Origin of the sequence: Hydrogenophaga sp. (genome assembly GCF_014773545.1) — a bacterium.
In the GTDB taxonomy this organism is placed as follows: domain Bacteria; phylum Pseudomonadota; class Gammaproteobacteria; order Burkholderiales; family Burkholderiaceae_C; genus Hydrogenophaga.
In genome coordinates, this window is record NZ_SDDV01000007.1 from 57,672 (window position 1) to 113,630 (window position 55,959).

Below are 55,959 nucleotides of genomic sequence, written 5' to 3' on the forward strand. Positions count from 1 at the left end.
CTCAGGGCCAGCAGACTCGGCGGCGGCGCGGTGTCAAAGTACAAATCGCCGTACGGGTCGTCCTCCACGATCAGCGTCTTGTGCCGCAGCGCCAGCTCCAGCACGCGCCGGCGCCGCTCCAGACTGAGCAAGGCGCCGCTGGGGTTGCCAAAGGTGGGGATCAGGTAGACGAACTTGGGCTGGTGTTGTTCGATCAGTTGCTCCAGCACGTCGACCTGCACGCCCTGGGCGTCTACCGGCGCACTGATGAGCTGCGCACCGTAGAGTCGAAAGCACTGAATGGTGGCCAGAAAAGTCGGGGCTTCGACGATCACCTTGTCGCCCGGGGAAATCAGCGTCTTGCCCAGCAAGTCCAGCGCCTGCTGGCTGCCGGTGGTGACGATCAGGTCGGCCGGCTGCACATCGCTGTGGCCCTTGCCGGCCATGAAGGCGACGAGCTGCTCGCGCAGCGGCTGGTAGCCCTCGGTGGCGCCGTATTGCAGCGCAGCGCCGGGCTCATCGGTCAGCGCGGCGTTGACGGCGGCGCGAATACCCTCGACGTCGAACAGCGCGCTGTCGGGAAAGCCGCCCGCAAAGCTGATGATGCCAGGCTTGCCCAGCAGCTTGAAGAGCTCACGAATGGCCGATGTTTCGACGTGGTCGAGGCGAGAAGCAAATTGCATGGAAATGTCTCTGTGGGGCTGAGCTTGTTGCCAGGATCCCTCTGTTAATGGCGATACTGTACAGGCAAAGATCCACCCGTTCGGGCTGAAATCCGCGCATCTTGAGCCCGTCCTTCGACCCTTCGACAGGCTCAGGACAGGCCAAGCTCAGGATGATCGGAATTCAAACCCTTCGTACTCCGTTCCCCCTGAGCCTGTCGAAGGGCAAGCTCAGGGCGAACGGTCAAAATGAGCGGTACTGGTGCCAATGGTGGCCGACCCTTCGACAGGCTCAGGGCGAACGGTTCACCCAGGCCGACCCTTCGACAAGCTCAGGGCGAACGGTGCAAAATGAGCGGTACTGATGCCGATGGGCCAGCGGCTGTAACCGGCATGGCCGCCAACCACGCCTGTTCGGCCCTACACTGAAGCGCCATGAACGACACCCAGATCGAAGCCTTCTTTGCCACTTTGCAGGCCGCCAACCCGCAGCCGCAAACCGAGCTGGCATACGGCAGCGTGTTCGAGTTGCTGGTTGCCGTGCTGCTGTCGGCCCAGGCCACTGACGTCAGCGTCAACAAGGCCACCAGAAGCCTGTTTGCGTGCGCCCACACGCCGCAAAAGATGCTAGACCTCGGCCTGGAAGGTCTGCAAGCGCACATCAAGACGATTGGCCTGTACCGCAGCAAGGCCAGGCATGTGTTGCAGACCTGTCAGATGTTGCTCGATCTGCACGGCGGTGAAGTCCCACGCACGCGCGCGGCGCTGCAAGCCCTGCCCGGTGTCGGACGAAAAACCGCCAACGTGGTGCTCAACGTGGCCTTTGGCGAGCCCACTTTTGCCGTCGACACCCATCTTTTCCGCGTTTGCAACCGCAGCGGTCTGGCGCCAGGAAAAACGCCGCTGGCGGTCGAGCAGCAATTGATCCAGCGCGTACCCAAGGCCTACGCGGTGAACGCGCACCACTGGCTGATTTTGCTCGGGCGCTACGTCTGCCGGGCGCGCAAACCGGAGTGCTCGCGTTGCCTGGTGGCCGCGTATTGTGACTTCAACTTAAATAGCGCTTAGGACGGTGAGGATGTCAGAACGAAAAAGAGCACGCCTACTTGGAGCGACGTCAAAATCAAACTGGCCGACTTCGACCGTGCCGCTCTGCTTGGCCTGGTGCACGACCTGTACGCCGCCAGCAAGGACAACAAGGCATTTCTGCATGCTCGCTTTGGTCTGGGCGATGACCCGCTGCAGCCCTACAAGGATGTGATCATTCGTTGGATCAATCCGTCAGATTTTCGCAATCCGATCTCGGTCAGCAAGGCGAAAAAGGCGATCAGCGACTACAAGAAGTCGCTGGGCCAGCCCGAGGGTTTGGCGGAACTGACGGTGTTTTATTGCGAAGAAGTGTTCGCGTTTCTGGCTGTTTGCGGCATGGACGACGAAGGTTTTTATGCCGTGCTGGTGCGGATGTTTGAGCAAGCGCTGAAATCCCAGGGCAGTGGCTACTTGCCAAACTCCCGCCCCAGTTCCTCGGCGCGCTTTTGCGCCGCAAACAGGGCTTCTTCAAACTTCGTTTTCACCCCGCTCGCGTCCATCGACGTGAGCGCCGCGAAGGTCGTTCCGCCCTTGGAGGTGACGCGCTCGCGCAGGGTCTGCAGCGGCTCGCTGGAGCGCTGCGCCAGGGTGGCGGCGCCAATGAAGGTGCCGATGGCGAGTTGCTGCGCCACTTCGGGTGTCAGGCCCATGCGGGCGCCCGCGTCGCGCATGGCTTCGAGGAAATAGAACACGTAGGCCGGGCCGGAACCCGAGAGCGCGGTCACGGCGTCGAGGTCGCGCTCCACCTTCACCCAGACCAGCTCGCCGGTGCTGCGCAGCACGCGCTCGACCAGCGCTTGGTCGTCGGCGCTCACGGCAGCGCGCGCCATCAGGCCGGTCATGCCCAGCCCAACCAGGGCCGGCGTATTGGGCATGGCGCGCACGATGCGCTCGCTGCCCAGCCAGGCGGCGATGCTGTCGCTGGTGATGCCGGCGGCCACGCTCAGGTGCAAGGCGCCGGTGACAAAGGCCCGGGTGGCCGCCGCAGCGTCTTTGAAGGTCTGCGGCTTCACGGCCCAGACCACCAGATCGGAAGGTTTCAGCGCGGCACTGGCCGCGGGCAGCACCGCCACGCCCGGGAATTGCTGCGCCAGCTTGGCGCGCTGCCCGTCCCAGGGCTCGACCACCTGCACGGCGCTGGCGGGGTGGCCCTGGCGGAACAGGCCGCCGATGATGGCGCTGGCCATGTTGCCGCCGCCGATGAAGGTGAGGATGGGGTGGGTGTAGGTGTTCATGCCGCCATTGTCCCCGAGGCGGGGAGCGCTCAGGGCGCAGTCGTTGGCCGCAGGGCATGTTCCCATTCGGCTTTTTTTCTGCCGCGCGTTCGCGCGACAGCGCCAAGTGTAACACCCGCTCGGCGCGCCACCGGAAGGCGCAGCAGATCGGCCTGGAACTGCAGCAGCAGGTCGTTGACGCAGGCACCGCCGATTCCAACGAGTGCACGTTTTGCCTCAAGCGCCGCTGCTACCCGCTCAACACTTTGCGCTCATGGCCCCGGATAAGAACGGTTCTTGATTCTGAGCTTGCGCGTGCAGGCGCAGCGGAATCGGGTTTCGCTGCGGGCGTCAAGGCGATGCCGATTCAACGAAAAAGCCATTGAATCGCTACTATTCGTTTGGATTCAAAGGCTTGCGTCATTTCTGGCGGAGAGGGCGGGATTCGAACCCGCGGTGGGTATTAGCCCACACACGCTTTCCAGGCGTGCGACTTAAACCGCTCATCCACCTCTCCGAGGCAGTTTTGCATTCTAGCAGCCTTAATTCGCTTGCCTGAGCGTTCCTATCATCTTCATGGCTGAAGAGATCAAGGCCGAGACTTCGGTCATGTTGCCGGGCACGATCAGCGTCGTGTTGGCATCGGCCGCCACTTTGCCGTAGGCGTCCACCGCGCGCTCAGCCACCTTGAGTTGCACCGCCATTTCACCGCCGGGCTGGCGAATCGCACTGGCGATGCGCTCGATCGCCAGTGCGGTGGCGTTGGCTACTTCGGTAATGGCGGCGGCCTCGCCCTGGGCGTTGTTGATGGCGGCTTGCTTTTCACCTTCGGAGCGGGCGATGAAAGCCTCGCGTTCGCCGGTGGCGATGTTGATCTGCTCTTGGCGCCGTCCTTCCGAGGCGGCGATCAGGGCGCGTTTCTCGCGCTCGGCCGTGATCTGCTGTTGCATCGCGTGCAAAATTTCCTTCGGCGGTGTCAGATCCTTGATCTCGTAGCGCAGCACTTTGACGCCCCAGTTGAGCGCGGCTTCGTCGATCGCTTGCACCACCTGAGCGTTGATGATGTCGCGCTCCTCGAAGGTTTTGTCGAGTTCGAGTTTGCCTATCACCGAGCGCAGCGAGGTTTGCGCCAGTTGCGTCACAGCAATGATGTAGTTCGACGAGCCGTAGCTCGCTCGCATCGGGTCGGTGACCTGGAAGTACAAAATGCCGTCCACCTGCAACTGGGTGTTGTCGCGCGTGATGCAAACCTGGCTCGGCACGTCGAGCGGAATTTCCTTCAGGCTGTGCTTGTAGGCCACTTTGTCGATGAAGGGCATCAGGAAGTTCAGGCCGGGTGCCAACGTGGCGTGGAATTTTCCCAGGCGCTCGACCACCCAGGCGTTTTGCTGTGGCACGACTTTGATCGAGCGGGTGATGAAGATGACTGCAATGATCAGCAGCAGAATGGCAATTTCCATGGTGAACCCTTGTTGAGTGGATGCGGTTGACAGACTAAGCGACTGTGGTGTCAGGGGGATGTTGCGGGTCGTTTGGGGCTGGCACGCGCTGCACCAGCAAGCGGTTGCCCACCAGCTCAGCCACGCGGTACAGCCCCGGCGCGGGGGTCTCACCCGGGCGCAGCACGGCGGTCCACTGCGCGCCGCGGTACTTCACCTGGGCGCTGCCGTCGGTTTGCCAGGTCTCGATGTGCAGTTGCTCGCCCACGTCCAGGTGCATGCTGTGCTGGGCGCGCTCAGAAGTGCCTGCGGAGCGGCGATTTTTCACCAGGTACCAAGCCAACACCGCTGTCGATCCGACCGCGGCGGCGGCCACCAACTGGCCTACCATGCCGGCGCCGGCGTGAGCAGCCAGCGCTGCCGCCACCAGGCCCAGGGCCAACATCAGCAGGTAAAAAGTGCCGGTAAAGAGCTCCAGCGTCACCGCTAAGCCGGCCAGCAGCCACCAAATGGTCGAATCGGACATGCAAGGCCTTGTGAAAAAAAGAATCTTGGCACCCGCCGCCGCCGGGCACTGGTGCATGACACATTCTGCCCTTAAAGTGCGGCCGACATGCCTGAGCTGTGATTTACGTACACTTCGCGCCTGTTCGTCCACCACCGTATGCCCCTTGAGCGCTTGCTCGCCGCCCGGAGATCGTCATGAAATTTCGCTTTCCCATCGTCATCATAGACGAGGACTTTCGCTCGGAAAATACCTCGGGGCTGGGCATACGCGCGCTGGCACAGGCGATTGAATCCGAGGGGTTCGAGACCATGGGGGTGACCAGCTACGGCGACCTGTCGCAATTCGCCCAGCAGCAGTCGCGCGCCAGCGCTTTTATTTTGTCGATCGACGATGAAGAGTTCAGCTCCGGCCCCGATCTGGACCCGGTGGTCTTGAACTTGCGTCAATTCATTGGCGAGGTGCGGCGCAAGAATGCCGACGTGCCGATCTATATTTACGGCGAAACAAAGACCAGCCGTCACCTGCCGAACGACATTTTGCGCGAGCTGCACGGCTTTATTCACATGTTTGAGGACACGCCCGAGTTCGTTGCGCGCCACATCATCCGCGAAGCCAAGAGCTACCTCGAAGGCATACAGCCGCCGTTTTTCAAAGCCCTGCTCGACTACGCCGAGGACGGCTCGTACTCTTGGCACTGCCCCGGTCATTCTGGCGGCGTGGCGTTTCTGAAAAGTCCGGTGGGTCAGATGTTTCACCAGTTTTTTGGGGAAAACATGCTGCGCGCCGACGTCTGCAATTCGGTCGAAGAACTGGGGCAACTGTTGGACCACAACGGCGCCATCGGTGCCAGTGAGCGCAACGCGGCGCGCATTTTCAACGCCGATCACTGCTTTTTCGTCACCAACGGCACCAGCACCAGCAACAAAATGGTCTGGCACCACACGGTGGCGCCGGGCGATGTGGTGGTGGTGGATCGCAATTGCCACAAGTCGGTTTTGCACAGCATCATCATGACCGGGGCGATTCCGGTTTTCCTCAAGCCCACGCGCAACCACTACGGCATCATCGGCCCGATTCCGCAGAGCGAATTCACCATCGATTCGATTCAGGCCAAGATTCGCGCCAACCCCTTGCTGGCCGGCGTGGATGCGCAGAGCGTCAAGCCGCGCGTGCTGACGCTTACGCAGTCGACCTACGACGGCGTGCTCTACAACACCGAGGCCATCAAGCACATGCTGGACGGCTACGTGGCCAACCTGCATTTTGACGAGGCCTGGCTGCCGCACGCAGCTTTCCATCCGTTTTATGGCAGCTTTCACGCCATGGGCAAGAAGCGCGTGCGACCCAAGGAGTCGGTGGTGTATTCGACCCAGTCGATCCACAAGCTGCTGGCCGGCATCAGCCAGGCCAGCCACGTGCTGGTGCAGGACTCGCAACACATCAAGCTCGACCGCCACCTGTTCAACGAGGCCTATCTGATGCACACCAGCACCAGTCCGCAGTACAGCATCATCGCCAGTTGCGATGTGGCGGCGGCGATGATGGAGCCACCCGGGGGCACCGCGTTGGTGGAAGAAAGCATTCTGGAGGCGCTGGATTTTCGCCGCGCCATGCGCAAAGTAGACGCCGAATTCGGCGACGACGACTGGTGGTTTCAGGTCTGGGGACCGCAGGAACTGGCCGAAGAAGGCGTCGGCCGGGCCAGCGACTGGGTGCTCAACCACGAACAGGAGCAGACCAGCGGCGGTGCGGCGGCGGCCAAGCGTCACACCCAGCGCGACTGGCACGGTTTTGGCGACATGGCGCCGGGCTTCAATATGCTTGACCCGATCAAGGCCACCATTGTCACGCCGGGCCTGAATCTGGATGGTCGTTTCGAAGCCGAGGGCATTCCGGCCTCGATCGTTACCAAGTTTTTGGCCGAGCACGGTGTGGTGGTGGAGAAAACCGGTCTCTACAGCTTTTTCATCATGTTCACCATTGGCATTACCAAGGGCCGCTGGAACACCTTGCTGACCGCTTTGCAGCAGTTCAAGGACGACCACGCCAGAAACCAGCCGCTCTGGCGCATCCTGCCCGAGTTCTGCCAAAAGCACCCGCGCTACGAGCAAATGGGCCTGCGCGACCTGTGCCAGCACGTGCACGCGCTGTACGCCCGCTACGACATTGCGCGTCTGACGACCGAGATGTACCTGAGCGACCTGACCCCGGCCATGAAGCCAAGTGATGCATTTGCCTACATTGCGCAGCGCCGCACCGAGCGGGTGCCGATCGACGCGCTGGAAGGCCGCATCACCACCAGCCTGGTCACGCCATACCCGCCGGGCATTCCGCTGCTGATTCCGGGCGAGGTGTTCAACAAGAAAATCGTCGACTACCTCAAATTTTCGCGCGAATTCAACACGCAGTGCCCAGGTTTCGAGACCGACATCCACGGTCTGGTGGAGGTGTTTGCTGCCGACGGCGGCAAACAGTATTTCGCCGATTGCGTGCAAGTCGATTAACCTTGGCGGGTCGACCATGGGTGGCGGCGAACAAATTTTTTTCTAGGAGCGCTGATGTTTCCCGAGTACCGCGAACTGATTTCCAGCCTGAAAGGGCGCGACCATCACTTCACCCGCTTGTTCGACAAGCACAACGAGATCGACCAGATCATCAAGAACATGGAAGCGGGCATCGTCCCGGGCTCGCACACCGAAATCGATCAGCTCAAGAAAGAAAAGCTGCTTCTCAAAGACCAGATTTACGTGATCTTGCGCCAGCAAGCCACGGCCTGAGAGGCTAAGAGGCTAAGCCCCTCTACAGGCTCAGCCTGAACGGGGTGGTGTTGCGGGCTCGATGAAAACCGCTTCGGCTGTATTGCAGCGGCAGCGGGGTGCCCGCTTGCGCTTGCTGGGGTTGGTGCAGACCGGGTGACAGGTGCTGCCGCTCGTGACACACTGGGCGGATTCAAACCTGAACCAAACGAAGGAGCCTGCCCCATGTCAGCCGACCCGAAGATGCATTGGAATGTGGGCTACTGGTTGCTCGCGTTGCTGGCTCTGGTGTGGATTCAGTCTGCCTGGCAGGCTGCTCGCTTGGTGGATGTGGTGCCCTACAGTGAATTTCAGCAAGCGCTGGCGGATCGTCGCTTGTCCGAGGTCATCATCGGCGAGACCACCATCACCGGCAGGTTGAAAACGCCCGACGCCCAGGGCAATACCTTGATCGTGGCCAATCGGGTCGAGGTCGACCTGGCCGAGCGGCTGCTGCAACACCAGGTTCCCTTCACGCGCGTGGTGGAAAACACCTTGCTGCGCGATCTGCTGTCTTGGGTGGTACCGGCGCTGATTTTTCTGGGTTTGTGGTTTTTCCTGATTCGGCGTCTGTTGGAAAAACAGGGCGGTGGCATGGGCGGCTTCATGAACATTGGCAAGAGCCACGCCAAAATCTACGTCGAAAAAGATACCGGCGTGACCTTTGCCGATGTGGCCGGCGTCGACGAGGCCAAGGCCGAGCTGCAAGAGGTCGTGGCTTTTTTGAAAGACCCGAAAGATCGCGGTCGCCTGGGTGCGCGCCTGCCCAAGGGGGTGCTGCTGGTCGGGCCGCCCGGTACCGGCAAAACCTTGCTGGCCAAGGCGGTCGCGGGCGAGGCTGGGGTGCCGTACTTCAGCATCTCGGGCAGTGAATTTGTCGAAATGTTCGTCGGCGTGGGTGCGGCCCGGGTGCGCGACTTGTTCGAGCAGGCGCGCGCCAAGGCGCCGGCGATCATTTTCATCGACGAACTCGATGCGCTGGGTCGGGCGCGCGGCGCGGCCTCTCCGGTCGGCGGTCATGACGAGCGCGAGCAAACACTCAACCAGTTGCTGACCGAACTGGACGGTTTCGACGGCTCCTCTGGACTGGTTTTGCTGGCAGCAACCAACCGACCCGAAATTTTGGACGCCGCGCTGCTGCGTGCTGGCCGCTTCGATCGCCAGGTGCTGGTGGATCGGCCGGACAAGGCAGGCCGGGTGCAGATTCTGAAGGTGCATATCCGCAAGATCCGACTCGCTCCCCGCGTCGATCTGGAGCAGGTGGCCCAGCTCACCACCGGTTTTTCCGGCGCCGATCTGGCCAATTTGTGCAACGAAGCGGCGCTGGCGGCGACCCGGCGCAACGCACACGAGGTCGATCTGGTGGATTTCACCGTCGCGGTCGAGCGCATTGTCGCCGGGCTGGAAAAGAAGAACCGCGTGCTCAACCCGCGTGAGCGCGAAGTGGTGGCGTTTCACGAAATGGGCCACGCCCTGGTGGCGATGAGCCTGCCCGGCACCGACGTGGTACACAAAGTCTCCATCATTCCGCGCGGCATTGGCGCGCTGGGCTACACCATTCAGCGGCCGACCGAAGACCGATTTTTGATGACGGCGCAGGAGCTCGAGTACAAAATCATGGTGCTGCTGGGCGGGCGTGCGGCAGAAAAGTTGGTGTTTGGCCACTTGTCGACCGGCGCCTCGGACGATTTGGCCCGGGTGACCGACATCGCGCGCGACATGGCCACGCGCTACGGCATGGTGCAAGAGCTGGGCTACGTCACCTACGAGGCACAGCGCCAGCCGTTTCTCGATATGCCCGGCTTTGCGCCTGGTGGCTGGCGGCCCAGCCCAGACACCCAACAGCAGATCGACGCGGCGGTGAAAACCATTGTGATGGATGCGTTCGACCGCGCCACCGCCTTGCTAATGGGCAGGCGCGAACTGCTGGAGCGCTGCGCGCGCGAGCTGCTCAAGTACGAAACGCTGGATGAGGCGGCCTTGCGGGCGCTGATCACGCCTGCAATGGATGCCGAGCAGCAGCTTCAATAAGGTGACGAGCCTTGACCCCGGCACTGGCTCTACAGTTAGGGCTGCTTGGTTCCCCACCTGACCCGGTTGGCCGCTTCACCATGCGGGAAGGCCCGTCACCCGCGATTGTAAGGCCTGCCCAGGTACTGGGCAGCGAATCAGTCCTCGCTCAGGTCTTTGATCGGGGCGTCCGGGGCGTTTTTCTTCACCGAGGCGATACCGTTTTCCATGGCGGCGGTGGAGGAGTACATTTCGCTGCGCCCAATCGCCTGACCGTTCGATGCTTTCAGGCTGAAGTAGGGCTCGCCGGCGCTGGAAGTGGCGCGAACAAAGCGCTCGTCCTGGCTGGCGTTCGCCTTGCAGGACGCTATGCCTTGCAGCGCGCTGTCCTTGCTCTCGTACATCGGGCTGCTGAGGATGACCTGGCCGTTGCTGGCTTTCAGGTTGAACAGAAATTTTCCATTTTTGGAAACGCTGAGTTCGAATTTTCCGGCCATACGGCTTCTCCAGTGAAGTCAGTGAAGTCAGTGAATGGGTGCTGCACCCGAGCGCCGGGCTGCCAGGCGCTCGGGTGCCCGACAGTCTACCTGGGATGGGCGGCGCCGTAGAATCAGACCATGTCTTACCTCGTGCTCGCCAGAAAGTACCGCCCCCGAGATTTTTCCGCCATGGTGGGACAAGAGCATGTGGTGCGCGCGCTGTCGAACGCCTTGAGCAGCCAGCGGCTGCACCACGCTTATTTGTTCACCGGTACGCGCGGGGTAGGTAAAACCACGGTGGCGCGCATTCTGGCCAAGTCGCTCAACTGTCTGGGGCCCGACGGGCAGGGCGGCATCACGGCCACGCCGTGTGGCGTCTGCCAGGCCTGCGCCGACATCGACAGCGGTCGTTTCGTCGATTACACCGAACTCGACGCCGCCTCCAACCGGGGTGTGGACGAGGTGCAGGCGCTGCTGGAGCAGGCGGTTTACAAGCCGGTGCAGGGACGCTTCAAGGTGTTCATGATCGACGAGGTGCACATGCTGAGCGGCCACGCTTTCAATGCCATGTTGAAGACGCTGGAGGAGCCGCCCGAATACCTGAAATTCGTTCTTGCCACCACCGACCCGCAGAAGGTGCCGGTGACGGTGCTCTCGCGTTGCCTGCAGTTCAACCTGAGGCCGATGGCGCCCGAAACCGTGCAGGAGCACCTGCAGCAGGTCTTGCGCGCAGAAAATGTCACTGCCGAGGCCGCCGCGCTGCGCCTGCTGGCGCGCGCGGCGCGCGGCTCGATGCGCGATGCGCTGTCGCTGACCGATCAGGCGATTGCCTTTGGCGGCGGTCAAGTGCAAGAGGCCGCGGTGCGCCAGATGCTGGGTGTGGTCGATCGCTCTTATGTGCTGCGCCTGCTCGATGCGCTGGCACGTGCCGATGGCGCCGATCTGCTGCAAACCATAGACGCGCTGCGTCGCAACGGCCTGAGCGCCGCCAGCGCCCTGGAGGAGATGAGCGGCGTGTTGCAGCGCATGGCGGTGCTGCAGGCGCTGCCTGGTCACACCGGCGCAAGCGACACAGACGACCCCGATGCCGCCGAGACCCGGCGCCTGGCGCAGCACATGCCCGCCGATGAGACCCAGTTGCTCTACAGCCTGTGTCTGCACGGCCGCGCCGAGCTGGGATTGGCGCCCGACGAATACGCCGCCCTCACCATGGTCTTGCTGCGTCTGCTGGCGTTCAAGCCAGCACCCGTTGCGGCAGGCGGCGCGGCGGGCGCGACGGCTGAAAAAAAAACCCTGCATCCAGCCGCTGAGGCCGGTGCACGGCCGCATCCAAACGCCGTGCTGCCAACACCGGCGCAGCCGCTGCCGCCGACCACGGCCAGCCTATTGATCCGGCCCGGTGAAGTATCAACCGTTCGCCCTGAGCTTGTCGAAGGGCTTCCTTCGACAAGCTCAGGACAGTCGGAAATACAAGCTCAGCCCGAACGGAACTCAAGATTTCACCGGGCCGGTTCATTAACGCCCGCGCCCCCATCCCCAGCCTCAGTCTGGCCAGCCGCAGTTGAACCGACAGAGCCGTTGTCGGGGACGCAAGCGGCGCCGGCCGCGCCCGCCGCTGCGTGCGTCCACACGCCTGCGCCCGCCAGCGCGGTGGCGGGCGACGAGTCGACCGACGGCGATTTCTGGTTTGATACCGTAGGCCAGTTGCTGCACGCGCAAGCCATTGCAGCGCTGGTGCGCGAGCTGGGCTTGCAGTCGCAACTGCGCGCGCGTGGCGCCGACGAGTGGCGGCTGCGCGTCGAGCGTGAGTCGCTCATCCAGGGCACTAGCGGCGAGCGGCTGGCGCTTGCGCTGCAAACGCTGGGTTTTTCGGTGCGGCTCTCTTTTGAAGTGGGCCCGGTGAACGACTCGCCGGCGCTGCGCCAAGCGGCGCAGGCACAGCGCCAGCAGCGCCAGGCCGAAGCCCACATTCTGGCCGACCCGTTCGTGCAAGCCATGATGCGCGACTTTGGCGGCAAAATCGTCGCCGGCACGCTCTTGGCCAGCGCAGCCTGACAACCCATTCATCGACATCCATCCAGAAGGAAAACCATGTTCAACAAAGGACAACTCGCCGGCCTCATGAAGCAGGCCCAGGCCATGCAGGACAACCTGAAAAAAACGCAGGATGAGCTGGCTTTCGTCGAAGTCAGCGGCGAGTCGGGCGCCGGTCTGGTCAAGGTGCTGATGACCTGCAAGCACGACGTCAAGCGCGTCAGCATCGACCCCAGCTTGCTGGCCGAGGACAAAGACATGCTGGAAGACTTGGTGGCTGCCGCTTTCAACGCAGCGGTGCGCAAGGCCGAGGAAACCACCCAAGAACGCATGGGCAAATTAACCGCAGGCATGCCCAGCCTGCCTGGCGGCATGAAGTTTCCATTTTGAGTCGCTCGGGGTCGACCCAGGCATTTGCACCCGCCGACATGGCGCAGGCGCACGCACTCGAACGGCTGGTGCAAGCCTTGCGCTATCTGCCTGGGGTGGGCGTCAAATCGGCGCAGCGCATGGCCTTTCATCTGCTGCAGCACGAGCGCGAAGGCGCGGCACGGCTGGCGCAGGCCTTGCAGCAGGCGCTGGCCTCGATGCGGCACTGCGCCCTGTGTCACACCTTCACCGAGGCCGAAATCTGTCCCACCTGTCTGGACCCGCAGCGTGATCGCAGCCAGCTCTGCGTGGTCGAGACCCCCGCCGATCAGGCCACGCTCGAGCGCACCGGCGCCTACCGGGGGCGCTACTTCGTTTTGATGGGCAAGCTCAGCGCCCTAGACGGTGTCGGTCCGCGCGAAATTGGTCTGGCGCAACTGCTTGCGCGCGTAGACCATTTGGTCGACGCTGAACGCGAGGTGCGCGAGGTGATCCTGGCGACCAATTTCACCGCCGAGGGAGAAACCACCGCGCACCTGATCACGCAGGCGCTCAAGGCGCGCGGCGTGCAGGTCACACGGCTGGCGCGCGGCGTGCCCATCGGCAGCGAACTCGAGTACGTCGACCTGGGCACCATTGCCCACGCGCTGGTGGATCGGCGCTGAGCGGCCCCGTCCTCAGGGTGATCTGGCTGCCGGTGGCGAGCTGCGGCTGGCGCGCGCCTGGGGCGCCCGTTGCGCCCGCGGCACGGGTGTGGCGCGTGCTGGCAGCATCAAGGTGATGCGCTGGCCGGCCTGGAGGCGGGCGGTGGGTGCCAGCTTGTTCCAGCTTGCTACCTGGGCCACCGTGACGCCGTGGCGCCTGGCCAACTGGGCCAGCGTGTCGCCTGCGCGCACGCGCACCGAGCTGCGCCGCACCACCACTTCGGCTTGCAGGCTCAAATGGCCATTGTCGGCCACATGCGCCGTCACATCGCGGTTGTGCTGGCCGTGGCGCCGCACCAGCAGGCTCGAGCCGGCGCGCACCAGCATGCGCGGTGGAATCTGGTTCACACGGCGCAGTTCGGCTTCGCTCATGCCCACGCGCTCGGCCACCTGGGCCGCCGACAGGGTGCTGGGCACCACCCAGGCGGTCCAGCTCGCCAGTTGGCCGCCGTAGGTTTTCAGATTGGCTTGAAACACGGCAGCGTTGTCCCAGGGCAACAAGACCTGCGGTGTTGCGGCGGCCATCACCACCGGGTGCTTGAACGCCGGGTTGAGGGCGCGAAAGTCTTCCTCCTGGATGCCGGCCAGCCGCGCGATCACGGCCACGTCCATGTCGCGCTGGATCGGCACGGTGTCAAAAAACGGGTGGTTGCCCAGTTGCGGCAAGCGCGCACCAAAGGCTTGTGGGTTGGCAATCAGGTTGGCCACGGCCTGCAGCTTGGGCACGTACATGCGCGTCTCCATCGGCATGTTCAGGTAGGCGTAGCCGGTGGGCAGGCCAGCGCGCTGGTTGCGCGTGATGGCGCGACTGACGTTGCCCTGGCCCCAGTTGTAGGCCGCCAGCGCCAAGTGCCAGTCGCCAAAGCGCTTGTGCAACTGTTGCAGGTAGTCGAGCGCGGCGTTGGTCGAGGCCAGCACGTCGCGTCGGTCGTCGCGAAAAACGTTTTGCACCAGATCGAACGATTCACCGGTGTGCGGCATGAATTGCCACAGGCCGGCCGCGCGCACGCTGGAGACCGCTTGCGGGTTGAAAGAGCTTTCGACGTAGGGCAGCAAGGCCAGCTCCAGCGGCATATTGCGCCGCTCCAGCTCTTCGACGATGTGAAACAGGTATTTGCGCGCGCGCTCGGTCACGCGCTGCATGTGGTCGGGTCGGCTGGCGTACCAGCGTTCCCGGTCGCGCACCAGGTCGTTTTCGAGCTCGGGCATGGCAAAGCCGCGCCGGATGCGGTCCCACAAGTCGGTCGGTGCGCTCAGTGTCGCCACCGACAAGGCGCCCGCGTTGGTGCTGTGCACCACGGTCAGCGCGCTCAAGGGCGCAATCAGGCTGGGGCTGCGGTTGAACAGGGCGGCCAAGGGCTTGCTGGACGTGGCTGCCGAGCTTGTTACAGGTGCGTCGGCCAGGTTGGCGCTGACGCTGAGGGCGCCGAGGGGGGCGGGGCTGATCGTGGCGCAGCCGCCGAGCAGCAGCGTCAGGCTGGCGATCAGGCCGCCCAGCAGGCGCTGTCTCCGGTGTGCAACCGAGCGGGCCTGGCGCTGGCGGGCTGCTGGGGCGGTGGTCAGGGTGGTCAGGGTGGTCAGGGTGGTCATTTGAAAATGTTTTTCCAGTCGCGCAGCGCGGTAAACACAGCCAGCTCGTCGCGCAGGACGCAGCCCGTGTGCACCTGGACCGCTTGTTGAACGGCGGCTTGGCGGCTGCGCAAAAAAGGGTTGATGCGCTTTTCCAGTCCAATGGTACTGGGCAGCGTGGGCCGGTTTTGCTCGCGCAACTGCTCGCAGAGCGCGTTGTAGCGGAGCAAATCGTCGTTGCAGGGCTCGAGCGTCAGTGCAAATTTCAAATTGGCCAGCGTGTACTCGTGCGCGCAGCATACGCGAGTGGCATCGGGCAGTGCGCCCAGGCGGGTCAAGGAGTCCAGCATCTGCGCCGGCGTGCCTTCGAACAGCCGTCCGCAGCCGCCGGAAAACAAGGTGTCGCCGCAAAACAGCAGCGGCGCGCCGTCCACTTCAGGGCAGAAAAAAGCCAGGTGATCGGCCGTGTGGCCCGCTACCCCTAGCACCTGAAAAGACAGGCCCAACAGCTCGATCGGATCGCCCGGGCCGACGCGTTGCAGCGGCCCGGACACGGCCTCAAGGGCCGGGCCAAATACCCGTGCGCCGCTGGCTTGCTGCAACTGCGCGACGCCGGCGGTGTGGTCGGCGTGCTGGTGGGTGATGAAAATGGCCTCCAGCGCCAGACCCTGCTGCTGCAGCCAGTGCCAGACAGCGTCGGCCGTTCCCGGGTCCACCACCAGGGCGCGTTGCTGGTCGTGTAAAACCCAGATGTAGTTATCGCTGAAGGCCGGGATTGGGTGCAGGTGCATGGCGAGTCGGGGGTCTGCAGTGCCGCACGGCCAGCACGCCGGCTGATGCCGGGCGCAGCCCAAGCGGATGATCGGCCCGAAGTATCGCAGAGCAGCCCGGCCAGCGGTGTTGCAAAATCTGTCGCTGCCGACACCGCTGTGCTGCGGCCCCGTGGTTCGATGGCGCCGACTTTGGTTTTCCCCCAACCGTCTCAACTGGAGTTGCAACACTTTGAACACCACCGAGTGCGCCCCGCCTGCTGCGCTGTCCGACTGGTTGCAGACCGCGCCCGGGCGGTATTTGCTGGCCTGGGAGCAGGAGCAGTTTGACTTGGCGCTGGCCGACTTGTTTGGCTACAACGCCCTTCAGTTGGGCTTGCCCGAATTGGACGCTTTGCGCGCCAATCGCATGCCCCGGCGCTGGCTGGCCTTGTCGGAAGAGTGGGTGACGCCGCCGCCCTGCCTATGGGGTCTTGCGCCGCAGACTTGTGGCCGCGAAGACCGGCCTGCTGCGGCGCAGCGCTGTTTGCCCGCGCTGTGCCGGCTCGCGCTGGTGGCTGACGCCGCTGCGCTGCCGTTCCCGGCGGCGAGCCTGGACCTGGTGGTGCTGCCGCACACGCTGGAGTTCAGTGCCGATCCGCACCAGGTGCTGCGCGAGGTCGAGCGGGTGCTGGTGCCGGAGGGCCGGGTGGTCATTTCCGGTTTGAATCCGCTCAGTCTATGGGGTTTGCGTCAGTGGCGCGGTCGCGCCGACACCTGGATCGGACGGCGCTCGCCGGGTCCTTTCGAGCGTTGTTGGTCGCAAGCGGGTGAATCGATTCGGCCCGGGCGGCTGTGTGACTGGCTGCACCTGCTCAGCTTTGAAGTAGAGTCAGAGCGTTGCGGCTGTTTTCGCCCGCCAGTGCAGACCGACAAGTGGTTGCAACGCAGCGCCTGGATGGACCGCTCAGGTGCGCGCTGGTGGCCGTTCTGGGGCGCTGCCTACTTGGTGGTGGCGGTCAAGCGGGTGCGTGGCATGCGCCTGCTCGGGCCGGCTTGGAAGCCGCGTCGGGTTGCAGCCAGCACCGCCGTGCCGCTGACCCACCGCCACCTCGGCCGTGGCAGGACTCAATGAAGCTGCGCTGACGGCTTTTTTTTGGAGCTTTTCGATTGAATCACGTGGTGCTTTACACCGACGGCGCCTGCAAGGGAAACCCTGGCCCGGGCGGCTGGGGTGTTTTCCTTCAGTCCGGCACATATGAAAAGGAACTCTGGGGTGGCGAGCGCCAAACCACCAACAACCGCATGGAGTTGACGGCGGTGATCGAGGGCCTGCTCGCACTCAAACGCCCGTGTCGGGTGGCGGTCTATCTGGACAGCGAGTACGTTCGCAAAGGCATTACCGAATGGATTCATGGCTGGAAGGCCAAGGGTTGGAAGACCGCAGCGCGCCAGCCGGTGAAAAATGCCGACTTGTGGCAAAGGCTGGATGCGCTCACGCACGACGGCATTCATCAGGTCGAATGGCACTGGGTCAAGGGCCATGCGGGAGATCCGGGCAACGAGCGCGCCGACGCCCTGGCCAATCGTGGCGTGCCGGCTTGAGTCGCGCCGGGAGCTGGTTTTTTCATGACTTGTGACAAGCCGCTGCCGTTCGATTGCGGTTAGCATCGTGCAGCGAGAGCATATTCGCGTGGCTTGTGGTGTGTGGGGAGGGCGGCGGTTTTCATCGCGTGTGACCCATGCGATTTTGTTGGAGTTGCCACATGCGCCCCGTGTTTGACCCTTATTTGCTGACCCGCATCAGCGCCGAGGTGCTCGCGCTCAACCAGGCCCGTCCCGAGGAGCTGCTGCGCTGCCAGCAGCAGCGGCTGGCGCAGTTGCTGGCGGCCGCACGCGCGGGATCGGCGTTCTATCGTGAGCGACTCAGCGGCTTGCCGGATGACGCCAGTGCCCTGCCTCGCATCGCGGCCACAACGCGTTCCGAATTGAGCGCCCGTTTTTCTGACTGGGTGTGCGACCCGCGCCTGGAGTGGGAAGAATTACAGGCCTTTACTGCCGATGCGGCGCGAATCGGACAGCCTTACTTGGGTCAGTACGTGGTCTGGGAGAGTTCGGGCAGCAGCGGCGTACCCGGCATTTTTGTCCAGAATGCCCGTGCGATGGCGGTCTATGACGCGCTCGAAGCACTGCGGCGCAGCGACGATTCGGCCCTGCGCCGCTGGTTTGACCCGTGGTGTTTGAGCGAGCGCCTGGCTTTCGTAGGTGCCACCAGCGGTCACTTTGCCAGTTTCGTCACACTGCAGCGCTTGCGCGAGTTGCAGCCCTGGCTGGCGGGCGCATTGGAATCTTTTTCAATTCTGCAGCCGATCGAAGCCTTGGTGGCGCAACTCAACGCCTTTTCCCCCACGGTGCTGGTGACTTACCCGACCGCGGCGCTTGTGCTGGCCGAGCAGGCGGCCAAAGGGTGCTTGCGGGTTCAGCCGCGCGAGCTCTGGAGCGGCGGCGAAACCCTGGGCCTGGCGGTGCGCCGCTTGATCGAGCAGCACTTGCGCTGCCGCGTGCGCAACAACTACGGCGCATCGGAGTTTTTGGCCATGGGCTGGGAGTGTGCCGCCGGTCAGATGCATTTGAACGCCGATTGGGTGCTGCTCGAACCGGTGGACGAGCGGGGGCGGCCCGTGCCGGCAGGCCAGCCCTCGCATTCGGTGCTGCTGACCAATCTGGCCAACTGGGTGCAGCCCTTGATCCGCTGCGACTTGGGCGATCAGATCACGCTGCACGAGCAGCCCTGCGCCTGCGGCTCACCCTTGCCGGTGTTCGAGGTGCAAGGCCGGAGCGACGATATTTTGCGCGTTCGTGGTCACGGCGGCGTCGCGGTGGCCTTGCTGCCGCTGGCTTTGACCACCGTGCTGGAGGACGATGCCGGGGTGTTTGACTTTCAGTTGCGCCAGCAGAACCAGACCACGCTGGTGTTGCGCTTGCCGCAGACGGGTGCGTGGGCTCAGCACGCCTTGGAGCGGGGCCGGCAGGTGCTGCAAGGGTTTGCGCTGCGGCAAGGGGCGTTGCCGATCGATGTGCTGGGCGAACTCGGGCAAGCCATTCCCCTGGGGCGCAGCGGCAAGGTGACTCGCATCGTGGCCCAGTCATCGACCGTCGTGGTGGGGGCCAACGGCTTAGCCTGATTCCTGCGGGCGCCCGCATTTGCCCCAGGGCGCGCGCGCTCAGCCTCTCAGACCACGCCGTCGAACATCATGACATCGACCTCGTCGCCTGCGGCGACATCGCTTTGGTCGTGGTGCAGCACGATCAGGCCGTTGGCTTGCACCATGGAGTGCAACACGCCCGAACCCTGGTTGCCGGTCACGCGCACGCTCAGGCGAGCGTCGGCAGATTGACCGACGATGCCGCGCTGGTATTCGGTGCGGCCAGGCTTTTTGCGCAGCGGCTCCAGGCTGTGCGCCTTCAGCAGCACCGGTTCGACGGCGCTGCAGCCCATCAGACGCAGCAAGGCCGGGCGCACGAAAACCAGAAAAGTCACCATCACGGCGACCGGATTGCCGGGCAGGCCAAACACCAGGGTGCCCGCGCCGCCGTGGTCTGCCGCGCTGCTGATCCGGCCCACCGCCAGCGGTCGGCCCGGGCGCATGGCCACGCGCCAAAACGCCATGTCGCCGAGTTGGCGCAGCATAGACCGGGTGTGGTCGGCTTCACCCACGCTGACGCCGCCGCTGGTGATGACGGCGTCAGCACAGGCAGCGGCTTGGTGAAATGCCGCTTGCAGCAGCGTCGGTGAATCAGCCACCACGCCCAGGTCGATCACCTCCACGCCCAGCCGCTGGAGCAGACCACAGACGGTGTAGCGGTTGCTGTCGAACACAGCGCCTGCGCGCGGTGCCTGGCCCAGGCTGAGAATTTCGTCGCCGGTAGAGAAATAAGCCACCTTGACGCGACGGCGCACACTCACCGTACCCAAACCCAGGCTGGCGATCAGACCGAGCGCGGCCGGCCCCAGCAACTGGCCGCGGCGCAAGGCGGCTTGCCCGGCCAGCAGGTCTTCACCCAGCAGGCGGCGGTTGTCGCCCGCGCGCACCACGTCGGCCGGTATTTCGATCACATCGCCCCGGGCCTGTACGAATTCCAGCGGGACCACCGTATCCAGTGCACCCGGCATGACGGCACCGGTGGTGATCTTCAGGCATTCGCCTGCGGCCACGCGCCCACGCCAGACCTTGCCCGCCAGTGCGGTGCCACACAGGCGCAGCACCAGCGCTTGGCCCGCCCGCAGTTGGCTGCCATCGAAGGCAAAGCCGTCCATGGCCGAGTTGTCGTGCGGCGGCACGCTGATGGGCGAGACCAGGTCGTGCGCCAGCACGCGGCCCAGGGCGTCGCGCAGCGCGAGCGGCTCGCTTTGCGTCACCGGTTCGACCAGTTGCTCCAGGAAGCGGTTCACGTCGGCCACCCGCATGGCCTGTGGGTCGCAGCCTTGCAGTTCGGCGGCAATTTGTGCGGTGGTTTTCATCGGAATGGCGGGCCTGTGGGCGCTTGCTTGCTTGCTGCTGCGGCGGCGGCGTGCGGTCGTCTGGCGGCTCAGCTTCTCAGAGCCGCTCGAGCACGCTGAGCTCGGCCAGGGTGTTGGCGTTGCTGAAGGCGCGTGGATCGTCGCCGGCTTGGTCGAACCGCACCAGCACGGTGCGGTGCTGCCCGGTCCAGCGCTCGATCTTGCGTCCGCCGGCCTGGGTGAAGGCGACCAGACTCTCGAGCAGGTTCGAGCGCAGCAGACAAAACACCGGCTGCGCGCGCGTCTGCCCATCGGGTTCGGGTGCTGCTGCCATGGCGATCTCGGTTCGTTCGTCTGCAAAGGCCTGCGCCAACCGCAGCGTCAGATCGAGCGCAAACAGCGGCGTGTCGCACGGCACCGTCAGCAGCCAGGGGGTTTCGCAATGCTCGAGCCCGGTTTGAAAGCCGGCCAAGGGGCCGGCGTGCTCGCTCAAGCTGTCGGGCCAGACCGGCACCCCCATGGCTTCATAGGCGCCGAGGTTGCGGTTGGCGTTGATCATCAGCGCGCCGATCAGATCGCCGGCTTGCATGTGCAGCCGCAGCAAGGCGTGCAGGGCCAGCGGCGTGCCGCGATAATTTTGCAGCCCTTTGTCCAGGCCGCCCATGCGCAAGCCGCGCCCGCCGGCCAGCACGACGGCGGTGATTTCACGCGCAGCAATCATGACAATTTCCAGAAAATGGCCGCCGCCGACGGCGCGGTTCAGCCACCGATGTAACTCATTTCGATGCGCCGACCCGTGCTTGAGGTAGCGGGCGCGAGGCCGGCGCGCTGTTCAGAATAGCGCTCGCTGCGGCGCTGCCAGAGCGCTGCGATGGCGCTGGCGATCTGTGCGTCGCTGGCCTCAGTGCGCAGCAGGCGGCGCAGGTCGTGGCCCTGGCTGGCGAACAGGCACAGGTAGAGCTGGCCTTCGGTGGACAGGCGGGCGCGGTTGCAGTCGCGGCAAAAAGCCTGGGTCACGCTGCTGATGACGCCAATTTCACCGGCATCTGGGTCGTGCTGGCCGCTGGCGTCGGCGTAGCCCCAGCGCTCGGCGGTTTCCCCGGCTGCTGTCGCCTCCAGGGGCAGCAGCGGCAGTTCGTTCGCGATGCGCTGCACCAACTCGGCGCTGGGCAGCACCTGGTCCATGCGCCAGCCGTTGCTGCTGCCCACGTCCATGTATTCAATGAAGCGCAGCACGATGCCGCTGCCCTTGAAGTGGCGCGCCATCGGCAGGATTTCTTGCTCATTGGTGCCGCGCTTGACCACCATGTTGACCTTGATCGGCCCCAGACCGGCGGCCGCCGCCGCCTCGATGCCGCGCAACACCTCAGCGACCGGAAAGTCGACGTCGTTCATGGATCGAAACACCGCGTCATCGAGCCCGTCTAGACTGACGGTGACGCGTTTGAGCCCGGCTGCCTTGAGCGCGGCGGCTTTGCGCGCCAGCAGCGATCCGTTGGTGGTCAGGGTGATGTCTAGTGGCTGGCCCTGCGGGGTGCGCAGGGCTGCCAGTTGTTCGATCAGGGTTTCGATGTTTTTGCGCAGCAGCGGCTCGCCGCCGGTGAGCCGGATTTTTTGCACGCCGTGGGCGACGAACTGGCGCGTCAGGCGGGTGATTTCCTCGAAACTGAGCAGCGCGCTGTGCGGTAGGTAGCGGTGCTCGTGGTCGAAGATGTGCTTGGGCATGCAGTAGCTGCAACGAAAGTTGCAGCGGTCGGTGACGCTGATGCGCAGGTCGCGCAGCGGGCGCCCCAGCGTATCGGTCAGTACGCCCTCGGGCGCTCGCGCCAGCGGCGGCCCAGCCACTGCCGGCGCGGCGCGGCGCCGGTCCAGCAGGGGCATGACGCGTTCGGACATGCGCGCCATTATGCGGAATTCTTCAGCTCGGTAGCAGTACCGGTTCTGATTCCATCGCCTGCGCGATGGATTTGCCCAGCTCGACGCCCCACTGGTCAAACGGGTTGATGCGCCAGATCGCCGCCTGGCAGAACACCTTGTGCTCGTAGAGCGCAATCAGAGCACCCAGACAAGCCGGATCCAGCCGGTCGAGCCAGATGCTGTGGCTGGGAATATTGCCTTCGAAACTGCGCTCGGCCGCCATCGCCTGGGCCTGCGCTGGGGTCAAGCCGCTTTGTTCCAGCAGGGCCTGGGTGGTGCCGGGGCTGCGTCCTTCGGCCATGGCGCTGGCCTGGGCGCGCAGATTGCGGTTGATCAGGGCGTGGTGGCTGGGCGCCAGCGGTAGCGGCGTGTCCTCGCTCAGCACGCCAATGAAGTCCACCGGCACCGTGTGTTGTCCTTGGTGGATGAGCTGAAAGTAGGCGTGTTGGGCCTGAATGCCAAGATCGCCCCAGACGATCGGGCCGGTGCACAGCGCAACGGGCCTGCCGTCGCTGTGGCAGCGCTTGCCGTTGGACTCCATGTCCAGTTGCTGCACGAACGGCGTCCAGCGCAGCAAGCGGTAAGGGTAGGGGGCGAACAACTGCGTGGGCAGTTGCAGGAAATTGCGGTTCCAGATGCCGTGCAGGGCCAGCAGCACCGGCAGGTTGCGCGCCAGCGGCGCGTGGCAAAAATGCTCGTCGATGGCGCGGGCGCCGGCCAAAAAGTCGTGGAAATGGGCCGCTCCGATGGCCGCTGCCAGCGGCAGCCCGATGGCCGACCAGATCGAATAACGCCCGCCCACCCAGTCCCAGAGCAAGAAAGTGCGGTCGGCTCGGTAGCCGTGTTGCGCTGCCAGCGCCGGCTGGGCGGTCACGGCCACCAGGTGGTCGGCCAGTGCCTGCGCCGGGCAACCGTGATCGAGCAGCCAGCGCTGAGCGCTGGCGGCGTTGGTCAGCGTCTCCGGGGTGGTGAAGCTTTTGCTGGAAACCACAAACAGGGTGCGGCTGGCGTCGAGCCCGCGCAGCACGCTCCACAGTGCCCAGGCGTCGGGGTTGGAGACGTAGTGCACGCGCAGTCCGGGGTGCGCCAGGTGGGCCAGCGCCTCGGTTGCCATGCGTGGCCCCAAATCGGAGCCGCCGACGCCGAGGTTGACCACGTCGGTGATGGCAGCACCGCTGTGGCCGCGCACCGCCATCGCACGCAATTGTTCGGCAAAGTTGCACACGCGCTGCAATTCGCGCTGCACTTGGGCGCTGATGCTGGCCCCCCAGGGCCCCGGGCGCGTCGGGTCGCCGCGCAGCGCCACGTGCAGCGCGGCGCGGCCTTCGCTGCGGTTGACCGCTGCGCCGCTGAACCAGGCGTCGCGCTGCTGCGCCAGCTCGGACTGTTCGGCCAGCGCCAGCAAGGCCAAACTGACCGCCGGCGTGATCCGCTGCAAGCTCGCGTCCAGCGTGAGGCCGGCGACGCCGAAGCTCATGCGCTGGCGCCGTTCGGGGTCGGCGCGCAGCAACTCGCGCAAATGCGGCTGACCGTCGGCCGCCAGTTGGCTGAGTTGTCGCCAGGCGGGCAGGGCGGTGGGGAGGGTGAAGGACAAGGTGGTTGGCCCGGGTCGGACGGCGTGCTTTTGTCAAAGCATAACAAACCAGTGTTTAACGTGAAAGTCGGTCCGCGACTCACTTCGCTCCCCTCTCCCGCGTGCGGGAGAGGGGTTGGGGGTGAGGGAGAACGGGCATGACTTTCATTTTTTGGGGCGCCTTTCAAAGTCATGCCCGTTAGGGCACTTCTATAAATCCAAGAAACCTCCGTTCGGGCTGAGCCCTTCGACCAGCTCAGGACAGGCCAAGCTCAGGGCGAACGGGTAGTTATAGAAGCGCCCTTCAGTCTGGCGCGCCCAGCGCCAGCGCGCGTTGCCGGCTGGCTTGGAGCTCCATCGGGTCGTCGGCTTGCCGCGTCGGCCAGCCCTGCAGGTGGCGCTCGCACAGGTCGGTCAGCGCGCGCAGCCAGTCCGGGCTGTCGTTGAGGCAGTCGATGTAGTGGAATTGCTCGCCGCCGGCTTGTAGGAAAGTGGCACGTGCTTCCAGTTTGATTTCTTCCAGCGTTTCCAGGCAATCGCAGATGAAGCCGGGGCAGACCAGATCGACTTTTTTAACGCCGCGCTGCGCCAGCGCAACCAACGTCGGTTCGGTATAGGGTTGCAGCCACTCGGCGCGGCCAAAGCGGGACTGAAACGTGACTTGATAGCGATCGGGCGGCAGGCCGAGTTTTTCCGCCAGCAGCCGCGCCGTTTTCAGGCATTCGCAGTGGTAGGGGTCGCCCAGCTCCAGCGTGCGCCGGGGCACGCCGTGAAAGCTCATCAGCAGCAACTCGCCCGGGCCGTGCTGCAGCCAGTGCGCGCGCACCTTTTTTGCCAGCGCGGCGATGTAGCCCGGGTCGTCGTGGTAGCGGTTGATGAAGCGCAGCTCAGGCAGGTGCCTGATTTGCAGGCCCCAGCGCGCCACAGCGTCGAACACGCTGGCGCTGGTGCTGCCGCTGTATTGCGGGTAGGCCGGCACGATCAGCACGCGCGTGACGCCCTGTGCCTTGAGTTCATCGAGCACGCTGGCAATCGACGGCTGGCCGTAGCGCATGGCGTAGCGCACCTGCACTTGATGGCCGCGCTCGCCCAAATAGCCGTGCAGCAGTGTGGCCTGCGTCTGGCTCCAGACTTTCAGTGGCGAGCCCTGCGGGCCCCAGATGCGGGCGTATTTGGCGGCCGACTTGGCGGGCCGAAAGGGCAAGATGATGCCGTGCAGGATCGGCCACCAGAGCAGGCGCGGGATTTCGACCACGCGCGGGTCGCTCAAAAATTCGGCCAGGTAGCGCCGCAGCGCCGCGGCGCTGGGCGCCTCGGGTGTGCCCAGGTTGCACAGCAGAACGGCGCAGCGCGGCGCGCGGCCGTGCACGAAAGGGGGTTCGGGTTGGGTGGCCATGCGGTATTCTCGCCCAGACTCAAACTCCCGCTGGCACCCAGCGCTTGCACCCGTTTGCACCTGTTTGCACCCCATGAGCCTGACCATCTACGGCATAGCCGCTTCGCGCGCGGTGCGTCCCTTGTGGGCCGCCACCGAACTCGGATTGAATTTCCGCCACGTCAACCAGACTTACCAGGGCGGGGCCACGCGCAGCCCCGAGTTTCTGGCCCTGAACCCGAACGGCCAGATTCCGGTGCTGGTCGACGAGCGGCCGGCGCAGCAAGGCGGCGTGGTGCTGCTGTGGGAGAGCATGGCGTGTGCGCTCTACCTGGCGCGCCACCACGGCCAGCCCGACGGCTGCAGCATCACGCCGGCCACGGTGGGTGAGGACGCGCAGGCGTTGCGCTGGAGCTTCTGGGCCGTCACGCAAGCCGAGGCCGACGCCCTTTGCGTGCTGATGCACCGCATGGTGCTGGCGCCCGAGCAGCGCAGGCCCGAGTGGGCGCAGGCCGCCGAGCGCCGCCTGGCGCAGCCGTTGCGCGTGCTCGAACAGCAGTTGCAGCGCCAGCACGAGGCCGGTCAGCCCTACCTGGCAGCCGCACGCTTTACCGTGGCCGACTTGTGCGTCGCCAGCGTGCTCAACTGGGCGCGGCCGGCGCGAGAACTGATGGCGGCACACCCGCTCACGCTGGATTGGATTTTGCGCTGCATCGAGCGCCCGGCGCACCTGGCGGTCAAGGCCTTGGGGCGTTCGGCGCCGGCGTGAAAGGCGCGGCCGCCGCCGCGTCTTGGCAGGCCAGCGCGGCCGCCGCCAGCCCGCTGCGCACCGCGCCTTCGAGCGTGGCCGGGTAGGGGCCGGCCACGTAGTCACCGGCTGCCCACAGACCGGGGGCAATCGACGGCCCGGGCCGCTGCAAGCCGGGGGTGCAGGCAAAGCAGGCGCGTTTTTCCAGCACGGTCTGAATCGGCAGCAGGCGCGCCAAGCCCAATTGCCGCGCGCCCTGGCGCAGCACACGCGCTTGCAACTCGTCGCGCTCGCCCGCGCTGGCACTGACGACGAAGGCCAGCACGCCTTGAGCGGCGTGCTCGTGCGGGGCCAGTTGGCCGCGGTCGAACACGAACTGCGCCGGGGCCGTGTGGGCATCGGGATCGGCGCGCAAGGCCAGCATGGGCTGCGCCAGCCGCGCCTGCGGCGCCCAGGCGTAGACCGTGCCGATGGCGGTGTGCTGCAGCGCAGCGCAGGCATCGGCCCAGGTGCGCAAGGCCTGCGCCCAGGGCGCGTCGGCGTCGGCCTGCGCGGCGGCCTGTTGCAGCGCCACGGCGGCCGGGCGGGCGGCGCTGGCCCAGATCACGCGCTCGAAGTCTTGCTGCCAGCCAGCGCCGTGCAGCCGCCAGCCGCCGGCGTGCGCTTGCAGGCCGAGCACGCGCGTGCCCAGGCGCAGCCGCACCTGACTGCCATGGTGAGTCTGCAGCCAGTGCGCCGCCGCGGCGGGAAACAACTGGCTCAGGTCGGTGCGCGGCAGCAGCAGGCTGGAGGCGGCCCAGCCGCCAAAGCCCGGGCCCAGCAGGGTGTCGCGCAGCACACGCAAAAACACCTGGGCGCTGGCGTGGGCGGCGCCCAGGTTGAGTGCCGACACGCACAGCGGCTCGATCAGCTCGTCTTGCACCCGACGCGGCAGTTGGGCGCACAGCGCCGCCACGCTCAGCGAGGCCGGGCAGTCAAAGCCGGCGCGCTGCCAGCCGGCGCCGGCGCGCAGCAGCGCCAGCCGCTCGCGCCAGGTCCAGCCGCGCGCGCTGGCGATGGCGGCCAGCGCGCCCGCTGCCGCACCCCAGCGCGCCGCCCAGGCCGGGGTTTGCAGCCCGCTGCCGTCCGGGTAGGGCAGCGCCAGCGGCAGCCCGAGCAGCGCAGCAGCCGGCGCCACGCCCACGCGCTGCAGCAGCGCCAGCGTTTCGGTGTAGGCGCCAAGCAAAATGTGTTGTCCGTTGTCCAGCGTCAGCGTCAGGCCGTCGGGGCGCTGCGCGCTCAGCGCCCGCGCGCGCCCGCCCAGGTGGCGGCTGGACTCAAACAGCGTCAGCTCGGCGCCGCTGCGCGCGGCCGCCACGGCAGCCGCCAGGCCGGCCCAGCCGGCGCCGACGATCGCCAGTTTGCCGCTCACAAGCGGCCCAGGGCCTGCACCTTCCAGGCCAGCCAGAACTTGCGCAGCGGCGTCAGGCCGACGCGCCGACTCAGCACCAGCAGCGGATCGCAGGCAATTTCCTGCAGCAAGGTGCGGTAGATGCTGGCCATCATCAGGCCCGGTTTCTGGGCCCGGCGGTCGGCCGGCGGCAGCAAGCTCAGGGCTTGCTGGTACGTGTCGAGCGCGCGCTGACATTGAAACTGCATCAGCGCGCCAAAGCGGCGCTGAAAATCGGCCGCGTCCGCGCCGCTGGCGCTGCCGCGCGCAAGCAGTTCGTGCGTGCGCACGTCAAAACCTTGCAATTCGCTCAGCGGCAGGTAAATGCGTCCGCGCGTGGCGTCCTCGCCGACGTCGCGAATGATGTTGGTGAGCTGAAAGGCCAGCCCGAGCCGGTGCGCGTAGGCCGTGGTCTGTGCCTGCGTCTGGCCGAAAATGCGCGCCGCCACCTCGCCCACCACGCCGGCCACCAACTGGCAGTAGCGCTGCAGTTGGGCAAAGTCCAGGTAGCGGTTTTGCTCCAGGTCCATCTGGCAGCCGTCTATCACGGCCAGCAGGTGGCGGGCCTCGATGCCGTAGGTGCCGCAGTGCGGCAGCAGCGCGCGCAGCGCCGGGTGCTGCGGCGCGCCGGCAAAGGCCTGCGCTACCTCGCGCCGCCACCAGGCCAGCCGGGTCTGCGCCAGCGCCGGGTCGCCGACTTCGTCGACCACGTCGTCGACCTCGCGGCAAAAGGCATAAAAGGCCGTGATCGCCGCGCGCCGATCGGCGGGCAGAAAGAGAAAGGCGTAGTAAAAGCTGCTGCCCGAGGCGGCGGCTTTTTGCTGGGCGTAGTCTTGCGCTGTCATGGGGTCGGGTGGCCCAAGTGTAAACAGGCGCGCGCCGGCGCTGGTGCCGGCGCGCTCAGCCTCTCAGTCGGGCCGGGTCTTTTTGTCCGGCGCGTTCAAGCGGCAGTGCCAGCGGTCCGCCCGCGTGAGCGTGCCTTGCTGCTCGAGCAGGCGCAGGCCGCGCGAGACCGATTCACGGCTGCTGCCCAGCAGGGCGGCCAGCGCTTGCTGGCTGGGCAGCCGGATCATCGGGTGGCCTTGCTCGAGCGCCATCAGTTGCAGGCTGAGCAAGAGTTGTTCGGTCACGGTCTTGCTGTGCATCACATGGGCCCAGTCGGCCAGATGCCCGTGCGCGGCGGCCATGTTTTCGTGCACAAGACGGAGCAAGGCCGGGTCGAGCCGGCCCAACCGGTACAGGTCGGCGACCCGGATTTCGCACAGCCGCCCACTCGAGAGCGCCCGCACGCCAAGCGGGTTGCGCTGCCCCAGCAGGCCGTAGGTTCCCAGCAAATGGCCCTGGCTGAACAGGGCCACCGGCCGTTCGCTGCCGTCGCTGCCGCGTCGCGTGGCCTGCAGCGTGCCCAGCTTGACGCTGCCGAGCAGCGCCGCCACCTCGCCTTGCTGCTGCAAGATGTCGTGCTTTTGAAACGAGCGTTCACGAATCGCCGCCGCCAGCGGCTCGGGGCAGGCCGCGTTGACGCTGGATATCGGGCAGCGCGTGCGCGCGGCGCAAAACTGGCAGCGCTCCAATGGGCTGCTGGCTCGCGGGGCTAAGGCGGGGGGCTGCGCAGGCGCCATCGGTGAGCATGAAGTCGGGATGCGACAGTAGCCTTTGGCAAGGCCGGTGAGCGCGCTCTTGGCGCGGCATTTTGTAAGTTATGTGACCCCGGCATTTTCATGAGCCCGAATTAAGCCGCTGCAGGTCGGGCGTGGCGGTCGGCTGCCGAGCGAAAAATGTCGTATGCGTCACATTGAACGCAAATATCGCTCGCGTTCGGCGCTAGATCTGTCGATCAGTGAAACCACAGACTGAAAAATGTCATGCTTTGATCCGATTCGACAACATTGAACTTGACGGGATGGACACTGCACATGGCGCATGAATTCGATACATCGGCTTTGCCGAGTGGGTTGGCCGCGCTCAAGGCGATTGCCGAGCACAGCGGCAATATGGTGGTGCTGACCGATCGCCAGCGCCGCATCGTCTGGGTCAATCAGGCCTACACGCGCGGCACCGGCTGGACGCTGGCCGACTGCGCAGGCAAGCGTGCGGCTGAGTTTTTGCACGGGCCGCTGACCGACAAGCTGGAAGCCGCGCGGTTGAGCGGCCGCTTGATGCGGGGCGAGTCGATCAGTAATTTCGAGCTGACCAACTACAAAAAATCGGGTGAACCGTTCACCGTATCGATCAACATCGATCCGGTGCGCGAGCGCACGGGCGAAGTTCAGTGCTACATCTCGATTCAGTCAGACGTCAGCCAGCGGCGTCAGTCGGAGCTGGAACTGGCGCAACTGCGCCAGCGGCTCGAGCAGGCCCAGCGTCTGGCTGGAATCGGGCGCATCGAGCCCCAAATGCGCAGCGACCAGACGCGCTGGTCGAGCCAGGTCTTTCGTCTGCTGGGGCAGGTGCCGGACGAGGAGCCGCGCAGTTTTTCAGACTTCATGCGCCACGTGCATCCCGACGATCTGCCCGCGCTGGAGCGCAGCGTGCAGGCTGCGCTTGAGACGGGTGACGAAGTCGACGTCGAGTTTCGCGTGCTGGACGCAGCGAAACAGTGTCGCTGGGTGCGCTGCCGCGGCGTGCCGCACGCCGAAGCCGCCCGCTACACGCTGCCCCGCTCCTGGATGATTCAGGACATCAGCAGCTACCGGCAGCGCATGCAAGACGAGAGCCAGCGCAGTGAGGAGCTGGAGCGGACGGTGCAGGCGCGCACGCACCAGTTGCAAGAGTCGAACCGGGCGCTGGAGGCGTTTTCCTATTCGCTGGCGCACGATTTGCGTTCGCCCTTGCGCCACATGACCAGCTTTGCCGAACTGCTCAAGGAAGGCCTGGGCCCGGCGGCCGGGCCCGACTGCCAGTTGTATTGCGACAAGATCGTGCAGGCGGCGGCCAGGATGCACAGCCTGGTCGATGGCATGCTCTCGTTTGCCCGGCTCGGCAACGCCGGCATGCATGTGAGGACGGTGGACGTGAACGCCGTCGTGCGTGAGGTGGTGCAGGAGTTGAAGCGCGACTTTGGCTGGCGTCCGGTTGTCTGGCGCATCGCGCCTGATCTGCCGCTGGTCAGCGCCGACCCGGTGCTGTTGCGCGAGGTCTGGGTCAACCTGCTCAACAACGCGCTCAAGTATTCGGCGCAGCGCGAGCGCAGCGAGGTCGAGGTGGGCTGGCGGGCCAGTGCGGGCGGCTGTGAGTTTTGGGTGCGCGACAACGGCGTGGGCTTCAACCCGGACCATGCCGGCAAGCTGTTTGGCATGTTCCAGCGGCTGCACCGGGAGCTGCACTTCGAAGGAACGGGCATCGGTCTGGCGCTGGTGCGCCGCATCGTCGAGGGCCACGGCGGGCGCGTCTGGGCCAGCTCACAAACCGGCCAGGGGGCCTGCTTTTATGTTTTTCTGCCGCAGCGGGATGCATATGCGCCTGTCTTGTCCTTGGCTGGCGAAGCCGAAGGGCGCGCGACGAGCGCGGACTGAGGCAAACTGGACCGAGAACCGATGAGAAACAAGCAAGCTGGCACCGAGCGTGAGCGCGAATTCGGTGCCGACCAGACCCTGATGTCGGCCACCGACCTCGAGAGTCGAATCACCTACGCCAATGCCGCGTTCGTCTCGATTAGCGGCTATTCGATCCAAGAGCTGCTCGGCCAACCACATAAGCTGGTGCGCCACCCCGACATGCCGGCGGCTGCTTTTGCCGACATGTGGGCCACACTCAAGGCCGGCTTGAGCTGGACCGGATTGGTTAAAAACCGCTGCAAGAACGGTGACTTCTACTGGGTGCGCGCCAACGTGTCGCCGATGGTCAGAGACGGCCGTTTGGTGGGCTGCATTTCGGTGCGCACCAAGCCGCAAAATTTTGGCGCTCAACGCTGCGGTGGAAGCCGCGCGCGCCGGCGAGCAGGGCCGTGGCTTTGCGGTGGTGGCCAGCGAAGTGCGCAACCTGGCGCTGCGCAGCGCGAACGCGGCCAATGAAATCAAGACCTTGATTGGCGAGAGTGTGGACAGCGTGCAAGCCGGTGCAGACTTGGTGGGGCAAAGCCGCTCGGCCATGGACCAGATCGTGCGACAGATTCGGCACGTAGATGACATGCTCGACGCCATCAGCGCTTCGGCGCAGGAGCAGGCACACGGGGTTTGCGAGGTCAACCTAGCCGTTGGTGAGCTCGACCGCGTGACGCAACAAAATGCGGCATTGGTCGAGCAGACGTCGGCGGCGGCCAACTCCTTGCGAGCACAAGCTGAGCTGCTCAACCGGGCGGTGCGGGTGTTTGTGTAGTCCGCCAGAGACAATTGGAATCTGACCCCGGTTATCCCCGCAGCGCGCGCCAGAGCAGGCGCGGCAGATCGCGGCGGCCCAGGGTCGGGCGGCTTTGCCAACTGCGGTGCTCCAGGGCGGCGAGGCGTTCGATGATGCGCAGCCCCCCCTGCACCACCAGGCGCAGCTCCCAGCCGGCGCGGCCAGGGACGCGGCGCGCCAGCGGCGCGCCTTGGAGCAGCAGGTCGCGGGCATGGGCGCACAGCTCAGCCACCAGCGTTTGCTGCGCCAGGGCGTCGCAAGGCCGCGAGACGCTGTTGTCAGCGAGAAAATCTTCCATCCGCAGGCCGTGGCCTTGCAGCGCGTCGCTGGGCAGGTAGCAGCGCCCGCGCGGCAGGTCCAGACTGAGGTCTTGCCAGAAATTGATGAGTTGCAAGGCGCTGCAGATCTGGTCGCTTTGCTGCAGCGACAGCGCGTCTTGCACGCCGTACAGGTGCAGCAGCAGCCGGCCGACCGGGTTGGCTGAGAGGCGGCAGTAGTCGAGCAGCTCGGCCATGCTGGCGTAACGCTGGCCGCTGGCGCTGCGGCGCACGTCTTGCTCGAACGCACTCAGCAGGTCATGCAGCAAAGCGGTCGGCAAAGCGTACTCCCGGATCGCCCGATCCAGAGAACTATTGCTTCCTTCGTTGAGCATCTGGCGGCAGGCAGCGAGACGGGTCAGGCGTTCGGACGCGCTGGCCTGGCCTTCGTCGGCGATGTCGTCCGCCGTGCGGGCAAAGCGGTAAATGGCCAGCACCGCCGGACGCAGCCGCCGCGGGCACAAGAAAGAGGCGACGGGGAAGTTTTCGTAATGGCTCACGCCGGCCGTGAAGGCCGCCAGCGGCGGCGTGGATGGCTGGTGGAGCGGGGCATCGGTGCTTGAATCGGACATGAGGGCGCGCTGCCCAGCGGGCGGCGGTGTTGGGTGGGAGTTCGGCGTCTTGACCCGATTGTCCTTGCCTGGCCTTGCTGGCGGGACTGATTGCCGCGCTGCCCTGGCTGGTTTTGCACAGCGCCTGCTTGTGCAGTTCCTATCCGACCGTATCCGGCCAGGGTTGGCAGTGCAGCAGATACAATGAAAGGTTGAAAAAAAGTGCAAAACGAATGGCCTGTCCGGTTCTGGGCGGGGTGTTTGGGTGCTGTGTAGGCGCGCGGGTGGCGAAATCGGTAGACGCACCAGGTTTAGGTCCTGACGGTGGCAACACTGTGGGGGTTCGAGTCCCCCCCCGCGCACCAACTTGCTGAAGAACCCTTATTGCAGGTCTGCCAGAGCGGCTGGCGGGCTTGCTTTTTTTTGGAGAAAACCATGACCGTGCATGTTGAAACCCTGGAAAAGCTCGAGCGCAAGATCACTTTCACGCTGCCCACCGCTGTGATCGATGGTGAGGTTGCCAGCCGCTTGCGGCGTCTGGCGCGCGAGGTCAAGCTGGACGGCTTTCGTCCTGGCAAGGTGCCGGTGAACGTGATCGCGCAGCGCTACGGGTATTCGGTGCAGTACGAGGTGCTCAACGACAAGGTCAGCGCCGCCTTTGCCGACGCCGCCCAGCAAGCCCAGTTGCGTGTGGCCGGCGCGCCCAAGATCACCGAAAATGCAGCCGCCCCCGAAGGACAACTGGCCTTTGATGCGGTGTTCGAGGTCTATCCCGAGGTCAAACTCGGTGCGCTTGCCGACCTGACGGTGGAGAAAGTGGTGGTGGAGGTGGGCGAGGCCGCGATCGATCGCACGCTGGATATATTGCGCAAGCAGCGCCGCACCTTTGCCCAGCGCGAGCCGGCTCAGGTGGCGCAGGACGGCGACCGCGTCAGCATCGACTTTGAGGGCAAGGTCGACGGCGAGTCGTTCGAGGGCGGCAAGGCCGATGCGTTTGAGTTCATCGTCGGCGACGGCCAGATGCTCAAAGAGTTTGAAGACGCGGTGCGCGGCATGAAGGTCGGCGAGTCCAAGACGTTCCCGCTCGCGTTCCCGGCCGACTACCACGGCAAAGAGGTGGCGGGCAAGTCGGCTGACTTCATGGTCACGCTCAACAAGATCGAAGCCGCCGAGCTGCCGGCGGTGGACGAGGCGCTGGCCCGGGCGCTCGGTATTGCCGAGGGCACGGTCGAGGCCATGCGCACCGACGTGCGCAAGAATCTGGAGCGCGAAGTCAAGCGCCGCGTGCAGGCGCGCAACAAGCAAGCTGCGCTGGACGCGCTGTCGGCCCAGGCCGAGCTCGATCTGCCCCAATCGGCGGTGCAGGCCGAGCTGGACCGCTTGGTCGAGGCGGCCCGTGCCGACCTCAAGCAGCGCGGCGTTCCCGATGCCGAGAAGGCGCCGATTCCACGCGAGATGTTTCTTCCCCAGGCCGAGCGCCGCGTGCGCCTGGGCCTGGTGGTGGCTGAACTGATGCGCGCGCACGACCTGCGTGCCCGACCCGAGCAGGTCCGGGCGCACGTCCAGGAATTGGCGGCTTCGTATGAGAAGCCGGCCGAAGTGCTGCGCTGGTACACCAGCGACAAGGCCCGCATGGCCGAGGTCGAAGGCGTCGTGATGGAAAACAACGTCACCGACCTCATCTTGTCGCAGGCCCGGGTGACTGAGAAGGTGCAGAGCTTTGACGAATTGATGGGCTCGTCCTGATCCTCAGCCGGTTTTTCACCCCCTGACGCAGGCCCTGTGTATTGGGCTGGCTGGCGGATGGCGGCAGCGGGGTCAAGTCGGCAGGGTTAAAGTAGCGGGCGCGGCCATGGTTTGGCCGCAACACACGGAGAAAAAGGCATGAGCGCAATGGACATTCAAGGCCTGGGCATGGTGCCCATGGTGATCGAGCAGTCGGGCCGGGGCGAGCGCGCCTACGACATCTATTCGCGCCTGCTCAAAGAGCGCGTGATTTTTCTGGTTGGCCCGGTCAATGACCAGTCGGCCAATCTGGTGGTGGCGCAGTTGCTGTTTCTGGAGAGCGAAAACCCCGACAAGGACATTTCGTTCTACATCAATTCGCCGGGCGGCTCAGTCAGCGCCGGTATGGCGATTTTTGACACCATGAATTTCATCAAGTCCGACGTCTCGACGCTGTGCATAGGCATGGCCGCCAGCATGGGTGCTTTCCTGTTGGCCGCCGGTGCCAAGGGCAAGCGCTATTCGCTGCCGAATTCCAAGGTCATGATTCATCAGCCGCTGGGTGGCACCCAGGGCCAGGCGACCGAAATCGAGATCCACGCGCGCGAAATCCTCAAAACCCGCGAACAGCTCAACAAGATTTTGGCCGATCGCACCGGCCAGCCGCTGGAGAAGATCGAGCGCGACACCGAACGCGACTACTACCTGTCGGCGCACGAGTCGGCCCAGTACGGCCTGATCGACAAGGTGATCGACAAGCGTCCCGGCCAGTCCTGATCTCCTTCGGTCGCCGCGCCCACGCCCTTGCGGCTTGGATTACCATTGTTACCACCCACATTCACCGCCCAACCCGACCCTGCTCATGGCCGATAAAAAAGTCGCCTCCGGTGAAAAAACGCTCTACTGCTCGTTTTGTGGCAAGAGCCAGCACGAGGTCAAGAAACTGATCGCCGGCCCTTCGGTGTTCATTTGTGACGAGTGCATTGCATTGTGCAACGACATCGTGCGCGACGAATTGCCCAGCCAGGCCGCAGGCAAGGCTTTGGGCGACGATGTGCCCACGCCGTCAGCTCTCAAGTCCAACCTGGACGGCTACGTGATCGGCCAGTCGGCGGCCAAGCGCGCGCTCGCGGTGGCGGTCTACAACCACTACAAGCGGCTGCGCCACAAACGCACGGCGCGCAAGGATGAGGTCGAACTGACCAAGAGCAACATTTTGCTGATCGGCCCAACCGGCTCGGGTAAGACCTTGCTGGCCCAGACCATGGCGCGCATGCTCAACGTGCCCTTCGTCATGGCTGACGCCACCACGCTGACCGAGGCCGGCTACGTGGGCGAAGACGTGGAAAACATCATCTCCAAGCTGCTGCAGAGCTGCAGCTATGACGTCGAGCGGGCACAGCAAGGCATCGTCTACATCGACGAGATCGACAAAATCACCCGCAAGTCGGACAACCCATCGATCACGCGCGACGTCTCGGGCGAGGGCGTGCAGCAAGCGCTGCTCAAGCTGATCGAAGGCACCATGGCGTCGGTGCCGCCGCAGGGCGGGCGCAAGCACCCGAATCAGGATTTTCTGCAGGTCGACACCACCAACATCTTGTTCATTTGCGGCGGCGCCTTCGCCGGTCTGGAAAAAATCGTAGAAAATCGGACCGAAGCCTGCGGCATGGGCTTTGGCGCGCAGGTCAAGAGCAAGCAGCAGCGCAGCCTGAGCGAGACTTTCAAGGAAATAGAGCCTGAAGACCTGATCAAGTACGGACTAATCCCCGAGTTGGTCGGCCGCCTGCCCGTGGTCGCCGCGCTGGCCGAGCTCAGCGAGGAGGCTCTGGTCGAAATCCTGACCGAACCCAAAAATGCCGTGGTCAAGCAGTTTTCTCAGTTGCTGTCGATGGAGGGCGCTGAATTGGAAGTTCGTCCGGCGGCCCTGAAGGCGATTGCGCGCAAGGCGCTGGCGCGAAAAACCGGTGCGCGCGGTCTGCGCTCTATCCTGGAAAATGCGCTGATCGACACCATGTTCGATTTGCCTGGCCTGAACAACGTCGAAAAGGTGGTGGTGGAAGAGTCAACCATAGTGGAGAACAAACCGCCCTTGCTGGTCTACCGCGAGGCGGCCAAGCAGGCCTGAGTCGCTGCCGGCGTACACCGGCGCCGGCGTTTAATTTGTCTGCGGGGCAGCTTGATTGCGTCGGCGTCAGCCCCACCTGCCCATTTTGTCGAGGTTGATATGTCAGAACAAACCCCTTTGCCCAGCACGCCGGTCGAGCTGCCCCTGCTGCCTTTGCGCGACGTGGTGGTGTTCCCGCACATGGTGATCCCGCTGTTCGTCGGGCGCCCCAAGAGCATCAAGGCGCTGGAAGCGGCGATGGAGGCCGAGCGGCGCATCATGCTGGTGGCACAAAAGGCCGCCGCCAAGGATGAGCCGTCCACTGCCGATATGTTCGAGATGGGCTGTGTGGCGAGCATCTTGCAAATGCTCAAGCTGCCTGATGGCACCGTCAAGGTGCTGGTCGAAGGCGTGCAGCGTGCCAAGGTGCAGACCATCACCGAAGGCCAGACGCACTTTGTCGCCCACGTCACGCCGGTCGATCCGCAGCTCGAGCACGCCCAGGCGTCGGCCACTGAACTGGAGGCGTTGCGGCGCGCGGTAATGCAGCAGTTCGACCTGTATGTCAAGCTGAACAAGAAAATTCCGTCCGAGATTCTGACTTCGATCTCCAGCATCGACGACCCCGGTCGGCTGGCCGACACCATTGCCGCGCACCTGCCGCTCAAGCTGGAGTCCAAGCAACTGGTGCTCGATCTGGACCCGATCAACAAGCGGCTGGAAAACCTGTTCGAGCAGCTCGAGCGCGAGGTCGACATTCTCAACGTCGACAAGAAAATCCGCGGTCGCGTCAAGCGTCAGATGGAGAAGAACCAGCGCGACTTCTACCTCAACGAGCAGGTCAAGGCGATCCAGAAAGAACTGGGCGAGGGCGAAGAAGGCGCCGACGTCGACGAGATCGAGAAGAAAATAAAGGCCGCCAAAATGCCGGTCGAGGCGCGCAAAAAAGCCGAGGGCGAGTTGAAAAAGCTCAAGCTGATGTCGCCCATGTCGGCCGAGGCGACGGTGGTGCGCAACTACATCGACGCGCTGGTGGCCTTGCCCTGGAGCAAGAAAACCAAGATCAAGCACGACCTGGCGTTTGCCGAGCGCGTGCTCAACGAAGATCACTACGGCCTGGAGAAAGTCAAGGACCGGATTCTGGAATACCTTGCGGTGCAGCAGCGCGTCGACAAGGTCAAGGCGCCCATTCTGTGCCTGGTCGGTCCGCCCGGTGTGGGCAAAACCTCGCTCGGCCAGTCGGTCGCCAAGGCCACCGGTCGCAAGTACGTGCGCATGGCGCTGGGCGGCATGCGCGACGAGGCCGAAATTCGCGGCCACCGCCGCACCTACATCGGCGCCATGCCGGGCAAGGTGCTGCAAAGCCTGGGCAAGATCGGCACCCGCAACCCGCTGTTCTTGCTCGATGAGATCGACAAGCTGGGTACCGATTTTCGCGGCGATCCCTCCAGTGCGCTGCTCGAGGTGCTGGATCCGGAGCAGAACCACACTTTTGCCGATCATTACGTCGAGGTCGATTTCGATTTGTCCGACGTCATGTTCGTCGCCACCTCGAACTCACTGAACATTCCGCCGGCCTTGCTCGATCGCATGGAGGTGATTCGACTCTCGGGTTATACCGAGGACGAAAAAGTCAATATTGCCTCGCGTTATTTGCTGCCCAAGCAGTTGAAGAACAATGGCATTCGCGCCGGTGAGCTTGAGCTGCGCGAAGAGGCGGTGCGCGACATCGTGCGCTACTACACGCGCGAAGCGGGGGTGCGCTCGCTCGAGCGCGAGTTGTCGAAAATCTGCCGCAAGGTCGTCAAGGGCCTGCTGCTCAAGAAGTACCAGCCCACGGTGGTGGTCGATGCGGACAATCTGAACGACTTTTTGGGCGTGCGCAAGTTCAGCTACGGCCTGGCCGAACTGCAAAATCAGGTCGGTCAGGTGATGGGTCTGGCCTGGACCGAAGTGGGCGGCGATCTGCTGACGATAGAGGTTGCGATCATGCCGGGCAAAGGCGTCATCACCCGCACCGGCTTGTTGGGCGACGTGATGAAAGAGTCGGTCGAGGCGGCTCGCACCGTGGTGCGCAGCCGGGCACGCCTGCTGGGTATCAAGGACGAACAGTTCGAAAAGCGCGACATCCACATTCACGTACCCGACGGCGCCACACCCAAGGACGGGCCCAGCGCCGGTGCGGCCATGGCCACGGCGCTGGTGTCTGCCCTGACCGGAATCCCGGTGCGGGCTGACGTGGCGATGACGGGTGAAATCACGCTGCGCGGCGAAGTCACGGCGATCGGCGGTTTGAAGGAGAAGCTGCTGGCGGCTTTGCGCGGCGGCATCAAGACCGTCATCATCCCGCAAGAAAACGTCAAGGACTTGGCCGAAATCCCAGACAACGTCAAACAGGGGCTGGAGATCGTGCCGGTCAAGTGGATCGACAAGGTGCTGGCGATCGCGCTGGAGCGCGCACCGCGTGCCTTGACCGATGAAGAGTTGGCAGCGCAAGCGCTCGCAGCAGCCGTGGTCACGCCGCCCGCGCCGGTGTCGGATGCGCTCAAGCACTGAAGCTGAAAACGGCTTGGTTTTTCTGGTGCGTGTTCTTTTTTTTGGGTTAGAATGCAAGGCTTCTGACAAAAGCCAGAAACATCGCCAGAAACATGCGGGAATAGCTCAGTTGGTAGAGCGCAACCTTGCCAAGGTTGAGGTCGCGAGTTCGAGTCTCGTTTCCCGCTCCAGCATTCAAAGGGAAGTCCGACTTCCCTTTTTTGTCGATTTTTGTCGATGTCAGGGCGGTTGATTTTCAGCCGCCTTGCACGGGGCGCGATAGCAAAGCGGTTATGCAACGGATTGCAAATCCGTCTAGCCCGGTTCGACTCCGGGTCGCGCCTCCAGTTGCCAGGTGGTGGCAAAAAATGCGGGAATAGCTCAGTTGGTAGAGCGCAACCTTGCCAAGGTTGAGGTCGCGAGTTCGAGTCTCGTTTCCCGCTCCAGTTTCTGCATTCTGACTGGGTGAATCGGCTGACCTTGCTGCGTTCGCTCTGAAGGCCGACTGTGGCTCGACCTGAGACAATCCCCACTGGGCCTCGATGGTGAAATAGGTAGACACAGCGGACAAAAAATCTGTTTTGTCAAGTCTTTTTTGCTCATGCCGCCAGGGAAAAAAATCAGCAGTGACAATGGGTTGCGAGCATCAAAGGTGTAGCTTTGTGATTCGCCGTTATGGCCAGGAGCCAAGCAGGAGCCAAGCCGGAGCCAACAGAAAGTGGTGTAGGCTCCAAAGCATCATGTAATGCCCGAGTGGTGAAATCGGTAGACACAAGGGACTTAAACAATTTGAGCCTTCGGGGGGAAACGCCCGAAGTGAAGCCCGTCAAAGTCGGCGAAAGCCCTGGATGCTCCGGCATCCGAGCCAACGCCGAGCCAAGCCCAAGCCTGATAGATGGGAAGGTGTAGAGAGCAGACGGCGGGCACCTACGGCCCAAGGCTATGGTGAAGGCGTGCTCCAGACCACGAACAGCGCATGCGCTGGCGGCGAAAGCCGAAGGGGTAAGAAAATCCCTCGACCTCGCGGTCGTGCCGGTTCGATTCCGGCCTCGGGCACCAATTCAAGCCGCTTCCTTGCGGGAGCGGCTTTTTATTTTGGTGCGCCCGGCGCGGGCGCACATCTGCGGGTGCAAGTCCCGCTGGCATTCACCGTGTGTCGAGTTCCGTGCGATTGCGTCCCTCGTCGCAGCCGGCCGCTCGTGGGCGCAGCGGCGGGCCAAAGCGCTGCGAACGGCCGCTTAATCCAGCCCCAGTTGTTGCGTCCAGTAGCGCAGCTTGGCCAGCGTCCAGCCCATTTCACGGGCGCTGCGCGACTGGTTCCAGCGGTTGCGCTTGAGCAGTTGTTCGAGCTGTTCGCGGTCAGGCGCGCCGGCTTCCATGCTGGGCAGTTGAATCGACTCAGCCTCGAGCGTGGGGCCGGGGTAGAGGGTCATGGCTCGTTCCAGAATGTTTTCCAGCTCGCGGACATTCCCGGGGAATTCGTAGCGCCCGAGCAATTGGAGTGCCGCTGGGGTGATGCAGGGGGCGGCGGCTTCGCCGTTGCGTTGTGCCAGGCGCTCGAGCAGGGCGCGCACGAGTTCGGCAAGGTCATTGCGCCGCTCGCGCAGGGGCGCAATGCGGAGTTCGATCACGTATTCTGATTCGATCAGCGTCTGCGGTATGGCGCCGCAGTTGACGGCCACGAATGGGCCATCGGCCCGGTGGCTGCAGGCGTGCAGGGAGCGCGCCACAAGCTCCTTGCCCGTGCCTGATTCGCCCAGCACCAGTTCCAGGCCCAGGCCGTCGGGCAGGCGCATGTCGGTGATGAGCAGGTCGTACGCTTGCTGCGCCAGGTAGTGCCGCGCCTGGGCCAGATCGGCGGCCGCATCCACCTGGTAACCGACCTTGAGCAGAGTCAGCTCATAAAGCGTACGAAGGTCGGGCTCATCGTCAACAACCAGCAGGCGATGGGGTTGGGGCATCGGCCGAGTTTAAAACAGGATCAGGACGTCAAACTGCGTCGTCCATCATGAAGCCCCCATCGTTTTGCGCTGCAAGCCCGCGTTGCGTGCCATGCAAGACAGCTCGTGGGATCGCCTTTGTTGCAGCAAGCATGACTCCAGGTCTGCTATTGATCCGGCCCGGTGAAGTATCAACCGTTCGCCCTGAGCTTGGCCTGTCCTGAGCTGGTCGAAGGGTCGAAGGGCTTCCTTCGACAAGCTCAGGACAGTCGGAAATACAAGCTCAGCCCGAACGGAACTCAAGATTTCACCGGGCCGGAGCAATAGGAGTCAAGCGAAAGAGAGCTGTGCGGTTTGCCGCGCGCACCGGCATATGATCTAAGGTGTTGGCTCAGCGGAAAACCTGCTACAGCAAGCTGCATCCAAGCTCGGCGTTACCCCGGTGCGGACTTCATGCTCTGGCTTAAAATCTCCCGTTTCCCCGCCTAAGGGCGCACCGGTTCGAGGCAGCAGCATCGATCGCTGATTTTTTCCGACTTCACCGCTTCAGTGAGCTCTCATGACTCGAGATAACGCGCCTTTTGAAATTCATGTGCATGGCGATGTGAGCCTGCGCCAAGACGTGGTGTTCAGCCAGATTCAGGATGCACTCAAGCCCTTGTGGCAGTACGCCGGCGCCCGCTCGCTGGCGGCCGCGGCAGAAAGCGCTTATGAAGATGAGCCGGGCATTCGCTTCGACGCCGCTGCCCATGTGCTGCAGATTTGCTGGACCGTCCCCGGCGACGAGGACTTTCGCCAGGTGATCGAAGAGGCTTGCATGGGGCTGAACGAAATTACCGCCGCGGGCGCAGCGCTGGAAGTCTCGTTCTACGACACCGAATACGACGAGGAAGACCAGTCGAGCGAGGAAGATGCGCGCGACGACTTCCTGATGTGCTTTGTCGGCCCGACCCCGGCCGCCATCATGCAGGTGCAGCGCGATCTGCTGGTGCAGGACGTGGTGCACGTGATGGAGCGGCACTTTGACGCCGCCGAGCTCGATGGGGTAGTCGCTGCCGTGGACAAGCTGTTTGGCGAGCGTTTTGACGCGCTGGAGAATTCGATGCGACTGGGCCGCCCGCCGCGTGGCCATGGCGGTTCATCGGGCCACGGCGGATCGCGCAAGCCTCGTCATCTGCACTGAGAAGTGCCCTCTTTTCGTTGGGCTTAGCCTCTTATTGATCCGGCCCGGTGCAGTCTTGACTTCCGTTTCGGCTGAGCTTGTATTTCCGACTGTCCTGAGCTTGTCGAAGGAAGCCCTTCGACAGGCTCAGGGCGAACGGTTGATACTTCAGCGGGCCGGATCAATAGCCTCTCAGACCTGGAGCGGGCTGGCCTGGCCTGCGTTGGCCAGCCAGCGCTGTGCGGCGCGTGTCAACGCCACCGGATCGCCGGTGCTGAGCAGCTTCAGGGCTGCGGGCTTGCTGCTGGCACCGGCTGCCAGGCCGAGCAGCGCGCGCGTGCGGAGCGCCACCGGGGTGCCGGTCTCTATCAGCGACACGGCCGGCCCGCACAAGGCGCCGAGCTGCTCGCTGGCAAAGGGGTAATGCGTGCAGCCCAGCACCAGTGTATCGATCGGGCCGGATTCGGGTGCCGCCGTCTGCAAGGCGTCAATGTAGCGTTCGCACAGCGCTTGTGTGGCGGTCAGATCGCCGCGTTCTATTGCGTCAGCCAGGCCGTCGCAGGGCTGACAGAGAAAGTGCAGCGGCCGCGCGCTGTCGCTCTCGGTGCGGCGGCGCAGTTGTACAAAGCGCGCGCTTTGCAGCGTGCCGCGTGTGGCCAGCACGCCGATGCGGCCGCTGTGGCTGCGTGCGGCAGCCGGTTTGAGGGCCGGCTCGACACCCACGATGGGCAGGTCGGGGTGATGTTGGCGCAGGCTGTCGATCGCCAGCGCGGTCGCTGTATTGCAGGCCACCACCAGCGCGTCGATGGCGTGGCGCTGGCGCAAGGCGTTGGCGATGCGCTGTGTGCGCTCGACCACCTGCCAACTGTGGCGCTCGCCATAGGGCGCGTGGCTGCTGTCGGCCAGATAGACGAAGCGCGCGCCGGCAATCTCAGCCAACAGAGCGCGCAGCACGCTCAGGCCGCCGACCCCGCTGTCGAAGACGCCAATGGTTTTCAATTGCGTTGGATCGCTATACCTTTGAACTCGCCGCTGGCGATGCGGCGCTGCCACTGCGCCGGGCCGCTGATGTGGACGCTGCTGCCGCCGGCGTCCACTGCTACCGTGACCGGCATGTCGACCACCTCGAACTCGTAAATAGCCTCCATGCCGAGGTCGGCAAAACCCAGCACGCGGGCCGACTTGATCGCCTTGGACACCAGGTAGGCCGCGCCGCCCACCGCCATCAAATAGGCGCTTTGATGCTTTTTGATCGCCTCGATGGCGAGCGGGCCACGCTCGGCCTTGCCTATCATGGCGATCAGGCCGGTTTGTGCCAGCATCATTTCGGTAAAGCCGTCCATGCGGGTGGCGGTGGTCGGGCCGGCCGGACCAACCGCTTCGTCCCGCACCGGATCGACTGGGCCGACGTAGTAGATGACCCGGTTGTTAAAGTCCACCGGCAGCGGCTCCCCGCGTTGCAGCAGTTCCTGGATGCGCTGGTGCGCAGCATCACGCCCGGTCAGCATTTTTCCGTTGAGCAGCAAGGTGTCGCCGGGTTGCCAACTGGCCACCTCGGCCTTGCTCAGGGTGTCGAGATAGACCCGTTTGCTGTTTTGCGTGTTGGGCGTCCAGGTCAGCTCGGGCCACAGATCCAGGCTCGGTGGGTCCAGGTAGACCGCTCCACTGCCGTCGAGCACGAAGTGCGCGTGGCGGGTGGCGGCGCAGTTGGGGATCATGGCCACCGGCTTGCTGGCGGCGTGCGTCGGGTACATCTTGATCTTGACGTCGAGCACCGTGGTCAGGCCGCCCAGGCCCTGCGCGCCAATACCCAGGGCGTTGACCTTCTCGTACAACTCCAGCCGCATGCGCTCGACCGGGTCGAGCTGGCCGCCCTGCGCGGCCTTGGCTTGCAATTCGTGCATATCAAGGTCGTCCATCAGGCTTTCCTTGGCCATCAAAACCGCCTTTTCGGCCGTGCCGCCAATGCCAATGCCCAGCATGCCGGGCGGACACCAGCCCGCGCCCATGCCGGGAACGGTTTTGAGCACCCAGTCGATCACGCTGTCGCCGGGGTTGAGCATCGCCATTTTGCTTTTGTTTTCCGATCCACCCCCCTTGGCCGCCAGCGTGACCTCGACCGTGTTGCCGGGAACGATTTCGGTAAAAATCACCGCCGGCGTGTTGTCCAAGGTGTTCTTGCGTGCGAACTGCGGATCGGCCACGACGCTGGCGCGCAGCGGGTTGTCCGGGTTGCGGTAGGCGCGGCGCACGCCCTCGTTGATAGCGTCGTCCAGGCTGCCGGAAAATCCCTCCCAGCGCACGTCCATGCCAACTTTCAAAAACACATTGATGATGCCGGTGTCCTGGCAGATCGGGCGTTTGCCCATCGCGCTCATCTTGCTGTTGGTCAGAATCTGCGCCATCGCGTCTTTCGCGGCGGCGCTTTGCTCGCGCTCGTAGGCGCGCGCGAGATGGGCAATGTAGTCGGCCGGGTGGTAGTAGCTGATGTACTGCAGCGCGGCGGCCACCGAGTCGATCAGGTCTTGTTGGCGAATGGTGCGGGTCATGGGGGTGCCTTCGTGAGAGTTGTCGGTCTGGCCGCGCGGCGATCAAGCGCCGCAGGCAGTCTGAGCACAGGGTGTTCGCAACACCCTGGGGCTGCTGCCTTGCCGCTTCAAGCCCTTGGACGGGGTCTGTGTTTTGCCGCCAGAGGCTGTGCTGCAAGCCGCATTTTAAAAGTCCCCGAATGGCTTGGGCCGGCGTCGTTTCTCGATGTAAACAATCCTGGATAATGCGTAAGAAGTGCGTAAGCCACTTTGAGCACATTCTGAGGCTCACCTGTTTCGAATCAACACTGGAGACTGCCCATGTCATCTGCTTCGTCCGCCATTCAATCTACCCTGATCGAAAATCGTGTTTTCGAGCCCAGTGCGGCAAACGTTGCGGCGGCGCGCATTTCCGGCATGGATGCCTATCACGCGCTGTGCGCCGAGGCGGACGCCGATTTTGAGGGTTTCTGGGCCCGGCTGGCGCGCGAAACGCTGCACTGGAGCAAGCCCTTCACCCGGGTGCTCAACGAATCGAACAAACCTTTTTACACGTGGTTCGAAGACGGGGAGATCAACGCTTCCTACAACTGCCTGGATCGCCACATGGGCACCCCGGTGGAAAACAAGACCGCCATCATCTTCGAGGCCGACGGCGGCGAAGTGACCCGGGTGACCTACAAAGAGCTGCTGACCAAGGTGTCGCAGTTTGCCAATGCACTGAAGTCGCGGGGTGTTAAAAAAGGTGATCGTGTGGTCATCTACATGCCGATGACGATTGAAGGCGTGGTGGCCATGCAGGCCTGCGCGCGCATCGGCGCCACCCACAGCGTGGTGTTTGGCGGTTTTTCGGCCAAGGCCTTGCAAGAGCGCATTCAAGACGCTGGCGCCGTCGCTGTCATCACCTCCAATTTTCAGTTGCGCGGTGGCAAAGAGCTGCCGCTGAAGGCGATTGTGGATGACGGCATCGCCCTGGGCGGCTGTGAGTGCATCAAGAACGTGATCGTGTTCCAGCGCACGCAGACCACAGTCAACATGGTGGCCGGGCGCGATCATTTCATGCACGAATTGATGGCGGTTCAGTCCAGCGACTGCCCGGCCGAGATAGTTGGCGCCGAGCATCCGCTGTTCGTGCTCTACACCTCCGGATCGACCGGCAAGCCCAAAGGCGTGCAGCACAGCACCGGCGGCTACTTGCTGTGGGCCAACCTGACCATGCAATGGACCTTTGACCTCAAGGACGACGACATTTTCTGGTGCACCGCCGATATTGGCTGGATTACCGGCCACAGCTACGTCGCCTACGGGCCGCTGGCCGCCGGTGCGACCCAAATCGTCTTCGAGGGCGTGCCCACCTACCCGAACGCCGGGCGCTTCTGGCAGATGATAGAGCGCCACCAGTGCAGCATTTTCTACACCGCCCCGACGGCGATCCGCTCGCTCATCAAGGCCGCCGAAGGCGATGAGAGGGTGCATCCAGCGCGCTCCAACCTGAGCAGCCTGCGCCTGCTGGGCTCGGTCGGCGAGCCGATCAACCCTGAAGCCTGGATGTGGTACTACAAGCACGTCGGTGGCGAGCGCTGCCCGATCGTCGACACCTTCTGGCAGACCGAGACCGGCGGCCACATGATCACGCCGCTGCCGGGCGCCACGCCGCTGGTGCCGGGTTCGTGCACGCTGCCCTTGCCGGGCATCAGCATCAGCGTCGTCGATGAAACCGGCAACGACGTGCCCAACGGCGCTGGCGGTATCCTGGTGGTCAAGAAGCCCTGGCCGTCGATGATCCGAACCATCTGGGGTGACCCCGAGCGATTCAAGAAGAGTTATTTCCCCGAGGAGCTCAAGGGTTATTACCTGGCCGGCGACGGCGCGGTGCGCAGCATAGACCGCGGCTACTACCGCATCACCGGCCGCATCGACGACGTGCTCAACGTCTCAGGCCACCGCATGGGAACGATGGAGATCGAGTCGGCGCTGGTTGGCAAGACCGATCTGGTGGCCGAGGCCGCCGTGGTGGGGCGTCCGGACGATCTGACGGGTGAGGCGATTGTTGCGTTTGTCGTGCTCAAGCGCTCGCGCCCGACCGGCGACGAGGCCAAGGCGATTGCCAAGGAATTGCGCGACTGGGTGGCCAAGGAGATTGGTCCGATCGCCAAGCCAAAAGACATTCGTTTTGGCGACAACCTGCCCAAGACGCGTTCGGGCAAAATCATGCGCCGCTTGCTGCGTTCGATTGCCAAGGGTGAGGTCATCACTCAGGACACCTCGACGCTGGAAAATCCGGCCATTTTGGATCAGTTGTCGGAAAACAACTGATTCGCCACGGACGCTTCAAACCTGGCCGCAGTGGGCCAGGCAAGAAAAAATCCCTCGCTAGCGAGGGATTTTTTCTGGGGCAAAACACCTTATCGGGTAGCCAAAATCCAAACCGCCAAGCGCCTGGCTTCGGCTTCATTGACTTGCGGGCTAGGTGGCATCGGGATGGGTCCCCAGACGCCTGAGCCGCCGCGGATGATCTTGCCGGCCAGCAACTCGGGGGCGCGGGCGTTGCCGGCGTAGCGCTGGGCAATATCCCGGAACGAAGGGCCAACCATTCTTCTGTCGACGGCGTGACAGGCCATGCAGTTCTTGCTCCTGGCCAAAGCATCTTCAGCGGGGACGGTAGAAGACAGCGCAGGGGCTGAGAAAATGCTGGCTGCAGCCAGGATAAAGAGAGCGCGTTTCATGGGCAAGTTCTCGCGGTGGGGTTGAGCGTTGATAATGGTCTCATTCTATCGATTCGCTCGCGGCGCTGCTTGTCTGCAGTGCATTTTGCTTCTGCAAGAACAACTTTAGGCGGAGGGCTGTGATGTATTTCATGATGCTTGGCGTTGGCCTGCTGTTGCTGAAGTACTTAGGCCTTGGCTTCGTGGCCGACTGGTCTTGGTGGCTGGTGCTGTCGCCATTTGCCATGGCGCTGGCCTGGTGGGCCTGGGCCGACGCCTCTGGCTATACCAAGCGTCGGGTGATGGAGAAAATGGAGCAGAAAAAACAGGCTCGGATCGACCGCCAGCGCAAATCGATGGGGCTCAAGACCAAGCGCTGACGTTCAGCGTGGCCCAGCCAGCCAGCCAGGGCCTGAGCCCGGTCATGGGATACGGAGTCCCAAGGCGAGGTCGACCCCCTCTGCTCTGGTTGCGCTTTAACCTGCCGCCAGCGCTGCCGTGTTTTCGTGCGCTGGCCGCCTGGGCCAGGGGCCGCTGCCGCCGCGTGCGGGCACAATAGCCCCCATGCTGATTCATCCCCACATCGATCCTGTCGCGCTGCAAATCGGGCCCTTGTCTGTCCACTGGTACGGGCTGACCTATCTGCTGGGCTTTGCTTTGTTTTTCTTGCTGGCCACGCTGCGCCTGCGCCACCAGCCCTTTGCCAGCGTGACCCAGCCGCAGCCCTGGACGCGGCGCGACGTCGAAGACATTCTGTTTCTCGGTGTTCTGGGCGTGGTAGGGGGCGGGCGCCTGGGGTACTGCCTGTTTTACAAGCCCGCTTATTACCTGGCCAATCCGCTCGAGATATTCGCCATCTGGGATGGCGGCATGAGCATTCACGGCGGCATGATCGGGGTCATGCTGGCCATGTTCTGGTACGCGCACAGCCGCCAGCGGACGTTTTTGCAGGTGATGGATTTTGTCGTGCCCTGTGTGCCCACCGGAGTGGCGTCAGGGCGGCTGGGTAACTTCATCAACGGCGAGCTCTGGGGCCGGGTGGCCGATCCGTCGCTTCCCTGGGGCATGGTGTTTCGGGGCGCCGGTGACCTGCCGCGCCACCCATCGCAACTCTATCAATTGCTGCTCGAAGGCTTGCTGCTGTTCGTGCTGCTGTGGCTGTACGCACGCAAGCCGCGCGCCGTGGGTCAGGTTTCGGCGGCCTTTTTGTTCGGTTATGGCGTCTTTCGCTTCATTGCCGAGTTTTTCCGAGAGCCCGACGCCCACCTGGGTCTGCTGGCGCTGGGCATGAGCCTGGGTCAGTGGCTGTGCGTGCCTATGATTCTGGGTGGTGCGGCGCTGTGGTGGTGGTGCGGCCAGCGCGCCGCATCGGCTGTCGGAGCGCTGCGGTGACGTCGCCTGCTGGCCTGGGCGGCGCCCGGGTGGGCTGCGTGCTGCAAGCGGGTGTGGCCCGCGTCACGCTGTGCCACCCAGGCAAGTTCAACGCCATGTCGCGCGCCATGTGGCGCCAGTTGCGCACGGTGTTCGAGCAAATTGCTGCCACTGAGTCCTTGCGCTGTGTGCACCTCAGCGGTGCCGACGGCCACTTTTGCGCCGGTGGCGACATTTCCGAGTATCCGGACTTTCGGTTCCAAATCAACGAGCTGCACGATTTTCATGAGAATGAAGTCTGGGCCGGCTTGTCTGCCATGCTGGCCTGCGACGTTCCCATCGTGGCGCAAATTGCCGGCAACTGCATGGGCGCCGGGCTGGAGATCGCCAGTTGCTGCGATCTGCGTCTGGCGGGCGCGTCCGCCCGCTTGGGTGCGCCGATTGCGCGTCTGGGTTTTCCGATGGCACCGCGCGAAGCGCAGTTGCTGGTGCGAGAGGTCGGGTGGGCGACGGTGCGTGAGATGTTGTTGCAAGCCGCCGTGCTCGACGCCGCCGAGATGAAGGCGCGCGGTTTTCTGCACGCCGTGTACGGCGATGCCGAGTTGCTGGAGCAGGCGCAGGCGCGGGTGCAGCAATTGCTGACGCTGGCACCGCAGGCCGCACGTCGGAACAAACGCAGTTTGCGCGCGCTGGCGGCCGCTACTTGCGTTGAGTCCACCCCGCTTGACGCCTACGACTACGCCGACAGCGCCGAGCAGCGCGAAGGCATCGCGGCCTTTTTGAGCAAGCGGCGCGCCCGGTTCTGAACTCAGGGACGTGAGCCACGACCCTGCGCGCTTGCTGTGCGCCTCATCAGGGTCAAAAATCCATCGGTTTTATTTGTCCCATCAAGCGCGCAACAGCAGTCGCGCAAGGGCATGGGCAGGATGCAGAAAAAGCCCTTGCGCGAGAACGACAAAACGCGGCTTGCTTGAGCCGCGCCTGACAAACGAAACACGGGGTGATCAGCGCAGCACCAGCACCGGGGTGTGCGAGTGCGTCAGCACCTGCTGCGTTTCACTGCCCAGCAGCAAGCGCTTGATGCCGCGTCGGCCGTGCGAGGCCATCACGATCAGGTCGCATTTGTGGCGCTTGGCGGTAGCGATGATCGCTTCGGCGATCAGGTCAGATTTGACCGTCACCGGTTTGACCTTCACCTCGCGCAACTGTCCGGCCGATTTGACCGCGTTCACCACACCCATGGCTTCGTCCTGCCACTGCTTCTCGATCCGGGCCACCTCGGGCGCTGCCAGGGACACGCCGCCCTCGAAGTAAGTCTGCGGATAGCACGGAACGACTTTGAGCGCCACCACCTCGGCGCCGGTCAGGTCGGCCAGGTCGATTGCTTGTTCGACCGCTTGTTCGGAAAGTTTGGAGCCGTCGGTGGCCACCAGGATGCGTTTGTACATACTCGCTACCTCAGAAATTGCAGAGCTCGAGACTAACAAATAACAACCGATTCTGTTTGAGAAAAATCAATCGGGCGCGCGGCTTATTCCGTTATCCTCGGGGCCATGAACGAGGCTGCCCCTACGCCCCCGCTGGGGTTGACTTCTGACTACCCAGTGCCGTCGGCCCTGTCGGAGCCCACCAGGCCAGCGGCTGCAGAGTCTGCGGCTTGGTTGGGTATGCACCGCGGGCCCTTGCAGGTCGATGATGATTTTTCCGTGCTCGACGACCCGCTCGAGCAGCAGGAATTCACCGATTTCAGCGAGCAAGACGGCCGCCCCGGCGCCGACTCGGTGCTGATGGTGCAGGGCATGTATTGCGCCGCCTGTGCCGACACAGTCGAATACGTGCTGCGCGATGTGCCCGGCGTGCGGCGCGCCCAGGTGCACGCCGCCACCCGGCGCCTGAGTCTGTCCTGGGATCCGGCGCTGACCCGACTGTCTGTCTTGGCGCGCCTGGTCGGCCAGACCGGCTACCGCCTGCTGCCTATGCAGCAAGCGCTCAGCGTGAGCGAGCGCGTGGCCGAGACGCGGCGCGAGCTCTGGCGCCTGTTCGTGGCTGGTTTTTGCATGATGCAGGTCATGATGTACGCGTGGCCGTCGTTCGTCACCGAGCCAGGAGAAATCCCGAGCGACCTCTATCAGTTGCTGCGCTGGGCCAGTTGGGTGCTGAGCCTGCCGGTCATGCTGTTTGCCGCCACGCCGTTTTTCAGCAACGCCTGGCGCGATCTCAAGCTCGGCCGCATCGGCATGGACACGCCGGTATCGGTCGGTATTTTGGTCACCTTCGTCGCCAGCAGCGCTGCCACCTTCGATCCCAGCGGCCCCTGGGGCAAGGAAGTCTGGTTCGACTCGCTGACCATGTTCGTCTGGTTTTTGCTCGGTGCGCGCTACCTCAGCTTCAAGGCGCGCGACAGCACCGCCGGCGCCCTCGACAGCCTGATGAACCGATTGCCCGATCTGTGTGAGCGCCAGCGAGAAGACGGCGCTTATGAGAAGGTTTCACTGCGTCGGCTGAACAAGGGCGACATCGTGCGGGTGCATGCCGGTCAGGCGTTTCCGGGCGATGGCGAGGTCGTGAGCGCCTCAGTCAGCGTCGATGAGGCTTTGCTGACCGGCGAGTCACGTCCGATCACGCGCCTGCGAGGCGATTCGGTGGTGGCCGGCAGCTTCAACCTGGGTGGGCCGGCGCTGGTGCGCATTCGTCAAATCGGCCGCGACACCCGTTTTGCGCAAATCGTCAACTTGATGCAGCAGGCCTCGACCGAGAAGCCGCGGCTGGCGATCCTGGCCGATCGGATTGCCGCGCCTTTTCTGGTGGCGGTGCTGATTGCCGCTGCCGGCGCTGCCTGGTACTGGTGGCACATCGACCCATCCAAAGCGCTGGCGGTGGCGGTGGCGGTGCTGATCGTCACCTGCCCCTGCGCGCTGGCGCTGTCGACGCCGTCGGCCATGCTGAGTTCGGCCGGTTGGCTGGCGCGACGCGGCATTCTGGTGCGGCGTTTGCAGGCTTTTGAGGCGCTGTCCAACATCAACACCGTGCTGTTCGACAAGACCGGCACCCTGACCAAAGATCGGCTGGTCTTGCACGCCGTGCAGGTGCGAGCGGGTGTCTCGCGCGAACAGGCGCTGGCACGGGCGGCCGAGCTGGCGGCGGCTTCGCTGCATCCGGTCTCGCGCGCGCTGGCGCAGGCGGCGTTGGCGGAAAATCAAGCCCAGATCGGGCCGTCCCAGTGGGATGAAATGATCGAAGTTGCCGGCCAGGGCATGCACGCCAAGGCCGCGGCGGGGCACTGGCTGCGTCTGGGCTCGGCGGCCTTTTGCCAGGTGCCCGAAGCGGCAAGGGGCAACCCCGACAGCCCACACGCCTATCTGAGCGATCAAGACGGCTGGCTGGCCCGCTTTGAGCTGCAAGAGGGGGTGCGGCCCGACGCGCAGGAAGCGGTAGCGGCCTTGCGCGCCATGGGTGTGCGAACCTGGCTGCTCTCGGGCGACCGCGAAGCGGCGGCGCAATGGGTCGCTCAGGCGGTCGGCGTCGACCATGTCATCGCCGGCGCCTCGCCCGAACAAAAATTGGTCGAGTTGGTGGCGCTGCAAGCGCAGGGCAGAAAAATTGCCATGGTCGGCGACGGGCTCAACGACGGCCCGGTGCTGGCGCGCGCCGACACTTCCTTTGCGCTGGGTCACGCCGCGCCGCTGGCGCAAGCCCACTCCGACTATGTGATCCAGAGCGGGCAGGTGATGGACGTGGTCGACACCTTGCGCCAAGCGCGCCTGACCATGCGCATCGTGCGGCAAAACCTGATTTGGGCCGCCAGCTACAACACCTTGGCGGTGCCGATGGCCGTGGCCGGCTGGATGCCGCCTTGGGCGGCTGGCCTGGGCATGGCGGCCAGCTCGCTGTTGGTGATTGGCAACGCGATGCGGCTGTCTCGGCAGCCCATGAGCCGAAAATTTACCGCAAGCGACCTGTCACCCGGGCAGAACGCCCCGCAATCAGCGTAGCATCGCTGCCGAGCCGAAAGCACTCCAATGGAAATACTGTACCTACTGATCCCGATTTCGGTGGTGCTGGTGATCTTCATCATCGCTCTGTTCTGGTGGGCCCTGCAGGGCGGTCAGTTCGACGACGTCGAGCGCGAAGGCGAACGAATCCTGCGCGAAGATTGAGACGGTTTGACTTGAGTCAAATCGCCGAGCAAGGTTCCCGAAGAGACTACACTCGCTGATGATTGCAAGGAGTTTTGTATGTTCGTAACAGCAAAGACGAGGAGTTCTGTATGTCCGTGATAACAAAGGCCAGCCAGTCGGCGGTCTACAACGACGGCGTGGTCCGCTGGTTCGCCATTGCGGCGGTGGTCTACGGCGTGGTCGGCATGCTGGTCGGGGTCATCATCGCCGCTCAGATGATTTGGCCGGATCTCACCGCGGGGATTCCGTGGCTGTCCTTCGGTCGGTTGCGCCCCTTGCACACCAACGCGGTGATCTTCGCCTTTGGCGGTTGCGTGCTGTTTGCCACCAGCTACTACATCGTGCAGCGCACCTGCCACACCCGGCTGATTTCGGACAAGCTGGCCTGGGTCACCTTCTGGGGTTACAACCTGGTGATTGTGCTGGCCGTCATCACCTTGCCGCTGGGCATCACCAGTGGCAAAGAGTATGCGGAACTGGAGTGGCCCATCGACATCCTGCTGGCGCTGGTCTGGGTGCTCTACGCCGTTGTGTTCTTCGGCACCATAAGCATTCGCAAGGTGCGCCACATCTACGTGGCCAACTGGTTTTTCGGTGCGTTCATCATCGCCGTGGCGCTGCTGCACATCGTCAACAGCGCGGCGCTGCCGGTGAGCTGGACCGACTCCTACTCGGCCTACGCGGGTGTGCAAGACGCCATGGTGCAGTGGTGGTACGGCCACAATGCGGTCGGCTTTTTCCTCACCGCCGCCTTCCTGGGCATGATGTACTACTTCATCCCCAAGCAAGCCGAGCGGCCGATCTACTCCTACCGCCTGTCCATCGTCCACTTCTGGGCGCTGATCTTCACCTACATGTGGGCCGGCCCGCACCACCTGCACTACACGGCGCTGCCGGATTGGACGCAGTCGATCGGCATGGTGTTCTCGCTCATCTTGCTGGCGCCGAGCTGGGGCGGCATGATCAACGGCATCATGACGCTCTCGGGCGCCTGGCACAAGTTGCGTGACGACCCCATTCTGCGCTTCCTGATCGTCTCGCTGTCGTTCTACGGCATGTCGACCTTCGAAGGCCCGATGATGTCGATCAAGACCGTCAACGCGCTGTCGCACTACACCGACTGGACCATCGGCCACGTGCACTCGGGTGCCCTGGGCTGGGTCGGTCTGATCTCCATGGGATCGCTGTACTACCTGATTCCGCGCCTGTTCGGCCAGAAGAAGATGTTCTCGGTGCCGGCCATCGAGCTGCACTTCTGGGTCGCCGTCATCGGCATCGTCCTCTACATCGCGTCGATGTGGATTGCCGGCGTGATGCAGGGCCTGATGTGGCGCTCGATCAACCCCGACGGCACGCTGACCTACACCTTCGTCGAAGCCCTGAGCGCAACCTATCCGTTCTACGTGATTCGTCTGATCGGTGGCACGCTGTACTTCGGCGGCATGGTCATCATGCTGTGGAACGTCATCATGACGGCGCGCAACGGCCGCCCGGTAGACGTGAGCATCCCGGCCGTCAACCCCGCTCACGCCTGAGGAGAGAAACATGGCAAATAAAGAAAAACTCACGGGTCATGCGCGGGTCGAGACCAACAACTTCTTGATGATCGTTCTCATCGTGATGGTGATTTCGGTCGGAGGGCTGGTCGAGATCGTTCCGCTGTTCTTCAAGAAGTCGCTCACGCAGCCGATCGATGGGCTCAAACCCTATACCGCGCTGCAGCTCGCCGGGCGAGACGTTTACGTCAGCGAAGGCTGCTTCAACTGCCACTCGCAGATGATCCGGCCATTCAGGGCGGAAACGCTGCGCTACGGTCCGTATTCGGTGGCGGGTGAATTCGTCTACGACCGGCCGTTTCAGTGGGGTTCCAAGCGCACCGGGCCCGACCTGCACCGCGTCGGTGGACGCTACAGCGACGAGTGGCACCGCATCCACCTGATCAACCCGCGCGCCGTGGTGCCCGAGTCCAATATGCCGGCCTACCCCTGGCTGGAACACAGGATGGTTGACGCCGAGGGCATGCCCCGGCGCATGGAGGTTTTGCGTACCCTGGGCGCGCCCTACACCGACGAGGAAATTGCCGCTTCGGTCGAGGCGGTCAGGGGCAAGACCGAGATGGATGCCTTGATAGCCTATTTGCAGGTGCTGGGCACCGCGCGCAAGTAATTGGCCCAGTCATGGACATCAACATCATGCGCAGCATCGTCACGGTGCTCAGCTTGCTGGCTTTCGTCGGCATCGTGTTCTGGGCCTGGTCCAGGCACAACAAGGACCGATTCGACGAAGCGGCGCAACTGCCATTCAAGGAAGACGAACCTGAGCCACCCACAAAAGGATCATCATGAGCGACTTTACAAGTGATTTCTGGCATTATTTCGTGGCCGGGGTGACACTGATCAGTATCCTGGCTTGCCTGGTTCTGCTCTGGGTCAGCGGTACCACCAAGGCGTCGACCACAGCCGACAACACCACCGGACACGTCTGGGACGAAGACCTCAAGGAGTTGAACAACCCACTGCCGAAGTGGTGGGTTTATCTGTTCGTCATCACGGTCGTCTTTGCGCTGGTCTACGGCGCCTTGTATCCGATGTTCGGCAAGTTTCCGGGTCTGCTGGGCTGGACCTCGTCGGGTCAGTACCGGGCCGAAGCGGCGCGGGTCGAGCAGGAGATGGCGCCCATCTTCGCCCGCTTTGACGCCATGACGCCCGAGCAGATTGCAGCCGACCCGCAGGCAATAGCCATCGGGGAGCGTCTGTTCATGAACAACTGCGCTCTCTGTCACGCCACCGACGCCCGCGGCGCGCCTACCTTTCCCAACCTGACCGACAAAGACTGGATATGGGGGGGTGACCACGCCTCCATCGTCACCAGCATTGCCGAAGGCCGCACCGGCGTCATGCCGCCCATGGCGGCAGCGGTGGGCGACGCCGAGGCGGTGCGCAACCTGGCGCACTACGTGCTCAGCCTCTCGGGCAGCCCGCATGACTCGGTGCGTGCGTTTCAAGGCAAAGCAGGCTTTGCCTCCTGCGCGGCTTGCCATGGCGTGGACGGCAAAGGCATGACCGCCTTGGGCGCACCCAACCTGACCGACGACATCTGGTTGCATGGGTTTGGCGAAGCGGCCATTGTCCGCTCCATCAACGAGGGCTTTACCAATATGATGCCGGCCCAGTCGGCCTTGTTGAACGAAGATCAGATCAGGGTGCTCGCGGCCTACGTCTGGGGTCTGTCCAACAAGCCTGCTGCCGCTCAGTGAGTCTGGGCTGAGTTTCTTCATGAAGCGTGGGCTGGTCGGTCGTACGGATCGACCAGCCGTTTCTTTTTTCCAGCGTGAGATTTCATGTGAAGACAGCCCAGCC

General features: G+C 64.0%; 50 protein-coding genes, 5 tRNA genes, 1 other RNA gene and 1 pseudogene (1 of these 57 cut by a window edge). 34 read left to right on the top strand and 23 right to left on the bottom strand.

Going from position 1 to position 55,959, the window contains the following annotated elements; genetic code table 11:
* Positions 1-662 carry the 5' portion of a PLP-dependent aminotransferase family protein gene (locus EST26_RS06945; protein ID WP_291066498.1) on the bottom strand. 538 nt of this gene lie to the left of the window's left edge, so only the first 662 of its 1,200 coding nucleotides appear in the window; it begins with the start codon at positions 660-662; its stop codon lies off the left edge, out of view.
* 414 nt (positions 663-1,076) lie between these two features.
* On the opposite strand from EST26_RS06945, the gene nth reads away from it, so the two are divergent.
* On the top strand, positions 1,077-1,709 hold the full coding sequence (gene nth, locus EST26_RS06950) for an endonuclease III (protein WP_291066500.1): 633 nt from the start codon (positions 1,077-1,079) through the stop codon (positions 1,707-1,709).
* Positions 1,710-2,137: 428 nt separating this feature from the next.
* On the opposite strand, the gene proC is transcribed toward nth, so the two are convergent.
* A complete protein-coding gene (proC, locus tag EST26_RS06955; RefSeq protein ID WP_291066501.1) occupies positions 2,138-2,965 on the bottom strand; it encodes a pyrroline-5-carboxylate reductase in 828 nt (275 codons plus the stop codon).
* Between the two features lie 56 nt (positions 2,966-3,021).
* Between proC and EST26_RS10470 the strand changes: the two genes are divergently transcribed.
* Complete coding sequence (locus tag EST26_RS10470) at positions 3,022-3,330, top strand: hypothetical protein (RefSeq protein WP_366474507.1); 309 nt, start codon at positions 3,022-3,024, stop codon at positions 3,328-3,330.
* 41 nt (positions 3,331-3,371) lie between these two features.
* Here the strand turns inward: EST26_RS10470 and EST26_RS06965 are convergent.
* The 3 genes from EST26_RS06965 to EST26_RS06975 form a co-directional block, all read right to left on the bottom strand.
* Positions 3,372-3,461: transfer RNA gene (locus EST26_RS06965), tRNA-Ser, on the bottom strand.
* Positions 3,462-3,486: 25 nt separating this feature from the next.
* Positions 3,487-4,404, bottom strand: a complete 918-nt coding sequence (locus EST26_RS06970; protein WP_291066503.1) for a stomatin-like protein — start codon at positions 4,402-4,404, stop codon at positions 3,487-3,489.
* A 34-nt stretch (positions 4,405-4,438) separates the two neighbouring features.
* On the bottom strand, positions 4,439-4,909 hold the full coding sequence (locus tag EST26_RS06975; RefSeq protein ID WP_291066504.1) for an NfeD family protein: 471 nt from the start codon (positions 4,907-4,909) through the stop codon (positions 4,439-4,441).
* A 176-nt stretch (positions 4,910-5,085) separates the two neighbouring features.
* On the opposite strand from EST26_RS06975, the gene EST26_RS06980 reads away from it, so the two are divergent.
* The 3 genes from EST26_RS06980 to ftsH all read left to right on the top strand — a co-directional run bounded on the left by EST26_RS06980 (position 5,086) and on the right by ftsH (position 9,717).
* Positions 5,086-7,395, top strand: a complete 2,310-nt coding sequence (locus tag EST26_RS06980) for an arginine/lysine/ornithine decarboxylase (protein ID WP_291066506.1) — start codon at positions 5,086-5,088, stop codon at positions 7,393-7,395.
* 54 nt (positions 7,396-7,449) lie between these two features.
* Positions 7,450-7,668 (top strand): YdcH family protein, encoded by a 219-nt coding sequence (locus EST26_RS06985; protein WP_291066507.1) that lies wholly within the window; start codon positions 7,450-7,452, stop codon positions 7,666-7,668.
* A gap of 204 nt (positions 7,669-7,872) precedes the next feature.
* Complete coding sequence (gene ftsH, locus EST26_RS06990; protein ID WP_291066508.1) at positions 7,873-9,717, top strand: ATP-dependent zinc metalloprotease FtsH; 1,845 nt, start codon at positions 7,873-7,875, stop codon at positions 9,715-9,717.
* Here ftsH and ffs read toward each other — a convergent pair.
* Together ffs and EST26_RS07000 are read right to left on the bottom strand one after the other, a co-directional pair.
* Positions 9,718-9,814: signal recognition particle sRNA small type (gene ffs, locus EST26_RS06995), an RNA gene on the bottom strand.
* A 40-nt stretch (positions 9,815-9,854) separates the two neighbouring features.
* Positions 9,855-10,193: a YegP family protein gene (locus EST26_RS07000; protein WP_291066509.1), complete on the bottom strand. Its 339-nt coding sequence runs from the start codon at positions 10,191-10,193 to the stop codon at positions 9,855-9,857.
* A 120-nt stretch (positions 10,194-10,313) separates the two neighbouring features.
* Between EST26_RS07000 and dnaX the strand changes: the two genes are divergently transcribed.
* Genes dnaX through recR form a run of 3 tightly spaced genes read left to right on the top strand, consistent with a single transcriptional unit; the run spans position 10,314 to position 13,243 of the window.
* Complete coding sequence (gene dnaX / locus EST26_RS07005) at positions 10,314-12,230, top strand: DNA polymerase III subunit gamma/tau (RefSeq protein WP_291066511.1); 1,917 nt, start codon at positions 10,314-10,316, stop codon at positions 12,228-12,230.
* Between the two features lie 36 nt (positions 12,231-12,266).
* On the top strand, positions 12,267-12,599 hold the full coding sequence (locus tag EST26_RS07010; protein ID WP_291066513.1) for a YbaB/EbfC family nucleoid-associated protein: 333 nt from the start codon (positions 12,267-12,269) through the stop codon (positions 12,597-12,599).
* Between the two features lie 38 nt (positions 12,600-12,637).
* Entirely contained in the window at positions 12,638-13,243 is a 606-nt protein-coding gene (gene recR, locus EST26_RS07015) for a recombination mediator RecR (protein WP_291066586.1), read from the top strand.
* A gap of 12 nt (positions 13,244-13,255) precedes the next feature.
* Here the strand turns inward: recR and EST26_RS07020 are convergent, their stop codons facing one another.
* Both EST26_RS07020 and gloB read right to left on the bottom strand, forming a co-directional pair.
* Positions 13,256-14,872 carry a transglycosylase SLT domain-containing protein gene (locus EST26_RS07020; protein ID WP_291066515.1) on the bottom strand — a complete coding sequence of 539 codons (1,617 nt, stop codon included), beginning with the start codon at positions 14,870-14,872 and terminating at the stop codon, positions 13,256-13,258.
* Positions 14,869-15,642, bottom strand: a complete 774-nt coding sequence (gene gloB, locus EST26_RS07025; protein WP_291066517.1) for a hydroxyacylglutathione hydrolase — start codon at positions 15,640-15,642, stop codon at positions 14,869-14,871. The genes EST26_RS07020 and gloB overlap by 4 nt, the downstream gene beginning before the upstream one ends.
* Before the next feature lie 211 nt (positions 15,643-15,853).
* Here gloB and EST26_RS07030 point away from each other — a divergent pair, with 211 nt between their 5' ends.
* From EST26_RS07030 to EST26_RS07040, 3 genes are all read left to right on the top strand, one after another.
* Complete coding sequence (locus EST26_RS07030) at positions 15,854-16,735, top strand: methyltransferase domain-containing protein (protein ID WP_291066519.1); 882 nt, start codon at positions 15,854-15,856, stop codon at positions 16,733-16,735.
* A gap of 35 nt (positions 16,736-16,770) precedes the next feature.
* Complete coding sequence (gene rnhA / locus EST26_RS07035; RefSeq protein WP_291066520.1) at positions 16,771-17,205, top strand: ribonuclease HI; 435 nt, start codon at positions 16,771-16,773, stop codon at positions 17,203-17,205.
* Positions 17,206-17,366: 161 nt separating this feature from the next.
* Positions 17,367-18,785: a phenylacetate--CoA ligase family protein gene (locus EST26_RS07040; protein ID WP_291066521.1), complete on the top strand. Its 1,419-nt coding sequence runs from the start codon at positions 17,367-17,369 to the stop codon at positions 18,783-18,785.
* A gap of 47 nt (positions 18,786-18,832) precedes the next feature.
* On the opposite strand, the gene glp is transcribed toward EST26_RS07040, so the two are convergent.
* The 5 genes from glp to hemH form a co-directional block, all read right to left on the bottom strand.
* The gene (gene glp, locus EST26_RS07045) at positions 18,833-20,122 is read right to left on the bottom strand and encodes a gephyrin-like molybdotransferase Glp (protein WP_291066523.1); all 1,290 of its coding nucleotides are present in this window, start codon (positions 20,120-20,122) and stop codon (positions 18,833-18,835) included.
* 76 nt (positions 20,123-20,198) lie between these two features.
* Positions 20,199-20,822 carry a molybdenum cofactor guanylyltransferase MobA gene (mobA, locus tag EST26_RS07050; RefSeq protein ID WP_291066524.1) on the bottom strand — a complete coding sequence of 208 codons (624 nt, stop codon included), beginning with the start codon at positions 20,820-20,822 and terminating at the stop codon, positions 20,199-20,201.
* Positions 20,823-20,860: 38 nt separating this feature from the next.
* Positions 20,861-21,997 carry a GTP 3',8-cyclase MoaA gene (moaA, locus tag EST26_RS07055; protein ID WP_291066526.1) on the bottom strand — a complete coding sequence of 379 codons (1,137 nt, stop codon included), beginning with the start codon at positions 21,995-21,997 and terminating at the stop codon, positions 20,861-20,863.
* A 22-nt stretch (positions 21,998-22,019) separates the two neighbouring features.
* Positions 22,020-23,612 carry a glucose-6-phosphate isomerase gene (gene pgi / locus EST26_RS07060; protein ID WP_291066528.1) on the bottom strand — a complete coding sequence of 531 codons (1,593 nt, stop codon included), beginning with the start codon at positions 23,610-23,612 and terminating at the stop codon, positions 22,020-22,022.
* A gap of 283 nt (positions 23,613-23,895) precedes the next feature.
* Positions 23,896-24,987 (bottom strand): ferrochelatase, encoded by a 1,092-nt coding sequence (hemH, locus tag EST26_RS07065; protein WP_291066530.1) that lies wholly within the window; start codon positions 24,985-24,987, stop codon positions 23,896-23,898.
* A 73-nt stretch (positions 24,988-25,060) separates the two neighbouring features.
* On the opposite strand from hemH, the gene EST26_RS07070 reads away from it, so the two are divergent.
* Positions 25,061-25,735, top strand: a complete 675-nt coding sequence (locus EST26_RS07070) for a glutathione S-transferase family protein (protein WP_291066532.1) — start codon at positions 25,061-25,063, stop codon at positions 25,733-25,735.
* Here the strand turns inward: EST26_RS07070 and hpnE are convergent.
* From hpnE to EST26_RS07085, 3 genes are all read right to left on the bottom strand, one after another.
* Positions 25,704-27,125 (bottom strand): hydroxysqualene dehydroxylase HpnE, encoded by a 1,422-nt coding sequence (hpnE, locus tag EST26_RS07075; RefSeq protein ID WP_291066533.1) that lies wholly within the window; start codon positions 27,123-27,125, stop codon positions 25,704-25,706. The genes EST26_RS07070 and hpnE overlap by 32 nt on opposite strands.
* Positions 27,122-27,988, bottom strand: coding sequence for a presqualene diphosphate synthase HpnD (gene hpnD, locus EST26_RS07080; protein ID WP_291066535.1), 867 nt, complete (start codon positions 27,986-27,988; stop codon positions 27,122-27,124). Before hpnD ends, hpnE begins: the two co-directional genes overlap by 4 nt.
* A gap of 63 nt (positions 27,989-28,051) precedes the next feature.
* Entirely contained in the window at positions 28,052-28,717 is a 666-nt protein-coding gene (locus tag EST26_RS07085; RefSeq protein ID WP_291066536.1) for a Crp/Fnr family transcriptional regulator, read from the bottom strand.
* 342 nt (positions 28,718-29,059) lie between these two features.
* Between EST26_RS07085 and EST26_RS07090 the strand changes: the two genes are divergently transcribed.
* The 3 genes and pseudogenes from EST26_RS07090 to EST26_RS07100 form a co-directional block, all read left to right on the top strand.
* Positions 29,060-30,658, top strand: a complete 1,599-nt coding sequence (locus EST26_RS07090; RefSeq protein WP_291066538.1) for an ATP-binding protein — start codon at positions 29,060-29,062, stop codon at positions 30,656-30,658.
* Between the two features lie 81 nt (positions 30,659-30,739).
* Complete coding sequence (locus tag EST26_RS07095; RefSeq protein WP_291066587.1) at positions 30,740-31,156, top strand: PAS domain-containing protein; 417 nt, start codon at positions 30,740-30,742, stop codon at positions 31,154-31,156.
* Positions 31,038-31,454, top strand: a pseudogene (locus EST26_RS07100) (methyl-accepting chemotaxis protein); the annotation flags it as partial. The gene EST26_RS07095 and the pseudogene EST26_RS07100, both read left to right, overlap by 119 nt.
* A 37-nt stretch (positions 31,455-31,491) precedes the next feature.
* On the opposite strand, the gene hpnC reads toward EST26_RS07100, so the two are convergent.
* Positions 31,492-32,370 (bottom strand): squalene synthase HpnC, encoded by an 879-nt coding sequence (gene hpnC / locus EST26_RS07105; protein WP_291066541.1) that lies wholly within the window; start codon positions 32,368-32,370, stop codon positions 31,492-31,494.
* Positions 32,371-32,627: 257 nt separating this feature from the next.
* Between hpnC and EST26_RS07110 the strand changes: the two genes are divergently transcribed.
* The 8 genes from EST26_RS07110 (at position 32,628) to EST26_RS07145 (ending at position 39,162) form a co-directional block, all read left to right on the top strand.
* Positions 32,628-32,714 (top strand) — tRNA-Leu (locus EST26_RS07110).
* Between the two features lie 70 nt (positions 32,715-32,784).
* Positions 32,785-34,095 carry a trigger factor gene (gene tig / locus EST26_RS07115; protein ID WP_291066543.1) on the top strand — a complete coding sequence of 437 codons (1,311 nt, stop codon included), beginning with the start codon at positions 32,785-32,787 and terminating at the stop codon, positions 34,093-34,095.
* A gap of 138 nt (positions 34,096-34,233) precedes the next feature.
* Complete coding sequence (gene clpP / locus EST26_RS07120) at positions 34,234-34,851, top strand: ATP-dependent Clp endopeptidase proteolytic subunit ClpP (RefSeq protein WP_291066545.1); 618 nt, start codon at positions 34,234-34,236, stop codon at positions 34,849-34,851.
* An 85-nt stretch (positions 34,852-34,936) separates the two neighbouring features.
* Positions 34,937-36,202 (top strand): ATP-dependent Clp protease ATP-binding subunit ClpX, encoded by a 1,266-nt coding sequence (clpX, locus tag EST26_RS07125; protein WP_291066547.1) that lies wholly within the window; start codon positions 34,937-34,939, stop codon positions 36,200-36,202.
* A 99-nt stretch (positions 36,203-36,301) separates the two neighbouring features.
* Positions 36,302-38,737: an endopeptidase La gene (gene lon / locus EST26_RS07130; RefSeq protein WP_291066548.1), complete on the top strand. Its 2,436-nt coding sequence runs from the start codon at positions 36,302-36,304 to the stop codon at positions 38,735-38,737.
* A gap of 94 nt (positions 38,738-38,831) precedes the next feature.
* Positions 38,832-38,907, top strand: a tRNA-Gly gene (locus tag EST26_RS07135).
* 82 nt (positions 38,908-38,989) lie between these two features.
* Positions 38,990-39,063 (top strand) — tRNA-Cys (locus EST26_RS07140).
* Positions 39,064-39,086: 23 nt separating this feature from the next.
* Positions 39,087-39,162 (top strand) — tRNA-Gly (locus EST26_RS07145).
* 792 nt (positions 39,163-39,954) lie between these two features.
* On the opposite strand, the gene EST26_RS07150 is transcribed toward EST26_RS07145, so the two are convergent.
* Positions 39,955-40,677, bottom strand: coding sequence for a sigma 54-interacting transcriptional regulator (locus tag EST26_RS07150; RefSeq protein ID WP_291066549.1), 723 nt, complete (start codon positions 40,675-40,677; stop codon positions 39,955-39,957).
* Positions 40,678-41,215: 538 nt separating this feature from the next.
* Between EST26_RS07150 and EST26_RS07155 the strand changes: the two genes are divergently transcribed.
* Positions 41,216-41,839, top strand: coding sequence for a DUF6806 family protein (locus EST26_RS07155; protein ID WP_291066551.1), 624 nt, complete (start codon positions 41,216-41,218; stop codon positions 41,837-41,839).
* A gap of 171 nt (positions 41,840-42,010) precedes the next feature.
* Here the strand turns inward: EST26_RS07155 and murI are convergent, their stop codons facing one another.
* Positions 42,011-42,817, bottom strand: a complete 807-nt coding sequence (gene murI, locus EST26_RS07160) for a glutamate racemase (protein ID WP_291066552.1) — start codon at positions 42,815-42,817, stop codon at positions 42,011-42,013.
* Positions 42,814-44,367 carry a fumarate hydratase gene (locus EST26_RS07165; RefSeq protein ID WP_291066554.1) on the bottom strand — a complete coding sequence of 518 codons (1,554 nt, stop codon included), beginning with the start codon at positions 44,365-44,367 and terminating at the stop codon, positions 42,814-42,816. Before EST26_RS07165 ends, murI begins: the two co-directional genes overlap by 4 nt.
* Before the next feature lie 300 nt (positions 44,368-44,667).
* On the opposite strand from EST26_RS07165, the gene acs reads away from it, so the two are divergent.
* Complete coding sequence (gene acs / locus EST26_RS07170) at positions 44,668-46,662, top strand: acetate--CoA ligase (RefSeq protein WP_291066556.1); 1,995 nt, start codon at positions 44,668-44,670, stop codon at positions 46,660-46,662.
* 89 nt (positions 46,663-46,751) lie between these two features.
* On the opposite strand, the gene EST26_RS07175 is transcribed toward acs, so the two are convergent.
* Positions 46,752-47,072, bottom strand: a complete 321-nt coding sequence (locus EST26_RS07175; protein WP_291066557.1) for a c-type cytochrome — start codon at positions 47,070-47,072, stop codon at positions 46,752-46,754.
* Positions 47,073-47,194: 122 nt separating this feature from the next.
* On the opposite strand from EST26_RS07175, the gene EST26_RS07180 reads away from it, so the two are divergent.
* From EST26_RS07180 to EST26_RS07190, 3 genes are all read left to right on the top strand, one after another.
* Positions 47,195-47,431 carry a TIGR04438 family Trp-rich protein gene (locus EST26_RS07180; protein ID WP_291066559.1) on the top strand — a complete coding sequence of 79 codons (237 nt, stop codon included), beginning with the start codon at positions 47,195-47,197 and terminating at the stop codon, positions 47,429-47,431.
* Between the two features lie 184 nt (positions 47,432-47,615).
* A complete protein-coding gene (gene lgt / locus EST26_RS07185; protein WP_291066561.1) occupies positions 47,616-48,443 on the top strand; it encodes a prolipoprotein diacylglyceryl transferase in 828 nt (275 codons plus the stop codon).
* Entirely contained in the window at positions 48,440-49,228 is a 789-nt protein-coding gene (locus EST26_RS07190) for an enoyl-CoA hydratase/isomerase family protein (RefSeq protein WP_291066563.1), read from the top strand. Before lgt ends, EST26_RS07190 begins: the two co-directional genes overlap by 4 nt.
* A gap of 198 nt (positions 49,229-49,426) precedes the next feature.
* On the opposite strand, the gene EST26_RS07195 is transcribed toward EST26_RS07190, so the two are convergent.
* Positions 49,427-49,870, bottom strand: a complete 444-nt coding sequence (locus EST26_RS07195) for a universal stress protein (RefSeq protein ID WP_291066565.1) — start codon at positions 49,868-49,870, stop codon at positions 49,427-49,429.
* Between the two features lie 219 nt (positions 49,871-50,089).
* On the opposite strand from EST26_RS07195, the gene EST26_RS07200 reads away from it, so the two are divergent.
* From EST26_RS07200 to ccoP, 6 genes are all read left to right on the top strand, one after another.
* Complete coding sequence (locus EST26_RS07200) at positions 50,090-52,414, top strand: cation-translocating P-type ATPase (RefSeq protein WP_291066567.1); 2,325 nt, start codon at positions 50,090-50,092, stop codon at positions 52,412-52,414.
* A 27-nt stretch (positions 52,415-52,441) separates the two neighbouring features.
* Positions 52,442-52,579 carry a cbb3-type cytochrome oxidase assembly protein CcoS gene (ccoS, locus tag EST26_RS07205; RefSeq protein ID WP_291066569.1) on the top strand — a complete coding sequence of 46 codons (138 nt, stop codon included), beginning with the start codon at positions 52,442-52,444 and terminating at the stop codon, positions 52,577-52,579.
* A 110-nt stretch (positions 52,580-52,689) separates the two neighbouring features.
* Positions 52,690-54,135 carry a cytochrome-c oxidase, cbb3-type subunit I gene (gene ccoN, locus EST26_RS07210; RefSeq protein WP_291066570.1) on the top strand — a complete coding sequence of 482 codons (1,446 nt, stop codon included), beginning with the start codon at positions 52,690-52,692 and terminating at the stop codon, positions 54,133-54,135.
* A 10-nt stretch (positions 54,136-54,145) separates the two neighbouring features.
* Positions 54,146-54,766 (top strand): cytochrome-c oxidase, cbb3-type subunit II, encoded by a 621-nt coding sequence (gene ccoO / locus EST26_RS07215; protein ID WP_291066572.1) that lies wholly within the window; start codon positions 54,146-54,148, stop codon positions 54,764-54,766.
* 11 nt (positions 54,767-54,777) lie between these two features.
* On the top strand, positions 54,778-54,945 hold the full coding sequence (locus EST26_RS07220; RefSeq protein ID WP_291066573.1) for a cbb3-type cytochrome c oxidase subunit 3: 168 nt from the start codon (positions 54,778-54,780) through the stop codon (positions 54,943-54,945).
* Positions 54,942-55,856 carry a cytochrome-c oxidase, cbb3-type subunit III gene (ccoP, locus tag EST26_RS07225; protein WP_291066574.1) on the top strand — a complete coding sequence of 305 codons (915 nt, stop codon included), beginning with the start codon at positions 54,942-54,944 and terminating at the stop codon, positions 55,854-55,856. The genes EST26_RS07220 and ccoP overlap by 4 nt, the downstream gene beginning before the upstream one ends.
* Positions 55,857-55,959 lie beyond the last annotated feature (103 nt).

Coding starts and splice junctions, on each gene's coding strand:
- nth (WP_291066500.1), top strand. CDS start 1,077: ATGAACGACACCCAGATCGAAGCCTTCTTTGCCACTTTGCAGGCCGCC.
- proC (WP_291066501.1), bottom strand. CDS start 2,965: ATGAACACCTACACCCACCCCATCCTCACCTTCATCGGCGGCGGCAAC.
- EST26_RS10470 (WP_366474507.1), top strand. CDS start 3,022: ATGTTCCCATTCGGCTTTTTTTCTGCCGCGCGTTCGCGCGACAGCGCC.
- EST26_RS06970 (WP_291066503.1), bottom strand. CDS start 4,404: ATGGAAATTGCCATTCTGCTGCTGATCATTGCAGTCATCTTCATCACC.
- EST26_RS06975 (WP_291066504.1), bottom strand. CDS start 4,909: ATGTCCGATTCGACCATTTGGTGGCTGCTGGCCGGCTTAGCGGTGACG.
- EST26_RS06980 (WP_291066506.1), top strand. CDS start 5,086: ATGAAATTTCGCTTTCCCATCGTCATCATAGACGAGGACTTTCGCTCG.
- EST26_RS06985 (WP_291066507.1), top strand. CDS start 7,450: ATGTTTCCCGAGTACCGCGAACTGATTTCCAGCCTGAAAGGGCGCGAC.
- ftsH (WP_291066508.1), top strand. CDS start 7,873: ATGTCAGCCGACCCGAAGATGCATTGGAATGTGGGCTACTGGTTGCTC.
- EST26_RS07000 (WP_291066509.1), bottom strand. CDS start 10,193: ATGGCCGGAAAATTCGAACTCAGCGTTTCCAAAAATGGAAAATTTCTG.
- dnaX (WP_291066511.1), top strand. CDS start 10,314: ATGTCTTACCTCGTGCTCGCCAGAAAGTACCGCCCCCGAGATTTTTCC.
- EST26_RS07010 (WP_291066513.1), top strand. CDS start 12,267: ATGTTCAACAAAGGACAACTCGCCGGCCTCATGAAGCAGGCCCAGGCC.
- recR (WP_291066586.1), top strand. CDS start 12,638: ATGGCGCAGGCGCACGCACTCGAACGGCTGGTGCAAGCCTTGCGCTAT.
- EST26_RS07020 (WP_291066515.1), bottom strand. CDS start 14,872: ATGACCACCCTGACCACCCTGACCACCCTGACCACCGCCCCAGCAGCC.
- gloB (WP_291066517.1), bottom strand. CDS start 15,642: ATGCACCTGCACCCAATCCCGGCCTTCAGCGATAACTACATCTGGGTT.
- EST26_RS07040 (WP_291066521.1), top strand. CDS start 17,367: ATGCGCCCCGTGTTTGACCCTTATTTGCTGACCCGCATCAGCGCCGAG.
- glp (WP_291066523.1), bottom strand. CDS start 20,122: ATGAAAACCACCGCACAAATTGCCGCCGAACTGCAAGGCTGCGACCCA.
- mobA (WP_291066524.1), bottom strand. CDS start 20,822: ATGATTGCTGCGCGTGAAATCACCGCCGTCGTGCTGGCCGGCGGGCGC.
- moaA (WP_291066526.1), bottom strand. CDS start 21,997: ATGTCCGAACGCGTCATGCCCCTGCTGGACCGGCGCCGCGCCGCGCCG.
- hemH (WP_291066530.1), bottom strand. CDS start 24,987: ATGGCCACCCAACCCGAACCCCCTTTCGTGCACGGCCGCGCGCCGCGC.
- EST26_RS07070 (WP_291066532.1), top strand. CDS start 25,061: ATGAGCCTGACCATCTACGGCATAGCCGCTTCGCGCGCGGTGCGTCCC.
- hpnD (WP_291066535.1), bottom strand. CDS start 27,988: ATGACAGCGCAAGACTACGCCCAGCAAAAAGCCGCCGCCTCGGGCAGC.
- EST26_RS07090 (WP_291066538.1), top strand. CDS start 29,060: ATGGCGCATGAATTCGATACATCGGCTTTGCCGAGTGGGTTGGCCGCG.
- EST26_RS07095 (WP_291066587.1), top strand. CDS start 30,740: ATGTCGGCCACCGACCTCGAGAGTCGAATCACCTACGCCAATGCCGCG.
- hpnC (WP_291066541.1), bottom strand. CDS start 32,370: ATGTCCGATTCAAGCACCGATGCCCCGCTCCACCAGCCATCCACGCCG.
- tig (WP_291066543.1), top strand. CDS start 32,785: ATGACCGTGCATGTTGAAACCCTGGAAAAGCTCGAGCGCAAGATCACT.
- clpP (WP_291066545.1), top strand. CDS start 34,234: ATGAGCGCAATGGACATTCAAGGCCTGGGCATGGTGCCCATGGTGATC.
- clpX (WP_291066547.1), top strand. CDS start 34,937: ATGGCCGATAAAAAAGTCGCCTCCGGTGAAAAAACGCTCTACTGCTCG.
- lon (WP_291066548.1), top strand. CDS start 36,302: ATGTCAGAACAAACCCCTTTGCCCAGCACGCCGGTCGAGCTGCCCCTG.
- EST26_RS07150 (WP_291066549.1), bottom strand. CDS start 40,677: ATGCCCCAACCCCATCGCCTGCTGGTTGTTGACGATGAGCCCGACCTT.
- EST26_RS07155 (WP_291066551.1), top strand. CDS start 41,216: ATGACTCGAGATAACGCGCCTTTTGAAATTCATGTGCATGGCGATGTG.
- EST26_RS07165 (WP_291066554.1), bottom strand. CDS start 44,367: ATGACCCGCACCATTCGCCAACAAGACCTGATCGACTCGGTGGCCGCC.
- acs (WP_291066556.1), top strand. CDS start 44,668: ATGTCATCTGCTTCGTCCGCCATTCAATCTACCCTGATCGAAAATCGT.
- EST26_RS07175 (WP_291066557.1), bottom strand. CDS start 47,072: ATGAAACGCGCTCTCTTTATCCTGGCTGCAGCCAGCATTTTCTCAGCC.
- EST26_RS07180 (WP_291066559.1), top strand. CDS start 47,195: ATGTATTTCATGATGCTTGGCGTTGGCCTGCTGTTGCTGAAGTACTTA.
- lgt (WP_291066561.1), top strand. CDS start 47,616: ATGCTGATTCATCCCCACATCGATCCTGTCGCGCTGCAAATCGGGCCC.
- EST26_RS07195 (WP_291066565.1), bottom strand. CDS start 49,870: ATGTACAAACGCATCCTGGTGGCCACCGACGGCTCCAAACTTTCCGAA.
- EST26_RS07200 (WP_291066567.1), top strand. CDS start 50,090: ATGCACCGCGGGCCCTTGCAGGTCGATGATGATTTTTCCGTGCTCGAC.
- ccoS (WP_291066569.1), top strand. CDS start 52,442: ATGGAAATACTGTACCTACTGATCCCGATTTCGGTGGTGCTGGTGATC.
- ccoN (WP_291066570.1), top strand. CDS start 52,690: ATGTCCGTGATAACAAAGGCCAGCCAGTCGGCGGTCTACAACGACGGC.
- ccoO (WP_291066572.1), top strand. CDS start 54,146: ATGGCAAATAAAGAAAAACTCACGGGTCATGCGCGGGTCGAGACCAAC.
- EST26_RS07220 (WP_291066573.1), top strand. CDS start 54,778: ATGGACATCAACATCATGCGCAGCATCGTCACGGTGCTCAGCTTGCTG.
- ccoP (WP_291066574.1), top strand. CDS start 54,942: ATGAGCGACTTTACAAGTGATTTCTGGCATTATTTCGTGGCCGGGGTG.